This is a genomic window from Nocardia sp. CDC160, assembly GCF_035818795.1.
Classification (GTDB): domain Bacteria; phylum Actinomycetota; class Actinomycetes; order Mycobacteriales; family Mycobacteriaceae; genus Nocardia.
This window is the reverse complement of sequence record NZ_JAYKYT010000002.1, coordinates 1421744-1478309: the sequence shown is the minus strand read 5'-3', so window position 1 is coordinate 1478309 and position 56566 is coordinate 1421744. Positions and strand designations below refer to the sequence as shown.

Here is a 56566-nt window from a genome sequence, read left to right as displayed (position 1 = left end):
GCCTCACCAAGCAGCTGTATCGACGCGTGCCGGTGACCCAGTCGCTGGCGCGCGAGGCCTGGTTCTGGGGGCACGAGTCGGTGGCGCTGGGCGTGGTGTGGAACACGCCGCTGACCCGGGTCGTGGAGTCGGTGGCGCTCGCGCATCTGCGTGCCCAGGTGCGCGATCCGTGGCTGCGCCGCCAACTCACCCCGGATTTCCGGGCGGGCTGCAAGCGCCTGCTGATGAGCAGCGACTACTACCCGGCGCTCCAGAGCGAGAACTGCAAGCTCATCACCTGGCCCATCGCCGAGATCTCGCCGCGGGGCATCCGCACCGCCGAGGGCATCGAGCACCGCTTCGACTGCATTGTCTTCGCCACCGGGTTCGAGGTGTCCAAACAGGGCACGCCGATTCCGGTGACCGGTCGCGGCGGCCGGGTGCTCGCCGATGAATGGCGCAGGGGCGCATACGCGTTCAAGAGCGTCACGGTGGCCGGATACCCGAATCTGTTCCTCACCTTCGGCCCGAACTCCGGTCCCGGCCACAATTCGGCGCTGGTCTACATGGAGGCGCAGATCGACTATCTGACCGACGCCATCAAGATCGTGCTGGATGGCACCGCACGCACCCTGGAGCCGCGACAGGATCGGCAGGACCGCTACAACCGTCGCCTGCAGCGCCGGTTGACGGCGACCACGTGGAACTCCGGCTGCCGCAGCTGGTATCTGACCGAGGACGGCTTCAACGCCACCATGTACCCCGGTTTCGGCACCCAGTACGCCCGCCAGCTGGCCACGGTGCGCCTGGCGGATTACGACCTGCGCTAGTGTCGTGGCCGATCGATGATTCGGGTGGTCGGCGGAAAGGACGGGTGCGATACGGATGGCGGAGTACCGCATCGACGATCTCGCCCAGGCCGCCGGGACCACCACCCGCAATGTGCGGGCGTATCAGGAGAAGGGCCTGCTCCCCACGCCGACCCGGCGCAGTGGGCGGGCCCTGATCTACGACGAGACGCATCTGGCGCGGTTGCGCATCATCGACGCGCTGCTGCAGCGCGGCTTCACCATCGCGCACATCGCGGACTTCATCACCAGCTGGGAGACCGGCAAGGATCTGACCGAGATCCTCGGGCTGCAGAGCGCGGTCACCGCCACCTGGGGTAAATCCGAAGAGCCGGTGGAGATTCCGCGCGAACTCATCGACACCTTCTTCGGCGAGACCGAGGAGCACCAGGTCGATCGCGACCAGCTCGCCCGCCTCGAGGAACTCGGCCTGGTCCGTCTGCACGGTGACACCGCCGAGCTCACCCGCCCCGATCTGCTCGAAACCTTCGCGGCCCTGAACTCTTACGGCTTCGACCTGCCCGGCATCATCGACCTGCACGCCGCCATCGTCGACCGGCTCGAGGACATCGCGCGGCTGATGGTGGTCGCCGCCAAGGACCACATTGTCGACCAGCACGGTCCCGGATGGCTCCCGGACTCCGACGCGGAGGTGGCGGCCACCGCCGAAATGCTCACTCATCTGCGCGATCTCGGCGTCCGGGCGGTGCGTGACAGCCTCGATCAGGCCCTCGACAAAGTACTGGAGTCCGAACTCGGCGCCTATTTGGAAACGGCCGCCCGCAAGCGGGGCGCACAGGGCTGACACCGGGCACGCTGGCCATTGCTTGTGGATACGACCGACCGTATTCTTTTGGAATGACGGTTACCGAACAGCCTTTGACCGAAGAGACCGATCCGGACGTTCTCGCACCGCAACTCGCCGCCGCGCTGCTGCACGACGCTCCGTGGCGGCGGTTCGCGTCGTTCGGCGACAGCCTGTCGGCGGGCGTGTGCGGTCCGACCCCGGGCTATGAGCACCTGGGCTGGGTCGGCCGGGTGGAGCGTGTGCTGCGCATGGTCTACCCGGACCTGGCCTACCTCAATACCTCGAAGGTCGGTGCCACCACCGCGCAGGCGCTCGCGGAGCAGCGGCAGCTGATCGAGGACTTCGAACCCGATCTGCTGCACGTGAACAGCGGTGCGAACGACATCGTGCGCCGCCATCCCGATTGGGACCAGATCGAGGCCGGGTTGCGTGAAATGTGGGTGTGGGCGGCCGGAACGGGCGCGCAACTGACGGTGTTCACCCTGGTCCGCCGGTTCGTCATCCCCGCGTTTCCGGACTGGACCGATCGGGTCGCCCGGCTCAACGACATCACGCGCAAGCTGGCCGGTGAGTTCGATGCCGTGCTCGTCGACACGTGGGACCACCCCATCAACGAGCGGGCGAATCTGGTGAGCGAGGACAAGATTCACGTCGCGAGCGGCGGACAGGCGGTCCTGGCGACCTTGATGGTGAAGGAGCTGGCCTATCGGCTGTAGCGCCATAGGCACCGTGCATCGGAACGTAATCGACCGGTTCGCAATCGATTCCACACGTATTCGGACCGATGAATTCACTGTGATTCTTATTCTTGACCAAAGGTGTTGAGTAACAGCATCTTCGGTGTCTGTCCTGCGGTGGACCGAAGTGGCGCAGCGGATTATGCTCTCTGGAGAGAGTTCCGTTCAGTGGATATTTGCCTCCGCTTTGTGGAAATTCATGCGGCAGGGGGTTGTTGACTGTGCCAACGTGGCTGCGGCGGGAAGGGCGCGCCGATCCGATCACGGCCCTGAGCGTCGCACGGCAGGTCTCCGCGCATCTCGGGGAGGGGCTGCGCGGGCCCGGCGGCCGGGCGGCGGCACGGCGATTGCGCTGGCTGCTCCGGGCGCGCGCGGTGGGACTGGCCGGACCCGAGGGAACCATCGAATGGTCGGGGCCGCCGACCGATCCGGCGGCGGCGCTGGAGCTGGTCGGGTCCGTGCTGAACCGGGGGAAATCGGCCAGCGATGGGGACCTGGCGGCGCGTCCGCTGGTCGTCGATCACGAGGTGGCCGGAGTGCTCGTCGTGGACGGTGTCGGCGCGGCCAAGGCCGTGCGCGAGGCCGCGTGGCTGGTGGAGAACGCCCTCGAACGGGTGCGGTTGGAGCTCTCCGAGCGGGAGGCCGCGCGCTCGGAATTGCGCGCGCTGCGGGCGGAGATGTCGCCGCACTTCGTGTACAACGCGCTGACGGTGATCGCCTCCTCGGTGCGATCGGATCCGGAGCTGTCACGGGAGCTGCTGCTCGACTTCGCCGACTACGCTCGCTACAGCCTCGGCCGCCACGGTGAATACACCACGGTGGCAGACGAATTCGAGGCAATCGAGACCTATCTGGTGTTGCAGCGGGCGGTGATGGGCGACCGGTTGCAGGTGCAGATCCGGGTGGTACCCGATGTGCTGGCCGTCCCGCTGCCCTATCTCGTGCTGCAACCGTTGGTGGAGAACGCGATTCGACACGGCCTCGAGCCGCTGCGCGACGGCGGCACCGTGCAGGTGCAGGGCGAGGCCCGCGACGGGGACTGCATGATCAGCATCGAGGACGACGGAGTGGGTATGGAACCCGATGCCGCGGCCGCACTGCTGGCCGGAAAGGCCGGTGGCCGAGTCGGATTGAGCAATGTGGATCGGCGGCTGCGCACCGCGTACGGGCCGTGGTACGGATTGGTGGTGGAGACCGAACGTGACGCCGGGACCCGGGTGCTGGTCCGAGTTCCATTGTCGCAGCCGGGAATCGTGCCGTCATGAGTAGAGCCGAGTCATGAGTAGAACCGAGCGCCGCCTGCGTGTGCTGGCGGTCGATGACGTGCCCTCCGCCCTCGACGATCTGGCCCGGCTGCTGCGCGAGGCCCCCGAGGTGGCGGAGGTCGCCTTGGCCGGTGACTCGCTGGCCGCCCTGAAACGCCTGCAGGGCGAGCACTTCGACGCCGTCTTCCTCGACATCTCCATGTCCGGGCTGGACGGCCTGGAGCTGGCGAACCTGCTGGCGCGGCTGAGTGAGCCGCCGGTGATCGTGTTCGTCACCGCCCACGACAGCCACGCCGCGACCGCCTACGGCATCGGCGCGGTCGACTATGTGCTCAAACCGGTTCGCGTGGAACGGCTTTCCATGGCCTTGAGCAAGGTGATGCGGATGCTGCCGGAGGCCGCGCCCGCCGCGGTATCGCAGGATCTGGCCGATGCCATGGCCGCGCTGCCCGTCGAGAGTGCCGGGCGCACCCGCTACGTCCATCGCGACGACGTGGGATTCGTGGAGGCCCAGGGCGATTACGTGCGGCTGCACACCGCCTCCGGCGCGCATCTGGTCCGCATGTCCCTGTCCCGGCTCGAGGAGTACTGGGGGAGCGCCGGATTCGTGCGCACCCATCGCGGCTATCTGGTGGCCCTCGACGCCATTCGGGAGCTGCGCACCGACTCGGCCAGCGGCCTGCGCGCCCACACCGACCTGGGCGATGTGCCCGTCAGTCGGCGGCACGCCCGGGATCTGCGGGAGCGGCTGCTGAGCGCGGCGCGTCGCAGTGCCTCGGGCGGACACGGCAGGTCGGGCGGTCGGCGATGAGCGCGCGCCGGGCCACCGTCATGAGCCCGCAGACCCGCCTGGCCCAGGCCCGCCGTCACCGCCGCCCGGCGCTGCGCCCGATACCGCCGCCGGTCACCGATCTCGAACGGGCCCTGCGCAGTTACCGGGGCCAGCGGCGGCGGGCGGTGCCGACTCTGCTGCTGCTGTGCGTGCTCGTGTTCGGTATCCCGGTGCTGCTCAGTGTCTATCCGGACTTGGATCGGGTTCGGGCGCTGGACATTCCGGTGTCGTGGCTGGTGTTGTGGCTCGCACCCTATCCGGCGCTGGCGGCGTTGGGCGGGTGGCATCTGCGGCGCGCGGAGCGTGCGGAAGGTGATGGGGGAGCGGGGCCCGATTGATGGTCGGCCTGCTCGCCGCCGCGGGGATCATGGCGGCAACGCTGCTGGTGGGGTTGCGGGGAGTGGCGGCGGTACGGACCACGTCCGATTTTCTGGTGGCGTCGCGGCGGACCTCGCCGCTGGTCAACTCGTCCGCGGTGGCCGGGGAGTACCTGTCGGCGGGTTCGTTCGTGGGCGCCGCGGGGCTGATGGTCAAGGACGGCGTCGGATCACTGTGGTACCTGGTCGGATTCGCCGCGGGGTACGTGACCATGCTGGTGCTGGTGGCCGCGCCCATGCGGCGTTCGGGGGCGCTGACGGTGCCGGACTTCGCCGAGGCACGGCTGGGATCGGCCGGGCTGCGGCGGCTTTCGGCGGTGGTGGTGCTGGTGATCAGCACGCTGTACCTGGTGCCGCAGTTCCGGGCTGCCGGACTGGTGCTGAGCGTGGTGAGCCCGGTGCCCTACTGGGTGGGGATCGTGCTGGCCGCCGGGGCGGTCAGCATCACCCTTGCCTTGGGTGGCATGCGGGCGGCGACGTATGTGCAGGCCTTCCAATTCGTGCTCAAGATGGTGCTTTTCGCGATTCCGGCGATCTGGCTGGTGGTCGCCGTCGGCGCGGCGGTGCGCACGCAGGCCCTGCATCCGGTGGAATTCGACCGATTCCCGCGCGAGACCACCCTGGTGTTTCGGGACCGCGTGACCGTCGAGACCGCCGCGCCCGTGCGGGTGGACGGTGAACTGCTCGCCCCGGGCACCCACAGCTTCCACGGCGGCCAACGGGTGATCTTCCCGGCTGGCACGCCGACCCCGCGCGTGGGCGCGCTGGAGCCGCCGGGCGGAACAGCCTGGCAGCGACCGCTGTTCGATATCGGGCACCATGGCTACCCGCTGTTCAGCACGTTGGCGGTGCTGTTCGCGACCGCGCTCGGCACCATGGGCCTGCCGCACATGATCATGCGTTTCCACACCAGCCCGGACGGTCGCGCCGCGCGCCGCACGGCCGCGCTGACCATTCCGCTCATCGGCCTCTTCTACCTGTTCCCGGCCATCTACGGTGCGCTGGGCGGGGTGCTGGTCCCGCAGTTGTACCTGTCCGGCGACACCGACACCGTGGTCGTGGCCCTGCCGTCGCAGGTCGATTCGGGTTGGCAGGGAACGCTGTTCACCGGGCTGCTCACGGCGGGCTGTTTCGCGGCCATTATGACCAGTTCGCTGGGCCTGCTGCTGGCCGGTGCCAGCGCGATCTCCCACGATCTGGGCGCGGGCGGGCTGGGACGGCTGCGGCTGTCGGTGCTGGGGTCGGCGGCCGCGGTGCTGCTGCTGTCGCTGCCCGCCGCTCGGCTGGATGCCGGGATTCTGGTGACCTGGGCGTTCACCGTCGCGGCGTCCACGTTCTCACCGCTGCTGGTGTTGAGCATCTGGTGGTCGCGGCTGACGGCGTTCGGCGCCTTGGCCGGAATCCTGGTGGGACTGTTGGTCTCCTCGACCGCCATCGGCGTCACCGTCGGCGTGCCGAACCTCTCCGGCTGGGCTGCCGTGCTCGCGAATCAGCCTGCGCCACTGTCGGTTCCGGCCGCCTTCCTGACCATGACGGTGGTCTCGCTGCGCGGGCGTCCGACACCCTGGGCGCTGTCGGCCATGCTGCGTCTGCACGTGGACGAGAACGACCGTTCGTCGCGGACGAGCGGTCGTTCTCGGACCGTTCGTCGCAGACGCTGACGCTTCGCCGCACGGCGATTCCGCTGCGCCGCTCCGCTTCCTAGCGTGATTCGTGTCATCGAATTCCCGCTCGCACCAAGGAGGTTGAGTGACGAGCACCGACCGGGAGCTGATCGGCACCGAGCAATGGACCCGCGTGCACACCAGCCCCGAATTCAATCTCTTGCGACGCAGCCTGCGCGGCTTCGTCTTTCCCGTCACCGCGCTCTTCCTCGGCTGGTACGTGCTCTACGTCGTGCTCGGCGATTACGCGCACGGGTTCATGTCGGTGAAGCTGGCGGGCAATATCACCGTCGGTCTGGTGTTCGGGCTGCTGCAGTTCGTGTCGACCTTCGCCATTACCGGGCTGTATCTGCGCTTCGCGCACCGCGGTCTGGATCCGCTCGCGGACCGGATTCGTGACGACGCCGAGGGAGGCCGGTGGTGAACTCCGGTCTGCAGGGCGGCAATGTGCCCCTCAATATCGGCATCTTCGTGGCGTTCGTCGCCGTCACCCTGGTGGTGGTGTTCCGGTCCGGACGCGGATCCCGCACGGCCTCGGACTATTACACCGGCGGGCAGGCCTTCACCGGCCGCCAGAACGGCGTCGCCATCGCGGGCGACTACCTCTCGGCCGCCACCTTCCTGGGCATTACGGGATCGATCGCCATCTACGGCTACGACGGCTTCCTGTACTCCATCGGATTCCTGGTCGCCTGGCTGGTGGCGCTGCTGCTGGTCGCCGAATTGCTGCGCAACACCGGCAAATACACGCTCGGCGACGTGCTGGCCTTCCGTATGCGGCAGCGTCCGGTGCGCGCGGCGGCGGCCACCTCGACCCTGACGGTGAGCCTGTTCTATCTGCTCGCGCAGATGGCGGGCGCGGGCATTCTGGTGTCGCTGCTGCTGGGCATCTCCGGCGACGCCGGGCAGGCGGTGGTCATCTCGGCGGTGGGCGTCGTCATGATCGTCTACGTCCTGGTCGGCGGAATGAAGGGCACCACCTGGGTGCAGATCATCAAGGCCGTCCTACTCATTACGGCGGCCGCGGGCATGGCCGCCTGGGTGCTGGCCAAATACGGATTCAACTTCTCGAGCCTGCTACAGGGCGCGGTCGAGGAGGGCGGGCCGAACGGCGAGCGGCTACTCGCTCCCGGCGGAAAGTACGGCGTGAGCGGCACGTCCAAGCTCGACTTCCTGTCGCTGGGTTTGGCGCTGGTGCTCGGCACCGCGGGCATGCCGCACGTGCTCATGCGCTTCTACACCGTGCCGACCGCGAAGGAGGCGCGCCGCTCGGTGGTTTGGGCCATCGGCCTGATCGGCGCGTGCTACCTGTTCATCCTCGTCATCGGTTACGGCGCGGGCGCGCTGGTCGGTCCGGCGCGGATCGTCGCGGCCCCCGGCAAGGAGAACGCCGCCGCGCCGCTGCTGGCGCAGGAGTTGGGCGGGCCGGTGCTGCTGGGCATTGTCTCGGCGGTCGCGTTCGCCACCATCCTCGCGGTGGTCGCCGGTTTGACCATCACCGCCTCGGCGTCCTTCGCCCATGACATCTACGCCAATGTCATCAAGCGCGACCGGATCGAGGACAAGGACGCCGAAGTCCGCGTCGCCCGGATCACCTCGATCGTGATCGGTGTGATCGCCATTGTCGGCGGCATCCTGGCCAAGAACCAGAACGTGGCCTTCCTGGTGGCGCTGGCCTTCGCGGTGGCGGCCTCGGCGAACCTGCCGACCATCCTGTACTCGCTGTACTGGAGTCGGTTCAACACCCGCGGCGCGCTCTGGAGCATCTATGGCGGACTGGGGATCTCGGTGGTGCTCATCGTGTTCTCGCCCGCCGTCTCCGGCAATGCGAAGGCCATGTTCCCGCATGCGAATTTCGACTGGTTCCCGCTGCAGAATCCCGGCCTGGTGTCCATCCCGGCCTCGTTCGTGCTGGGCGCGCTGGCCACGGTGCTGTCCGGCGAACGCGACGCGGACAAGTTCGCCGAAATGGAGGTGCGCGCGCTCACCGGCCTCGGCGCGGAACAAGCCGTCGCCCACTGACTTTCCCGATTCGTCGACCTTCCGACCGTTTCATCAGATCGATCACGAGGAGAACCCCAGTGTTGACCTTCCCCGTCGGCCACCAGCCGCGGTACCAGAACTTTTCCATCAAGGCGATCTCCGACGAGACCATTCGCGAGGGCTGTGAGCGCGCCCCGTACGGTGCGGGCGACAAGGGCAAGCTCGCGCTCATCGAGGCGGTCACCAATGCCGGCGTCACCGATATCGATGTGGGCTCGGGGATTACCGAACCGGCCTTCGTGCGCTCGGTGCTGGACGACAAATTCCTGGTCGGCCGGATTCCCGAGGCCGCGCAGTTCTCGTTCAATCTCACGCTCAAGACCTGGGAGCCGCTCACCGAGCAGCTGGCCAAGGAACTGCCGCCGGAGTACCTGAGCGAGATCTACGTCAGCATTGGAATGATCGAAATCGACTCGGACAAAAAGCTTTTCGAGCGGGTCGTGGAGCGCCTGCATGCGATCGGCGTGCGCAAGCTGCGCTCGAGCCTGCTCAACGCGTTCTCGATCACCGTCGACGAGGACAAGTACGAGCACCTGAACCGACAGATCGATCGCTGCCGCCAACAGGGCATTTCGCTGATCCGCATCAATGACTCGGTCGGGACGCTGGTGCCCGACGCGACCGCGGTGCTGGCGGCGAACCTGGTGCACGACAACCCGGATTTCACCTTCTACCTGCACGGCCACAATGACCGCGGGCTCGGCACCGCGAACTCGCTGACCTCGGTGTTCCATGGTTTCCAGATGGTCGAGGGCGGTGTCGCCGGTGTCGGCAACCGGGCCGGGCTGGCCGAGATCGAATCCATCGCGGCCACCTTCGAGGACAACAACATCTCCGTCACCGACGGTGCGCTCGATATCGAGAAGCTCAGCGAGGCGGCGCGGCTGTCGGAGGTGGTCTTCCTGACCGCGCCGAGTCCGTACCGTCCGGTCAGCGGCTTCCTGGTGCGCAATGAGAACGCGGGCATCGTCAATGTCCCCGACTATCTGGGCGTGGCCCGGCCGGTGGACTACTTCCTGAATCGAATCGGCCTGTTCCCCACCTACATTCGCCAGATTCTCGCCGAGCGGGGCATGGATCCGCGGGTGCTGGCCGACGACGACTACGTCAACGACGTGTACCGGCGACTGGCGGCGCACATGGATGAACTCTTCGAGCGTAAGCAGGGGGAATTCAATGAACTGGTCGAGAATATCGAGGACTTTTACCGGGATATGGTCCGGCTGGACGAAGTTCAGCACTTCGCTCTGGAAGCTCTACGAGATCGAGAATTCTCACCGCGGTTGAGCGACGCGCAGGACTCGCGGAGCGACGAGACGGACATCAGCGTGGAAGCCGCAGTGGCCTGATGAACGTCACGGTCTTCGGCGCGGGCGGGATGGGGCTGTACTTCGCGGCCATGCTCGCCCGCGCCGGGCATCGGGTCACGGTCGTCGGCCGGGCGGACACCGTCGCGGCCGCGGCCGAGCCGCTGGTGCTCGAGGTTGGGGCGCAGACCTTCTCGGTGCCCGGGGTGCGGGCCGTCGCGGACGTGCCGGTGGACGCCGAGGCCGCCGATCTGGTCGTGGTGGCCGTCAAGGCGTGGCAGGTGGCCGCGGCCGCCAAAACCATCGCTCCGCTGGTGGGACCCGGCACCGTGGTGCTGCCGGTGCAGAACGGCGTGGAGGCCGGGACGGATCTGGCCGAAACCCTCGGCGCGGCATCGATTCTCGGCTGCACGTGCGTGGTGATCGCGCAGCGGGTCGGGCCGTGGGCGGTGCGCTGCCTTGGCGCCCACGCCACGGTCGAAATCGGGGCGCTGGCACCGGAATTCGAACCCGCGGGCGGTCGCTTCGACGGGGTCGCGGCGGCGCTGTCGGACGCGGGGATCGCGGTGACGCGGTCGGCCGACATTCAGGCCACGCTGTGGCGCAAGCTCATGCTCATCTCGTCCTACGGCGGTGTGGGCGCGCTGGCGCGGCAGCCGGTCGGTGTCACCCGCGCCGAACCCGCCACGGCGGAGCTGGTGCGGGACGCGATGCTGGAGGTGCTGGCGGTGGCCCAGGCGCGGGGGATCGCGCTGACCGAGGCCGACGTGGATCAGATGATGGGCGTCTATCGCGGATTCAGTTCCGACACCACGTCGTCCATGCAGCGCGATCTGGCGGCGGGACGCCCGTCGGAACTGGAGTACCAGAATGGCGCGGTGCTGCGCTTCGGTCGCGCGGCCGGGGTGCCCACGCCCATTCACCGGACCATCTACGCCTCGCAATTGCCGGGGGAGTTGGCGGCCCGGCGATCGGAAGGACCGTGAGAGTGACCGAACTGCGGACCACGGACGGCGTTGGCACGACCACCCAGCTGGGTTTGGCCGGTGTGATCGCCGTCAGCATCGGCAATTTCCTGGTGGCGTTCGACGCGTCGGCGGTCAATGTCGCCCTGCCGACCGTGACCGGCGAACTGCACGCGTCGGCGGGAGCCGGGCAGTGGTTCCTGGACGGCTACACCATTCCGCTCTGCGTCTTCCTGATGGTGTCCGGGGCGGCCGGTGATCGCTTCGGCGCGGCTCGCGTCTACAAGGTCGCGCTCCTGGTGTTCCTGGTGGCCTCGGCGCTGTGTGCCGTGGCGACCACCGGGCCGGAATTCATCGGTGCCCGCGTATTGCAAGGTGCCGCAGCGAGTTTCGCGCTGCCGATGACCCTCGCGATTCTGGGCAAGGGCATTCCCGACGTGAAGCGCCGCGCCCGCATGATCGGCGCGTGGGGTGTGGTCGGCGGGGTCGGCATCGCGTCCTCGCCGGTGCTGAGCGGATTGGTCACCGGGCATCTGGGCTGGCGGTGGATGTTCGCGGTCAATGTGCCGGTGTGCCTGGGCGCGCTGTGGATGCTGCACCGGTTCTCCGATGCCCCGGAAGCGGTGCGGCGCAGGGTGAATCCGATGTCGCAGCTGCTGTTATGCGTGGTGCTCACCGCGGTGGCCGCCACCCTGATCGAGAGCAGGCACGGCGCGTGGCCCGTCGGGTGGCTGATCGTGGTGGGCGTGATCGGGGTGCTCGCCGCGGCCGGACTGCTGCGCATCGAACTGGGATCGGCGAATCCGACTGTCCCGCCGGAGCTTTCCCGCAATCGGCCCTATCTCATGGTGGCGTTGGCCGGGGGCTGCTATCAGTTCGCGTCCTACGGGTCACTGCTGGTGCTCGCGCTGTTCCTGCAGCAGAAGCACGGTCTGAGCGCCGAGCGCACCGGCTATGTGCTGCTGGTGTGCGCCATCGCCTGGTTCCTCGGCAATGTGACCGCCTTGACCATCACCCCGGCCCGGCGTGATCGCGCCATTCTGGCCGCGGCGAGTCTGGGCCTCGTTGGGGCGCTGGCCGCCGCGTTCGGCTCGGTCGGCGGCAATCTGATCGCGGCCATGGCACCGACGGCGTTGATCGGTTATGCCGCAGGCATTCTCGCGTCCAGCTTGAGCGCCGCGGCCATGCACTCGAGCCCCGCGGCGGTCGCGGGGACCGCCGCGGGGTTGCTCAATACCAGCCGCCAGTCCGGCATGGTGATCGCGGTGGCGGTGCTCGGCGGCATGAGCTTCTCCCACGAACTGCTGTGGCCGATGCTGTTGATCGCCACCGCGTTCGCGGGCGTGCTCACCGCAGTGCGGCGCGGGCTCCGGCGGCCTCGAGTTTGATGCGGGCCGCCTCGGCGGCGTCCTTGTCGACCTTCTCCAGGACGGCCTTGGGCGCCGCCTCGACCAGATCCTTGGCCTCCTTGAGGCCGAGGCCCGGGATGATCTCCCGCATGGCCTTGATGACCTGAATCTTCTTGTCCCCGAAGGATTCCAGGATCAGATCGAATTCGTCCTGTTCCTCGACGGTCTCCACCGCGGGTGCGTCGGTCGCCGCCTGGACGGCCACCGGCGCGGCGGCGGTGACGCCGAACTCCTCCTCGAACGCCTTGAGGAACTCCGAAAGCTCCAGCAGCGTCATACCTTTGAATACGTCGAGCAATTCGACGACGGTCATCTTGGCCATGATGTACCCCTTGCGACGCTGACCAGGCGATGCCATCAATTCTAAGCGCGCGGGGCGGCCAAGGTCATTAAATATTCGCGCTCGCTATCGGTGAGCGGGCGTGGCGCGCCGCCGTCGATGGCGACCAGGGTGGAAGTCGCGGCGAGATACAGGTTTTCATGATCACGCACCTCGTGCGCGAGGGTGAACGAGGTGGTGCCGATGCGCTCCACGATCGAGGTGACGCGCACCGGAGTATCGCGGAACAGCAGCGGCAATCGGTAGGACAGGCGCTGACCCGCGACCACCACGTGCCAAGGGGCCGCAGGGGACTCGTGTCGATCCAGCAGATCCGAGCGGGCCTCGTCCAGGAACTGCGCGAAGACCACATTGTTCACGTGCTGCTGCGCGTCGATATCGGTGCGGCGCAACTGGATCTCATAGGTGTGCATCAGGGCTCCAGATCCTTCAACAGGACCCGCTGGTCCTCGGGCAACGGACGCGAGCGCTGGGTCTCCGGATCGAAGGCGACCATGGTGCACACGGCCGTCGAGTAGACGACATCCTCGTCCCGGATCTCCTGCTGCAGCGCGAACGACGAGGTGCCGATCTTGGTCACCCAGGTCTCCACCCGCACCGGCTCGGCCCGATAGCGCAGCGGCGTCAGATAGTCGATGTCCATCTGCGCGACCACATTGGACCCGCCGAAGCCGCGCGTCCAGAACAGGTCGATCCGGGATTCCTCCAGGTAGCGCAGGTGCGCCGCATTGTGCACATGCCCGTCGGCGTCCATATCGGACCACCGCAGCGGACAGTGGAAAAGGTGTCGAGCCACCCGGCATTCATATCAAGCGCGCGCTTACCGCAACCGTTCGGCCACCGCCGCCATGGCTGAATCTGCAAGAGTCGTGTCGTTGACGCCATGGGGTCCGGGCAGCAGGCTGGACGGTATGCGGGTGGTGCTGATCGTCGTCTTCGACGGCTTCCAACTGACGGATCTGGCCGGTCCGGCGGATGTTTTCAGTGGTGCCGCGGTGCTGGGCGCGACGCCGGGCTACCGGGTGGAGTTGGCCGCGGCGCAGGCCGGGCCGGTGCGGTCCTCGTGCGGGATCGAGGTGACCGCCAGCCACGGGCTCGACAGCTGGGACGAACCGGTCGACACGCTGCTGGTGGTCGGCGGGCTGAGCGTCTTCGCCGCGGCCGACAACACCGCGTTGGTGGACGGCCTGGCGCGCATGGCCGGTGACGCGACCCGGGTGGGTTCGGTCTGCTCGGGCACCTTCCTGTTGGCCAAGGCCGGGCTGCTCGACGGCCGCCGGGTCACCACCCACTGGGCCGGGGGTGAGCTGCTGGCCCAGCAGTTCCCGGCCGTCACCACCGAACCCGACCGGATCTATGTGCGCGACGGGCCGATGTGGACCTCGGCCGGGGTGACCGCGGGCATCGATCTGGCCCTGGCCATCGTGGCCGCCGATCACGGTCCGGATCTGGCGCGCGAGGTGGCGCGCTGGATGGTCGTGTATCTGCATCGACCCGGTGGACAGAGTCAGTTCAGCGCGCCGCTGGCCGCCAACCCGCCGAAGCGCGATTCCCTGCGGGCGCTGCAGGTCTGGATGGAGGAGAACCTGGAGGCCAACCTGTCGCTGCCCGCCTTGGCGGCGCAGGTGGGGATGAGCACCCGGCACTTCTCCCGGGTCTTCGCGCACGAGACCGGCACCACGCCCGCCCGCTATGTCGAACAGGTCCGCATCGCCGCCGCGCGGCGCATGCTCGAGACCACCGATCAGCCCCTGGATCGGGTGGCCACGGCCGTCGGGCTGGGCTGTCCCGAGACGCTCTATCGAATCTTCCACCGGCATTTGGGAATACCGCCGGGCGAATACCGCGCCCGGTTCACGAAATTTTGAAAGGGGGACTGTCCCATGACATTCCAGATCGCCATCGTGTTCTACCCGGGCATGACCGTGTTGGACGCGATCGGACCCTACGAGGTGCTGCGGTCGCTGCCTGACAGCGAATTGCGGTTCGTCTCCAATGAAGTCGGCCCGGTCGTGTCCGACAGTGGGGTGCTGGCGCTGGGGGCGACCCACACCTTCGCCGAGACGCCCGCGCCGGATCTGGTGCTGGTGGGCGGGTCGGAGGCGTCCACCACCGACGCCATGGCCAATGGGGAGTTGATCGAGTGGCTGCGGGCGGTGCATCCGGGCACGCAGTGGACCACGTCGGTGTGTTCGGGCGCGCTGATCCTGGCCGCCGCCGATATTCTGCGCGGGCATCCGGCCACCACGCACTGGGCCGCCCAGCCCGCGCTGGCCGCCTTCGGGGCCGAGTCGCGGCCGCACGACCGGATTGTGCGCAGCGGCAAGATCGTTACCGCCGCAGGGGTTTCCGCGGGCATCGACCTCGGGCTGTGGCTGGTGGGGGAGATCGCGGGCCGGGAGTTCGCCGAAATGACCCAGCTGGGCATCGAATACGATCCGCATCCGCCCTTCGACACCGGACATCCGGACAAGGCGTCGCCCGAGCTCATGCGCAAGGCCCGGCTCGATATGACCAAGCGGGCCGCCAAGCCGCGCATCCCGGTCGATCTGGCCACCACCTTCTGGCGACTGACCCTGAATCGCATCCGCGATCGCGCCGCCGCCCGGCACTGAATTCCCGCACCCGACCGGCACCGTATTCCCGTACCCGACCGGCACCGTATTCCCGTACCCGACCGGCACTGATTCCCGTACCGTCGAAAGGGTGGCCGACCTGCTCGACGATCGATTCTTCGCCAATCCCCATGCGTACTACCGGCATTGGCGCGAGGAAGGTCCGGTGCGCCGGGTGCACTTCGGCGACGGCGTCGAGCGCTGGCTCATTCTCGGCTACGAGGAGGCCCGGGCGGCGCTGGCGGATCCGCGGCTGTGCAAGGACATCGACGGTCTCGAGGCCGCGATCGACCGCAAGTACGACGGCAAGTGGGTGCGCCCGCGCACCCATGACGGCCTGCGGCACATGCTCAATGCCGATCCGCCCACCCACACCCGGCTGCGCAAGGCGGTCTCCCAGGCGTTCACCGCGCGCCGGGTGGCCGCCCTGCGCCCGGTCATCGAATCCACCGCGCACGAGCTCCTGGACGCCATGGCCGAGCACGACGAGGTGGATCTGCTGCAGGCCTTCGCGGTTCCGCTCCCGGTGACGGTCATCTGCCACCTGCTCGACGTGGACATCGAAGACCGCGCCACCTTCCGTGAGTGGACCAAGGCGCTGGTCGGCACTCTGGACCCCGACACCGACCGCTTCAAGGCGCATGCCGAGATGGTGTCGTTCCTGCGGAAGATGCTGCAGCGCAAGCGAATCGATCCGGGCGAGGACATGCTCTCGGCACTGGTCACCGACGCGGACGCCCGCCTCGACGAGGGCGAACTAATCGGCACGGCCCTGCTGCTGCTCGTCGCGGGCCACGAAACAACGGTCAACCTCATCGGCAACGGCACCCTAGCCCTCCTCCGCAACCGCCCCTGGCTCGACCGCCTCTGCGCCGACCCAACCCTCATCCCCGCCGCCGTCGAGGAATTCCTCCGCTACGACGGGCCCGTGAACATGGCCACCTTCCGCTTCACCACCGAGCCAATCACCGTGGGCAACACCGTCATTCCCGCAGGCGAGATCGTCCTGGTAGCCCTGGCCGCCGCAAATCGCGACCCCCGCCACTTCCCCACCCCCCACACCCTGAACCCCTCCGCCAACCACACCGCCCACCTGGCCTTCGGCCACGGCCTCCACTACTGCGTAGGCGCCCCCCTAGCCCGCCTCGAATCCCAAATCGCCTTCACCGCCCTCCTACAACGCTTCCCAAACATCGAACTCGCCGTACCCGATTCCCACCTCCACTGGTACCCCAACGCCGTAATCCACGGCCTGAAAACCCTCCCGGTGCACCTACGCAACTAACCAATACTCGGGGCCTCGAACCGAGCTCCGGATATTTGTCGCGGGACGTTCGGCCGACCTCAAACTGGTGCCGCCACTTGATCTTTCACCCCGCCCCGCTGTCCGGTTCGAGCCGCGCCGCCAGCGGCAGAAGTGGACGTTCTTGGCACGCTACATGTCCGTCATTCAAGTCGTTCTCCGCAGTTGGTGCAAAGCCACTCGATGCGGAGCGGAGTCAGGAGCAGGGCCTGAAGGTGTCTCGGCAGCCCCGTCTACTGCAACGAGCAGTGTTGGTTTGAGGCCGACCGCCGATGCGCACATCCCGCCTGCCGCCTGTCGTGGTCGCTCAAATCGTAACCCTCAGCACGATGCGGCATGAGGATGTCGCCCTCAGCAGACTAAGAAACTGTGCCGTCCTCGACCGGCACGCGGCTAGCAACATTATCCTCACCGCATGAGACAGTGTGAGCCGCAACGTATCCGAGGGTGGTTTTATCTGCCTGAGGCGCCTGACGAGCGAGTGCCAGGCATCCTCACCTGGGAGCCGTCAGACGGCGCCACGCTCGAATTGATCGGGGGCTTCTCGCCGGGACCTGACTACCAGCCCAGTCCAGAGGGCAACGGGGTTTACGCCACGCAAATCGTTGGAGACGTGCGATCGGGCACCATTTTCGGCGAGTCTGATTCCGGTAAGAAACTCTCTATCTGGGATGCGCAGCGCGGGAGCTACACCGCTGGTATCTCGGGCGAGGTGCGCGAGGAGTTCTGGTCATCGACGTGGGTGTGCGTCGGTGCTCACATCGGCAGCCCTCAAGATCCCGCCTTCATAGAAGCGACGCTGGAACCGGATGAGCTGTATTACCTCACCAACGACAGGCGCTTCTGCCCACCGCAGTGGGCGAAAATCGCGGGTGTTGAGAATCCAGGAGAACGCCTAGTCAACGGTACTCAGCTCATGCCCTACATCCTGCCGGTGATCGGCGGATATCACGCTGAGTACGCCATCGCGGACATTGATGGTGCCAGATACTCTGTCAACACTCATGCAACGCGACCGTGGGTCAGCGAAGCCACTGAGGCATTTCCGGAACTCAAGCTCGACATGATGACAAGGAATCTGCGCCGGGGTCGGGCAATTGAGCTACAGCTTGGGGCGAATGTGAGCATCCGTCTGCAGGACGAGGCCGCCGGGAGCGCAGCCGCCTTCGTCGACAGCATGGCGGCGGTTCTCGACCTGATCCGTTTGGCGACATTCAGCACGTGTGATGTTGAGGCGATCTGGCTTGAGGCTACCAACGGTGACCAGCTGTCTTTGCTCTCCCTGATCGGGGAGCCGGCGGCGCCGCACGAAACTCACTTGCCCGCAGCCATTGTCTTCACTTTCGGCGACGTTACCCTTGATTCGTTTCTAAGCACTCGAAAGAGTCTTACCGAAGGTCGCCAGGCGGCTTTCGCCTGGAGTATGGTGATAGGTCATTGCGGCTACTCGCCGCAGTTCGTCGAGCAGTACGTTAGCCAGGTGCTTGCCGCAGCAGAGGGTTTTGACACCTGGTGCCTCCGCAATAGTGGTCAGGTTGAGCTGAACGCGAGGCTCAAAGCGTTGCACGGCAGACTCCCCAATGAGGTGCTAGCGCTAATAGATCTTGACGTAAACAATTGGGCAGATTGGGCAGTTTGGGCGCGAAACCATGTGGCGCACGGCGGCACACGGAGACGCCGGTTTATCCAGGACAGTCTGCAGTTATTGGCGATTGCGAAGTCCGTAAACCTCGTAACCTACCTCGTCGTGCTTGCCGAACTCGGCGTGCCGTCCGAGAAGATGGTTGATGCGCTGCGCAACCACCCCCGGCTACAGGGATTGTTGTTGCATTGCGAGGCAGTCAATCAGATAAAGGAGATGCCAGAACCTCCGCTGTAGATGTCCGGCTGCCCGTCGGGTGGTGGGGGGAGTTAGTCGGGGGTTAGGGCGGTGAAGGCGGTGGGCCAGTCGAGGGGGATTGGGGCGTCGTAGAGTTCGAAGGTTTTGTTGTGGGATTCGGGGTGGAGGAGGGCGGCTACTGCGGCTTGGGCTACCGTTTCTCGGCTGATTTGGCCGTCGCCGTGGTCGCCCTGTTCGAGGCGGGCGCCGGTGGCGGGGGCGTTGGTCAGCCAGCTGGGGCGGACGATGGCGTAGGGGGCGCCGCTGGTGCGGAGGGACTGTTCACCGGCGGCGCGGGCGCGGATGATGCCTGCCATGTCGGGGTGCTCGTCGGCGCGGGTGATGTAGATCTGCGAGACGAGGATGACCGGAATCTTTTGGGCGGCAGCGAGTTCGGCGAGGCGGGCTACGCCCTGGTGCATGACGGCGTCGGCCCCCGCATCGTCGGTCGGCGGCTCCACCGAGACGATAATGCCGTCGATGTCCGCGAAGATCTGGGGCTCGAGGGGCGTCGCCAGGTCGATCGCGAGGCTGTGTTCGTCGCGGGGGTGGCGGGTGCCGATGAGGACCTCGTGGCCGAGGTTGCGGAGTTGGGTGACGGCGTGGGTGCCGGTGCGGCCGGTGCCGCCGATGACCAGGTACTTCATGGGAGCTCCTGTGTTGCTGGGTGATTCGCTACCAGGGGAGGGGGTGGCCGTCGCGGAAGAAGCCGCCGGTGGGGCCGTTGTCGGGGAGGGTTGCGGCCCAGACGATTCCGGCCGCGCCCTCGGAGACGGGGCGGCCGCCGGGGCCGCCCATGTCGGTGGCGACCCAGCCGGGGCAGATGGAGTTGACCAGGATGTGGTCGGGGCGTAGTTCGGCGGCGAGCATGCGGGTCAAGGCGTTCAGGGCGACCTTGGTGGTGTTGTAGGCGGGGGTTCCGGCACCCATGCTGGCGAGGGAGGCCGCCTCGCTGGAGACGTTCACGATGCGAGGGTGTGCGCTCTTGCGGAGTAGGGGCAGGAGGGCCTGGACCATGCGCCAGGGGCCGTAGAGATTGGTTTCGGCTGCCTCATGGACTACGGCGAGGTCCGCGGTTGCGGCGCGCTGCCAGGTGTCGTAAGTGATTGCGGCACTGTTGATCAGGACATCGAGGCGGCCGTACGTCTGCTCGACCTGCTGGGCCGCGGCCGCAATGCTCGCGGGGTCGGTGACATCGAGCCGCAGCGGCACCGCGCCGACCGCCTGCGCCGCGTCTCGTGCGGCGTCCTCGGACCGGGCAGTGAGCAGCACGGTGTATCCGCGCTGACTCAACTGCCTACAGACCTCCCGCCCGAGTCCACGATTGCCGCCCGTCACCAGCGCGATATCGCTCATGACAGTTGATCTTGCACGGTCAGCGCGGCGTGAGGAAGTCCTCCAGGAATCCACCCAGGCGCTCGGCGCGGGTGGCAATGCTGCGGCTCGATTGCAGATAATCGTCGAAGCCCTGCTCCTGGGCGTCCTTCAGGTAGGCGGGCAGCGGCTGTTGGATCTCGGTGTCGATGGCCCGGGCCAGCAGCTGTTCCATGCTGGCGCGCAAGGGGTTTCCGGTCCCGGCCTGGTTGTCGAGCTCGAGTCGACCGTTGTCGGTGGAGTAGTCGTAGAGCTCGAACTCCTGCTCGGCACCGGCGTCGATCTGGATGCGGCCGTCCACCCACTTGGAGTACGAGGCGAATTTGGCGTCGGCCGTGCGCACCATGGCCACATGCCCGGGGGCATTGTGGTCGAACATGATCGCGGCCTCTTCGATGGTCGACTCGTCGGTGGTGTGCGCGATGAAGGGCCGACCGGCGGCGGAGCCATTGCGGCACAGGGCCGCCAGATCCAGTCGGGACCGCAGATGCTCGTAGCGGTCCTCCGCTCGCCAGTCCGCGCCACCGGTGGCAATGGTCAGCAGCAGCGGTGCGAGATCGACACTCGAGGTGAGTTGCGTTCGGGCGCTGACGGAATCGATGGGGCTCAGGTATCCGCGCGGGTCGTGGACATAGAGCGGCACCCGCACCGCCTCGTCGTATGCGCCGCCGCCCTTGCCGTGCAGGCCGTGCGAACCGGCGTAATCGCCGTGGTCGGAGGTGAAGACGATGACGGTATTGGCCGCGACATCCGGGCGGGAGTACAGCGTGTCGAGCACCCGGCCGATCTGAATATCGACCTGCTGCTGCAGCCACAGGTACAGATTGCGCATGTCGATCCAGGCCCGCATGGCCTCCGGCGTGCCGTACGGCGCCAGGCCGAAGGCGATGACCGAGGCCTGGACCAGGGCCATTTGTAGTCGCGGCTTGGCCGAAAGCTGTTCCAGCGATTCGAAATTCCCCGGTAGCTGATCCACCCACTGCGGAATACTGAGGTTGGCCTGATCGCGGCGGGTCCAGCGCGGCCAGTACTGGATGTCGTGCGGGTTCACCAGGGACACCGTGGTGCACCACGGCGAGCCGCCGGAATCGTGGTCGAACCAGTCGACGAAATCATCGACGATCTTCGGATCCGCCTGCAGCCCTTGGCCCGGAGCGCCGTTCGGGGACGGGTAGGTGCCGCCCCCGAAACCGTAGGCCTCCAGCGCCCCCGGGGTGCGGTCCGGGTAGTGGCCCAGATGCCACTTGCCCCACCAGGTCGTCTCGTACCCGTGCTCGCGCAGCATCGAACCCCAGGTCGGAAAGCGTGGGGAGAGCGTGGATTCCGAGACGACCATGCACCCGGTCTGGTGGCTGTAGAGCCCGGTGACGAGCGCGCCGCGCGAGGCCGTGCAGTCGTTCGCGGCGGTGTAGTGCTGTTCGAAGGACACGCTGCCGTGGCGAATGCGGGCCAGATTGGGCAGCAACTGGTCCAGGGTCGGCTGATCCGGGAACCACACCGGGGCGCGCATTTCATCGACGATGACAACGAGAATGTTCGGCCGCGACGGATCCACGTCCGCGCGTGCCCTCGCCACCGGTCCGGCCCCGGTGGCCGCCACGGCGGCACCGACCGACGCGGCCGCCCCCGTCAGAAATCCGCGCCTGCCGAACAACTGGTCCTCCTCCGCCGGAATGGGCTTGCACCCGGCAGCGTAGGCCCACCCGGACGCGCGATCATCACGCGGACGTGGGACACGCCATCCCCCGAGCGGGGGATATCCGCCGTGCGGATTCCCTGATCACCGCAGTGCGAGAACCTCGAGGCAATGCTCGACCTCGCGGCGGACGCCGTCGCGTCCCGGCCCCAGGTAGCGGCGGGGATCGGAGAGTTCGGGGCGATCGGCGAGGGTCGATCGGATCGATTGGGTGAGCGCGATATTCAGCCGGGTGGCGATATTGATCTTGGCCATGCCGTGACGGATCGCCGCTTGCAGGCCGGAGTCGGGGACGCCCGAGGAGCCGTGCAGGACCAGGGGGACGGGGAGTTTGGCGGACAGGCGGGCGATGAGGTCGGTGTCGAGGTGGGCGTCTCGGGTGTGCATGGCATGGGAGGAGCCGACGGCCACGGCGAGCGCGTCGACGCCGGTGGCGGATACGAAGGCCACCGCCTCGTCGGGATCGGTGCGGACGCCCGGGGTGTGCGCGCCGTCCTTACCGCCGATCGCGCCGAGCTCGGCCTCGACGTGGACGCCGTGTTCGTGGCATTGGGCGGTAATGGCGGCGGTGGCCTCGACATTGGCGACGTAGTCGAGGGCGGAGCCGTCGTACATGACCGAGGTGATGCCGAGTTTCATTGCCTCGGAGATCAATTCGTGGGACGTCGCATGGTCCAGGTGGACTGCGAGCAGGGCTCGACTGTCGGCCGCCAGTTGGAGACAGGCGCGGGCCAGGGGCTTCAAACTCCCGTGATAGTGGACTGTGTTCTCCGAAATTTGAAGTACAGCAGGGCGGTTCGTCGACTCGGCGGCCGCGACTATGGCCTCGGCGTGTTCCAAGGCGATGACATTGAACGCACCCAAACCGCCGGGGCGGGCGGCAGCGAGTAGGTCGGGGATCGGGCACAGCGTCACTGAGGCGGCTCCGCGGCTGGCGCGTCCAGACGGGTGACGCGGACGGTCGGGGTGAGGCGGTCGCGCAGGGTCAGGTCGATCTCGCCCGCCACCGGAATGACCACGGCCGCCGCGGAAGTCGCCACGGCATCGGTCAGCACGGCGGGCCAATCCGGTTCGTGGTCGGCGGCGAGGGCGCGGATCACGGCGGCGGTGGCGGCGTCACCCGCACCGGTCGGATTGCCCGCCAACGGCTCCCGCAGTTCCGCCGACCAGGCTCCCGCAACGGTCACCGCCACCATGCCCGCCGCGCCACGGGTGGCGATCACGGCGCGAACGCCCGCGTCGAGCAGTGGGCGGGTGGCGGTCACGACGGCCTCGGGGCGCTCGGCGACGACACCGGTAAGACGTTCGAGCTCATCCTGATTGGGCATGAGCACAATGCCCGGGACGGTGGCGGCCACCTTCAACGCTGGCCCATCCACATCGCAGACAGTGGGGACACCCGCCGCGACGGCGACCCGCGCCAGGTCGGCCGGGACGTTGTCGTCCACCCCGCCCGGCAGCGAGCCCGCGACCACCAGGCCGTGAAGTTCAGGAAGCAGGAATTGAATTCGGTCCCGAAGCCGGTCCACGGCGTGCAGCTCATGGACATACGCGCCGGGCTCCCAAAGCCCGGTGGCGGTGCCGTCGCGGGATTCGCTGACCACCACCGTCCGGCGCACCCACGGCAGAGCCGGTACGAAGTCGGCGGGGAATTCGTCCGAGGCCGCGGCGGCGAAGGTGTGGTCGGCGAATCCCGTTGCGCAGGTGGAGCTGCCGAGCTGACGCAGCACACGGGTGACATTGATCCCCTTGCCGCCCAGCCGCTGCTCGACCGACAGCACCCGCTGGGCGCGACCACGTTCGAGCCGCTCCAGCCGATAGGTCATGTCGTAGGCGGGATTCATGGTCACGGTGAGGATCACGCCAGCCACCGTCCTCGACGCAGTACGCGGCGCAGCTCGAGGTCTTCGTCGAGGACGACCGCATCGGCGTACAGGCCCGGGCGCAGGTCCCCGACCTCGGACAAACCGGCCGCCTCGGCGGGGGTGGCGGTGACGGCGGAGACCGCCTCCGCCAAAGGAACACCGCACTCTCGAACCGCCCAGCGCAAGCCCTGAAGCAGAGTCGAGGTGCCGCCCGCGAGCGAGCCGCCGGGCGCGCGGGCCACGCCCTCGCTGACGGTGATGGGCCGCGGGCCAAGTTGATACTGGCCGTCCGGCATTCCGGCCGCCTGCATGGCGTCGGTGACCAAGACGACCCGACCGGGCGCGGCGGCGAAAACCAGTGCGCCGAAACCGGAATCGACGTGCACGCCATCGCCGATGAGTTCCACGAAGGCGTGCCGGTGCGCCGCCGCCACCAGGCCCGCCGCCACCGGCCCGGGTGCGCGATGGTGCAGGGGCGGCATGCCATTGGCCAGGTGGGTGACCAGGGTGGCGCAACCGTCGGGGCCCAGGGCCGAGCGGAAGCGGGCGAAGCTCGCATCACTGTGGCCGAGCGCCACCACGACTCCGGCATCGGCGAGTTGTTTGGCGGCGGTGTCGAATCCCGCGCGTTCCGGCGCCAAGGTCATGATCCGCAGCCGCCCGTCGGCGGCGCGCAGGAGACGGTCGATGAGGGTCGGATCGGGATCGATCAGATGGTCGAGATCATGTGCGCCACAGCGGATGTGCGACAGGAACGGGCCCTCGACGTGTATTCCCGCGATCACGCCGTCGGAGACCAGAGGGCTGAGCGTTCGAGCCTGCGCCACCATGGCGTCCGGCGCGGCCGTGACGATACTGGCGAGGACGGTGGTGGACCCGTGCCGGTGGTGGAAGGCCGCGGCGGCGCGGGCCTCCGTGGGATCCACGGTGTCGAATCGATGACCGAAGCCGCCGTGGGTGTGAATGTCCACCAGCCCCGGTATCACCGTGCCCACGTACTCGGGCGGCAGTTCGCGATGGGTGGTGGCCCATTCGGCGGCCGGTCGCACCGCGGCGACGCGTTCGCCCTGCACGGTGACTACGGCGTCGTCCAGGACACCGGCCCGGGTGATCACCCGGCCGCGTAGCTCGAGTCCGCGCCTACCGTTCATAGCAGCGATCCCGCCCGGGCCAGGTGGGCCGCGCCGATCAGACCCGCGCGAATACCGAACTCGCCCAACACGACCCGGGGGACCGGAGCGACCCGCAGTAGCTCGCCGAGGCGGGCGTGCAGGGCCTCGGAGAGCACCGTGCCCGCCCGGGCCAGGCCGCCGCCGAGGACGACCAGCTCCGGGCAGCTGGCGTGAACGACGCCGAGCAGCCCCGCGGCCAAGGCGTCGACGGCGTCGTCCACGACCGCCCGCGCCCGCGGGTCGGTGTCCATGGCGGCGAAAACCACATCGGCCCCGGGGATTTCACGACCGGTTCGGGCCGCGTACGCGCGTGCGATGGCCGGGCCGGATGCCACGGTCTCGACACAGCCGACATTGCCACAGGGGCAAGGCAATCCATCGCGATACCGCACGGGAATGTGGCCGTACTCCCCGGCCTGGGCAAGGCCGACCTGGCCGGAGGAGGCGCGCACCAAGCGTCCGCCCACCGACAGCGTGCCGCTGATGCCGGTCCCGATGATCAGCACGCACACATCGTCGACCCCACGGCCCGCACCGAAACGCCACTCGGCCCAGCCCGCGACGGTCACATCGTGATCGATCAGGACGGGCATGCCCCAGCGATTGGCGAAACGGCTGCCCACCTTCACATTCCGCCACCCGAGATTGGCGCTGAACACCGCGATGGACCGTTCGGGGTCGACCAGGCCCGGCAGGATGACCGCGGCCCGGCTCACTCGCCCGCGTTGCTCCGCCGGGAGTCCGTCGAGCAGCTCGATGCCCAGTGCTTCGATCGCGTCGAACGCGGATTCACCGTACGGTGTCTCGATGGTGCTCGTGCACAACACCATTCCGTCGGCGTCGGTGATCTCGCCCTTCGTGGTGCCGCCGCCGACATCCACGGCGAGCACCAGATCCGTTGCTGCGTCGGCTAACACGGGACACCCATCAGCCCAATATGACCGAACGGCTCAGATTGCGCGGGCGATCCGGATCCAATCCCAGGTCGGCGGCCCGCAACAGGCACAGTCGGTGCACCCGCACCAGCTCGGCCATTGGGTCGATTGCGCGATGCTCGAAATGTGCTCCGGTGCCCTGGATCTCGTCGGCCAGACCCGGAATCACCGGACCGAAGGCCCACACCGCCCGGCCCGGCCCCGCCAGGCTGATCGGTCCGTGACGGTACTCGGTGGCCAGGTAGGAATCGGTCCAGGAGCGACAGGATTCGCGCAGCTTGAGCGCCGCCTCGTCGGCGAGGGCGGCGGCGAATCCCATTCCCACGAAGGCGATCTGCTCGGCCTGCCGCAGATTCGCCAGCGCCGCGGTCTCGGTCTCGGCGAGCACGTCGCGGGCCTGCGCGATCACGGGGCTCAGATCCTCGCCGAGGTGCCAGCGCAGCAGGGCCAGCGTCGTGGTGGCAAACCGGGTTTGCACCACCGAGCGCTCGTCCACCTCGTCGATGAGAATCGGCTCGGCCAGCGTCAGGGCCGGGGTGCCGGGACTGGAGCTGATCACGGTGCGCGGAATGGCCTCGGGCAGTGCGGAGATGGCGGTCAGCACCTCCGTGGTGGTGCCGGAGCGGCAGATCACCAGGAATCGGTCGTACTCGCGGCCGCCGGGCACGGCGCTCGCGGGCCAGGCGTCGGTCAGCCCCTGCCCCGCCGACTCGCGCAACGCCGCGAAGGCCCGGGCCATGAACAGCGAGGTGCCGCAGCCGATCACGGCCACCCGTTCCCCCGGCGCGGGCAACAGGTCCCGGTGGGCGGTGGCGGTGCGGGCGGCGCGGGCCCAGTCGTCGGGCTGGGTGGCCACCTCTGTGGCGAGATGGGTGGTGGGGGCCAGATGGGTTGCGGGGGCGGAGATTCGCTTCGCCGGGGAAGACATTCGGTTCGCATCGGGCGGCACCCACCCAGGATCGACCCAGTGATCGTTCATGTCAATTTTACAGTCCAAACGATCACATTCGAGCAGTCTTCACGTTAGATTCAGACGATACGAATCGTTCGCTACATCATCCGCGATTCGTGTCGCGGGGTGTGCAGATTGAGAGGCCCTTGTCGTGAAACGTCCACTGCGCGGCGCGCTTTCCTCGGTTGCGCTGGTCACCGGCCTGGTTCTGACGGTGTCGTCCTGCGGGTTCGGCGGTAGTAAGTCGGACGACTCGGACCCCAACACACTCAGCTTCCTGGCCCCGAGCTACAGCGACGGCACCAAGGCCGAGTGGGACGGGATCATCGCCGATTTCCAGAAGGCCAACCCGGACATCAAGGTCAAACTCTCGATGGAGTCCTGGGATTCGATCAATGACGTCGTGCGCACCAAGCTGCAGTCCCAGGGGACCACGCCCGACATCCTGAATATCGACGCCTATTCGACCTTCGCCACCGACGGGCAGCTGTACCCGGCCAGCGAGGTGGTGGACGCGTCGGTGATCAGCGATATCCAGCCCGGCTTCGTCAAGAACGCCTCCATCAATGGAACCCAGTGGGCGCTACCGCTTTTCGCCTCCACCCGGACGCTGTTCTACAACACCGACCTGTTCACCAAGGCCGGGATCGCCGCGCCGCCCAAGACCTGGACCGAACTCACCGACGACGCCAAGAAGATCCAGGCGCTGGGCGGGGTCTCCGGCTACGGTCTGCCGCTGGGCAGCGAGGAGGCCCAGGGCGAGACCTCCATCTGGACCTTCGGCGCGGGCGGCGAATGGTCCGACGGCACCAAGATCACCGTGGACACCCCGGCCAACCTCGAGGGCGTGAAGGCCATGAAGGCCATCGCGGATGCCGGTGTCACCGAAGCGAATCCGGGCGCGACCAACCGGCTCGACGTCATCAATGCCTTCATTCAGGGCAAGATCGGCATGATCGAGGGCCTGCCGCCAACGATCAGTCAGATCGCGTCGAAGAACCCGGGCCTGAAGTACGCCACCGCACCCTCGCCCACCAAGACCGGCGATCCGGTCACCCTCGGCGTCGCGGATCACCTGATGGCATTCAAGAAGGACGGCAAGAAGGCACCGGCCATCAAGAAGTTCCTCACCTACTTCTATTCGGCCCCCGTGTATTCCAAGTTCGTGAGCAGCGAGCACTTCATCCCGATCACCAATAGCGCGGCCGCCGCGCTGGTGGACGATCCGGTGACCAAGGCGTTCGCCGCCACCCTGCCGGTGGCCAAGTTCTACCCGAGCAACAACCCGAAATGGGGTGCGGCGCAGGGCGCGATCCGGCAGCAGATGGGCACGATCGCGCAGGGCAGTGATCCCGCCTCGGTGCTGCAGAAGATTCAGCAGGCGGCGAGTTGAGGGGCGTCGCCTCCCATCGATCCACGGCCACCCCGCATCGGTCTCTGGCCACACTGCGGGCGTTGCCGTGGATCGGCCCCGTGCTCATCCTGATCGCGGCGGTGGTCGCGTTCCCGGCCGGATACATGTTCTGGACCTCCACCCGCGATCTCAGCGCCTACGGGCAGGATCGGGGTCCGGCCGGATTCGCCAACTTCCGGCGGCTTTTCGCCATCGACGAACTCCCCGCGATCCTGGTCCACACCGTGGTCTGGGTGGCGGCGGTCGTGGTGATCACCCTGGTGCTCTCGGCGGCGCTGGCGCAGTTCCTGAACAAGGAATTCCCGGGGCGGACGGCCGTGCGGCTGGCGATCCTGGTGCCGTGGGCGGCCTCGGTGGTGATGACCACGACGATCTTCGACTACATGCTGGATCCGAATGTGGGCGTCGCCAACCGGTTCTTGGTCGATATCGGGTTGCTGGACCGGGGTTTCGGGTTCACCAAGCAGCCCGGTCCGGCGTTCGCGGTGGCCATCGGGGTGGCGGTGTTCGTGTCCGTGCCGTTCACGACGTACACGATTCTGGCGGGGCTGCAATCGATTCCGTCGGATGTCGATGAGGCCGGGCGGGTGGACGGTGCGAGCCCCTGGCAGCGGTACCTGTATTTGACGCTGCCGCAACTGCGTCCGGCCATGGCGGTGGCCACGGTCATCAACATCATCAACTCGTTCAACTCGCTGCCGATTCTGCAGGTCTTGACCGGCAGTATCGCCGGATTCTCCGCGGACACCACAACGACGTTGACGTTCAAGCTGATTCGACAGAACCAGCAGGTCGCCACGGCCGCGGCCATGAGCGTGCTGAACTTCGTGCTGATTCTGGTGATCATCGCGATCTACGTGAAGCTGATCCGGCCCGCGGGGGAGGAGGCACGATGACCGCCCCGACGGCGCTGAGGACTCCGACGGTGCGGCACCGGCGGCGGTGGGGATTGACGGCGGTCGGCGTCGTGCTGGCCTTGTTGTTCCTGCTGCCGTATCTGGTCATGCTGCTGGGCTCGCTCAAGCCGCGCTCGGAGATCCTGCGGATTCCACCGACGTACATTCCCGAGCAGTGGCGTCCGGACAACTACGCCACCGTGTGGCACACCCCCGAGACGCCGCTGCCGTTCAATCTGATCAGCACCGTGGTGATCTCGGTGTTCGGCACGCTGCTGGTGCTGGCCGTCGCCATTCCGGCCGCGTATTACACCGCGCGGCGGCGGTTTCCGGGCAAGGGGCTGTTCCTCGGACTGGTGCTCATCACGCAGATGCTGCAGCCGACCGTGCTGGTGACCGGCCTGCTGCGGGAGTTCTTCACGCTCGGCATCAATGACACCTGGCTGGCCATGATCCTGGTGAACGGCGCGTTCAATCTGTCGTTCGCGGTGTGGATTCTGCACAGCTTCTTCGCGGGCATCCCGATCGAGGTGGAGGAGGCCGCGCAACTCGACGGCCTCAATCGGTGGCAGATCCTGACCCGGGTGAGCCTGCCGCTGGTGTGGCCCGGCATTGTCACCGCCACGGTGTTCGCCTTCGTCTCCTGCTGGAACGAATTCGCCGCCAGCCTGGTCATTCTCACCACGCCGGAGAATCAGCCGCTGTCGGTCGCGCTCACCAAGTTCGTGGGCCAGTACGACGTGGCTTGGCAATACGTCTTCGCCATCTCTACCGTCGGCATCGTGCCCGTTGTCATTCTCTTCGCGCTCATCGAGAAGCGCCTGGTCGCCGGTCTCACCGCCGGTAGCGTGAAATGACCGCTCCGACCGATCGGTCCCAGCGGTGGAGTCGGCTACTGGGATTGCTCGCCGAGTCGGGGCGGCTCACGGTCGAGGAGGCCTCGGCCCGGCTGGGCGTCTCGGCCGCCACGGTCCGCCGTGACTTCACCGCGCTGGCCGATCAGCAGTTGGCGACCCGCACGCACGGGGGGATCGTGGCCACGGCAGTCGCCTACGACCTACCCGCGCGCTATCGCGGCGGGGCCGACGACGCCAAGCGGCGGGTGGCCGAACACGTTGCGGCCCTGGTGGATCCGGCCGAGGTGGTGGCGCTCAACGGCGGCACCACGACGACGGCGGTGGCCCGTGCCATCGCGAGCCGCACCGATCTGCCCACCTCCGCCGATCACGAGCTCACCATTGTCACCAATGCCTTGAACATCGCCGCCGAGCTGGTGTTGCGCCCGCACCTGCGCACCATCTGCCTCGGCGGGATGGCCCGCCGCGAGTCCTACGAACTGCACGGGCCGTTGGCGGCGCTGGCCCTGGCCGAATTGCGTTTGGACACTGTGATTCTCGGTGTCGGCGCGATCTCGGCCGAGGGCGGAGCCCAATGTCGCCATCTCGACGAGGCGGGCATCAATGCCGAAATGGTGCGTCGCGCGCGCCGGGTCATCGCGGTGGCCACGGCCGACAAACTCGACCACACCGCCCTCGCCCGCATCTGTCCCATCGAATCGATCGACATCCTGGTCATCGACCGCGATGCCGCCCCGGCCGCACTCACACCCATTCGCGACGCGGGCGTGGAGGTCCGACTGGTGTAGCGGCGGCACCGATGAATTCCGGGTGGCTGCCTCGTCGATACCTCTGGACGCGACGACGAAGCGGGAGGCGCTGTGAGCGATACGAAGATCTTGGTGGCCGGGGCGAGCATCGCGGGACCCGCGCTGGCCCACTGGCTGGTGCAGCGGGGTGCCGTGGTGACCGTGGTGGAGCGGGCACCCGAGCTGCGTCCCGGCGGGCAGGCGGTGGACGCGCGCGGGGTGACCAAGGAGGTCATTCGGCGCATGGGACTCGACGAGGCCGTGCGCGCGGCCCGCACCGAGACCGCGGGCGCGAACACCGTGGACGCGAACGGCACGGTGCTGGAGACCTTTCGCGCCGAGGACGACGGCGGCGACGGGTACGTCTCGGAGATCGAGATCCTGCGCGGGGACCTGTCGCAGGTGCTGTACGAGGCCACCCGCGACCGCGTCGAATACCTCTTCGGTGACCGCATCGCCGAGCTCGCCCAGGACGCGGACGGTGTCGATGTGGTCTTCGCCGGTGGCGACCGGCGGCGCTTCGACCTGGTGATCGGTGCGGACGGCCTGCATTCGTCGTTGCGCGAGATGGTTTTCGGGCCGCGTGAGAAGTTCCTGCGCCATCTCGGGCATGTGCTGGCCTTCTACAGCGTGCCCAATGAGTTCGAGCTGGATCGCTGGATGATCGAGTACAAGGAGCCCGGGCGCTCCGCCATCCTGCGGCCCATCCCGGATATCACCCGCGCGATGGCCATCTTCTCCTTCGCCTCGGCCGACGTGGACATCGACTACCGCGATGTCGAGGCGCAGAAGCGCCTGCTGCGCGAGCGCGTGTCCGATATGGGGTGGCTGACCCCGCGCATCCTCGCGCACCTGGACGACACCCCGGACTTCTATCTCGACCAGGTCGCCCAGGTGATCATGGACAGCTGGTCGAGCGGACGGGTCGCGCTGCTCGGCGACGCGGCATTCAGCTCGTCGCCGCTGTCCGGGCAGGGCACCGGACTGGCCCTGGTCGGGGCCTACCTGCTGGCCGGAGAGCTGGCCGCCGCCGACTGGAACCCGGAAATCGCCTTCGCCGCCTACGAAACCCGGATGCGCCCGTTCGTCGAGGCCAACCAGGAGATCGGCCGCCTGCACGCCCGCAGCCTCGAGGTCCCCGACCCGGACGCCGAGCCGAGCCCCGAACCCGAATGGGACTTCGAGCTGATCGACCGCGCCCTCAATGGCATCGAACTGCCCGACTACGAAACACCGATCACGGCAGCAAGTGCCGACCGCCATCGACCATGATCCGTTGCCCGGTAATGAAACCGGCTCCTTCGGAGACCAGGAAGCTCACCGCGTGTGCCACCTCCTCGGGCGTGCCCATGCGCCCGACCGGCACCGAGAGCCGATAGGCCTCGCGCTCCGCGCGCGGAACGTCGGAATGTCGTTCCACCGGAACGAATCCCGGTGCGACCGCATTGACCGTGATCCCGTCGGCGGCGAGCTCACGGGCCCAGCTGCGGGTGAGTCCGATCTGTGCGCTCTTGGCCGTAGCATAGGCCGACCGGCCGGGCGGGGAGTGCAGCGCGACCTCGGAGTCGATCTGCACGATCCGCCCGAATCGGCGTTCCCGCATGCCTGGAATTACGGCGCGGCCCAATAACACCGGGCTTTTGACGAAGAAGTCGAGCTGGGCCAGGTGATCGTCCCAGGAGACCTCGTCCAAGGGCGCATTGGGCTGCGGGCCGGTCGCGTTGACCACCAGCACGCCGATCGGACCCAGCGTCGCCTCGATCGCTCCGACCAGCTCGGTCACTTCCTTCGGATCGGTGACATCCGCCGGAAAGGACTCCGCCGCACCGCCTTCCGATCGGATCCGCTCGGCGACCGCGGCGGCCTGGCCGGTATCGTGCCGTTCGTTCACCGCCACCGCCAAGCCATCCCGGGCCAGCCGCCGTGCGATGGCCGCGCCGAGCCCTCGGGAACTGCCGGTCACCAATGCGACCGCGGAGGTGTCGCCCATGGTCCCCCTCGATTCTGGGGCAGCGTTCCTCGCCGCTTCCTTGTTCGAGGGTAATGAATTGTGCGGGGAGACAAGGTGGTTGTGCAGTTGGGAAGGGATGGGTGAATCCGCTTCGCGGGTGGTGCCGAGGTTGTTAGAACGATCGGTGTAGTTACTCGCTCTCGTGGGGAGCACGCCGATGTGGGCATCGCGTTTCGCAATCCTTGGTACCGCCGCGCTGGGCAGCGGGTTCCTGGTCGCCGGTTCCATTGTGGCGGAGGCCGATTCGGCGGCCGGGATGACATTCGTCGTCACGACCACGGCCGATGGGGCGGCGGCGGATCCGCTCGCGGGCGAGTGTCGGACGCGGGCGGGGGAGTGCACGCTGCGGGCGGCGGTGCAGGCGGCGGACGTGCGGCCGGGGAGCACGATCGTGGTGCCGCCGGGGCACTACCTGTTGACCATCGCACCGAATCTGTTGAATACCGAAGGGCCGGTGGTGGATCCGACGTCCGGGGATTTGGATGTCACCGCCGACACCACGATTATCGGTGCGGGACAGGCGGAGACGGTCATCGACGGTGGGCACCGGGATCGGGTGCTCGTCACCACCGCGCACGTCTCGATCAGCGGATTGACGGTCACCGGCGGGAACGCGGCCGAGCACGAAATCCCCTTGTACGACACCGGGGGTGGCGGGATCGCGAACTCCGGGAAATTGCGGCTCGACCACGTCACCGTGACCGGCAATGCGGCCGACTACGGCGGCGGCATCTTCAATATCCCCATCGCCGACCTGGTGATGACCGACAGCATCATCACCGGCAATGCCTCCGGCGAGGCGGGTGGCGTGCGATGCGACAACACCTGCACCTTCACCCGCACCGCCATCACCGGCAACCGGGTGACCAACCCCGGAAGGTGGTACCGGCCGGGCGGATTCGCGGGGCGCGGGGGCGGGCTCGATATTCGGGGGATCGGGCAGGTGGTGCTGATCGATTCGGTCGTCACCGGGAACTCGGCCAGCGACGGCGGCGGTGGCATCAATATCGCGCCCGCGTATCTCGACACGCTGCCCTACCAGCTCACCGATGTCTTCGATCCGGCCCTCGGCACGCTGATCCTGCGCGGTTCCACCATTGCCGCGAACACCTCGGGGGTGGGGGAGCAGAACTGCAAGAAGGTGTTCGCGCAGATCATCTCCACCGGCGGCAATCTCGGCAGCGACAACACCTGCGATCTGACCGCCACCGGTGATGAAGTCCGCCCGGACGCCGGGCGCTGAGTCCCTGTCGAAGGTTGTGTCTCTGAAAGGTCGAACACCATGGGCTCGTTCAATGTCGGCGATTGGATGACCAACCTCGGTCAAGCCTTCGCCTGGGTCGTGTCGGTCGTCGTCTCCGAGGCCTCGAGTTTGAGCTCGGGTAGGGGTTGACCAGCGGAAATATCGTGTCAGCGGACGTATCAGGTCGCTGTCAGGGCGGTGTCAGCCGGGCTGGCGAAAGTACTCACATCACCAACGCAGCGGAACACCGCAGCAGCGACAAAGGAGTACAGCAATGACCGTCTTCCAGACCCCCGCCCCGATCGCCGCCGACATCGAGGTCGCCCTCGGCACCGTCACCGTGATCGCCTCCGACCGCACCGACACCGTGGTCGACGTTCGCCCGACCGACACCGCCAAGAAGGCCGATGTGAAGGCCGCCGAGCAGCTGAAGGTGGACTTCGCCGGGGGCACGCTGAGCGTGGCGCTGCCGAAGGGCCCGCGGGTGTTCGGCCCGGGCAGCGGCAAGGGCTCGGTTCAGGTGACCGTGCAGGTGCCCAGCGGTTCGGGGCTGAAGGGCAGCCTCGCGGTGGGCGAGTTCCGCACCGCCGGTGCGTTCGGTCCGATCGAGGTGGAGGTGGCGACCGGTGACATCGTGATCGGACAGGCCTTCGCCGCGGTGACCGCCAAGGCCGCCAAGGGCGATATCGCCGTCGAGGACGCCGTGCGCGGCGTGCTGCGCCTGGACACCTCCGTCGGCGACCTGCGCATCGGCATTCACCCGGGCAGCGCGTCGCGGGTCGAGACCAACAGCCCCAATGGCGGGGTGAGCAACCAGCTGGGTGCGGTCGATCCGGCGCAGGAAAATGTCGTCGAGGTGTACGCGCACACCGCGACCGGCAACGTCACCGTCGGAAACGCCACCGTCTGAATCGAGAAGAACGACACGGAAGAACAACACAAAAGGCGGCACCCGAGCGGGTGCCGCCTTTGGGTTTGGTGCGTGTATCAGTTCGGGCGCAGGACCACCAGGCCCGGGACCGTGGTGAGGTATTGGGTCAGCGGAGTGTCGACGACCTGCTCATTGGCCGCCAGAGATGACGCGTTGCGGAACATCGGGCCGTTCGGGGTGCTGATGAAGAGGCCGACATGAGAGACGTCGAGACCGGCCTCATCGGTGTACGCGCCGAGGAAATCCCCGGTGCGCAGCTGGGAGATGACCTGGTTGTCCATTGCCGCGCTGGGGATGTAGGTGATATTGCGGTCGACCACCGGGAGGCCCGGGAGATAGTTGCCGCCACCGGCTTTCGCGTTCAGCCGTTTGGGCACCGTCACCGCGGCCGGGGTCAGGGTCCCGGTGATATCGGTGGCGGCCACGCGATTGCGATAGGCCCAGTCGGTGAAGAAGTGCTTGCGACTCAGGAATTCGACCTGGCCGTCGACGTAGCGCGTGGCGATCAGGTTCTGGATGAACTGGGCGCGATCGGTGGAGCGGCTCAGCGCCTCCACATAGTCGAGATAGGTGAAGCAGTCGACGCGGCGGAAGTCGACGACCAGCTGTTCGGGCTGATTCGCCGAGCCGATGAGCATGTTCGCGCCGTACGGGGTGCCGAGGAAGCGGCTCGACAGCTGGGCGAGGGCGTCGGTGCGGGGGCCCTGAATCGAGTTGCGCAGGGCCAGGAGTTCATCGATGCGCTGCGAGGTGGTGTCGTCGAGGGTCGGGTCGACGGGGGTCGCCATGGCCTGGGAGGGCAGTAGCGCGAGCGCGGAAACGAGCGTGACCAGCATCAAGAGAACGCGGACGACAGTACGCAAAACCCCTCCATCGAAACGAGACGTGCATGGCGAACCTAGCATCGAATTTCTGTCCCAGACAATCCTTTCGCTGTGCCCGATCGGTGCGTAAGGTCGGCCCCATGATCGCGACCCAGCAGCGCATCGCCGAACTGCTCGAACTCGAATCTACCGCCGTCGACGGCTATCTCGATGTGCTCGGGACTGATACGCCGCCCATCAAGGGCATTGGCCAGGCGGCCATGCGGGTGCCGCTGGTGTCGCGCATCTACGAACCCATCTGGCGGAACTTCTTCCGGCTCGCCATGGGCAGCAATGCCGTCGGGGTGCGGAAGGAGAAAGAGCGGGCGGTCGCTTCGCTCGATATCACCGAGGGCTCGCTGGTCCTGGATGTCGGCTGCGGGCCGGGGCTGTTCACCCGCGCCTTCGGACAGGCCGCGGGGGCCACGGGGCTGGCCATCGGGCTGGACGCCTCACCGTCCATGCTGGCCGAGGCGGCCCGCACCAATGCGGTCGGCTCGACCGGATTCGTGCGCGGCGACGCCGGGCGACTGCCCTTCGCCGACAAGACTTTCGACGCGGTGGCCTGCTTCTTCGCCCTGCATTTCTTTCCGGACGCCGAGGGCGCGCTGGTCGAGATCGCGCGGGTCGCCAAGCCGGGCGGGCGCATCGCGGTGACCGCGCTGGCCCACCCGGATGCGGTCGACTTCCCGCTGTTCCGGCGTGTCTACCAGATCGGCGGCGCACGCAGCCTGGCCTATCACGTGGTGCCGGACATTCTCGCCGCGGCGGGCTGCGAGATCACCGGCCGGAAGTCCTCCGGCGCGGTGCAATTCGTGACCGCCGTCAAGCGTTAGCCGAGGATCCCGCCCGCGCTAGCCGAGGATTCCACCCAGGAATCCGCCGGACTGCCCGGCCTCCTGACCGCCGCCGGTGCCGCCGATGAAACCGCCCGGCGGCAGTTCGGAGGGCTGCACGATGACGAAGCCGCGCCCCGAGAAGGACAGGGTCAGGCCCTCGCCGGTGCTGCGGCCGATCAGTCGGCCGAGCCCGAAGGAGTCATTGCGCTTGATCCCGGTCTGCAGGCTCGACGACCACGCCACCGCGGCCTGCGGATCGGCGTAGGTCGGCTGATCCACATTCAGGACCACCGGCGAGCCGTGCGTGGTGATGGCGATCCGGCCGCGACCGGTGAAGACGCAGTTGAAGAAGCCCGCATTGCTGGCGTACCCGGCCGCGCCCTGCACCCGCTGGATGTTGTAGGTCAGCGTCGAATCGAAGGCGAGCACATTCGCGCCATTGATGGTCAGCCCGTCGGTGCCGTCCAGATCCACGGTGTGCACATCGGCGGCGGCATTGGCCAGGAACAGATCCCCGCGCCCCGACACCTGCATGAGCGGCACCCCCTCACCGGTGAGCCGCTGCTGAATTGCGCGCCCAATCCCACCCGACCCGAGCGCCTTGAAATGCAAATCCCCCTGATACGCCACCATCGACCCGGCCCGAGCCAACGTCTCCCCATTCACCGCCACCCGAATCATCTTCCCGCCCTGCTTCTGAATCCCGAACCCACTGACCTCGGCATGAATCGGTTGAAACAGCTCACTCTGCACGGACGGAACTCCTTGTGGGGCTGAGATATTCGGCATGGTCGCCGCAGGCGCATACGGCTGCGGCGGGACGGGCTGACCCGGGTTGAACGACTGGCCGGGTGGGTACGGCTGGCCTGGCGCGAAAGGTTGACCGGGCGCGGAAGGTTGGCCGGGGCCGTAGGGCTGGCCGGGGGCCGAAGGGTGACCTGGCGCGAACGGCTGGCCCGGGGTGTGAGGTTGGCCCGCAGCTGGTTGGGCTGGTGCGTAAGGCTGGCTCTGGCTTGCGGATTGGCCTGCGGGAACAGGCTGGCCGGGTGAGTAGGGCTGGGGCGGAGGGCATGCCTGGGTGGGCGGGGGCCCACTGGGGTTCAAGGCCTCGGTTGGCGCGGTCCGCGATGCCGGATAGGGAGGAGCGGGCGTGGGGTGGGGCGGTGGGGATGCTTGCGGCGGCGCGGTGGGTTGGGGTGGGGTGTTGGGTTCGTCGTCGATGTTCACGCCGAAAGCGGCTGCTAGACCGGCCAATCCATTGTCGTAGCCCTGGCCGACCGCGCGGACTTTCCAGGCGTCGCCGCGGCGGTAGATCTCGATGCAGACCACGGCTGCCTCGGTGCTGAGGCGGTCCATGGGGAAAGTCAGTGTGCCCGCGTTGGATCCGATGGTGGCGGTCAGTGAGCCGACCGCGGCGAAGGTGGTGGGGCCGCTGCCATCGAGGCTCGCGGTGATGGCGACCTTGTCCACATCGGCGGGCAGCGCGGAGGTCTGGACGTCGACCATGTCTCCGGCTCCGCGCCCGTGCCGGTACACCACGCCCGGTGCGACGGGCTGGTTGAAAAACACGAAGTCGCCGTCCGAACGCACTCGACCGTTCGTGCCCAGCAGCAGTGCCGACACATCGACCGTGGCCGAACAGGTTACGGTGATCGTCATCCGGTCGGCGGGCGCCGGTCGATTCTCCCCTCTGGCGAGCGTCGTCACCGCGCCCCCTCCTCATCGCCGCGGACCTGTTCGCGTGATAGACGATTCACGGAATCCAGTCTGTCGAAGATTCACGCCCGCGGCCATCGGGGTAGTCCCGGAGAAGTCGCCGTCCGCGGTTGGGGTATCGGCGGCCCCGCGCCCCTTACGCCGCCTCGTCGCGATCGACGCGCTCCGCGCCCGGGACGTCGGCTTCGTACATCTCGCGGTGAATGGCGCACCGGTATTTCGGGCCCGGCTTGATGAAGGCGGGGTCGAGACGCTGAGCGAACGTGAGGTTCTCACGCCGCCAGCAATCGATGCACACCGGCTCTTTCATGGCGTCCTCCTCGGTTGTCGCTCGCGAAAGGTATGCGACAGAGGGATTCCCAGCGAAGGCTCGATTCGGATACCGGTTGTGGAACTCTTCCGTAACGGATGCGGCTGATTAGCCGACCGGTCGGTTGGATAGCAGGTGTTCGCGGGCCGCCGCGAGAATGCGTTCGGACAACTCGTCCCCGGCGCTGGCACGCGAGAGCAGCAGCGCGCCCGCCATGAGCGCGAGCTCCACCAGCGCCTCGTCGGACGTCTCGTCCTCGGGCCGTTCGCCCAGTTCGTCGAGCTGATCGGCGAATTCGTGCAGGCCCGTCAGAAAGGCCTCGCGCAGCGCGCTGTCCGCCTCGGTGCGCGCCACATCGCCTGCGAGCGCGGCGATTCCGCAGCCCTGCGACGGGGCGTCGCGATGGATCGGCGACAGGTAGTTCTTCACGAAGGTGCGCCGGGCCGTCTCCGCATCGGGTGCGGCCGCGAGAATTCGGGCGCGCTCCTCGTTCTTCTCGGCGCAGGCCGCGGTGCACGCCTGCGCGACCAGGTCGTCCTTGGATCGGAAGTGTCGATAGAACCCGCCGTGGGTGAGCCCGGCCGCCGACATCACCTCGGGCACCGTCACGCCGCCGACTCCGCGCCGACGGACCAGTGCCGCGGCCGCGTCCAGCACCTCCTGACGGTGTGATTCGGCCTGGGCTCGGGTTGCGCGGGGCATGGCGATCCCTTCCTCTCGGCTTCGCGATCCGGTCTTGCCTCCAAGGATAGATGATGCTCATAATCTAATCGATAGATGATGCTCGTAATCTAAAAATGGGAGGCATCGACATGACCGAGATCGACGGCGCGGTAGCCCTGGTCACCGGCGGTCAGCGCGGGCTCGGACTCGCCTTCGTGGACGAACTGCTGCGGCGCGGCGCGAGCAAGGTGTACGCCACCGCGCGCAATCCGGTGCCGAGCACGGATCCGCGGGTGGTGCCACTGGCGCTGGAGGTCACCGATCCGGAATCCATTGCCGCGCTCGCGGCGCGGGCCGCCGATGTCGGGATCCTCATCAACAATGCGGGCGTACTGCGCCCGTCACCGCTGTTGACGGCCGATATCGACGACGTGCGAGCCACTTTCGAGACCAATGTCTTCGGGCCGCTGCGCATCGCGCAGGCCTTCGCGCCGGTGCTGGCCGCGAATGGCGGTGGGGCACTGGTGGATATCCACTCGGTGCTCTCGTGGGTCGCCGGGGGAGCGGCCTACGGCGCGTCCAAGGCGGCATTCTGGTCGCTCACCAATTCGCTGCGCCTGGAGTTGGCGGGGCAGCACACGCAGGTGGTCGGCGTGCATCTGGGTTTCGCGGACACGGACATGGTCAAGGGCATCGACACCGAGAAGATCAGTCCCGCACAGGTTGCCGAGGCCGTGCTCGACGGGGTGCAGAAGGGCGAGAGCGAGGTGCTCGTCGACGACGTGACCCGGCGGGTGAAGGCGGCGCTGTCCGGGCCCGTGGAACAGCTCGCCATCCGTATTCGCTGACCGGCCGTATTCGCCGACCCACACACTCGAGAGAACAGGACAGTCCAATGCCGTTGTGGCACATCTACCATCCCGCCGAGATCTACACCGACCAGGACAAGCAGGAGCTCGCGGCCGAGATCACCGAGATCTACACCCGGTCGGGTCTGCCCGCCTTCTACGTGGTCGTGCAATTCCACGAGATGCCCGCCTCCACGATGTTCGTGAGTGGCAAGCCCGCCGGTGACACCGTGCGCGTGGTCGTCAAACACCTGGCGCGACATCTCGACGATCCGGAACGGCGCAAGCGGATGACCGAATACATCGACGGCGTCCTGCGCCCGTACACCGGTGATCGGGGCCTGCACTGGGAATTCCACATCGAGGACACCCCGCGCGACCAGTGGATGATCGCTGGCTTCTGGCCGCCCGCTGCGGGCTCCGACGCGGAAAAGGCCTGGGCGCAGGCGAATCGGGCTCTGCCCTACTGAGACCGTCTATGCCCTACTGAGTACCGGCCGGGTGCGCAGGCGGTAGAGCACACAGCCGATGATGATCGCGTACACGATCACATAGCAGTTCAACAGGATCTGCGAGATGGGCCAGGACGGCGGGAACAGGAACCAGCCGACCACGACCCAGGTGTCGTTCCAGTGGTAGGACCACGCGCCGGTGGCCAGGTAGAGGAAGCCGACCGCCGACCACCAGCGCGGGCTGGTTTCGGCGCGCTGCACCAGGTAGATGAACAGCGGCAGGAACCAGACCCAGTGGTGATTCCACGAGAACGGGGACACCGCACACGAGGTCAGGCCCGCCACCGTCACGGTGAGCAGCCGCTCGCCGCGGTTGTAGAGCGCCGCGGCGAGCAGCAGCCCGCCGACGGCCACCGGCACGGCGAGCAGCAGCCACAGCCATTGCGGCACTTGATGACCCGTGAGATGGGCGATGGTCCCGCGAATGGATTGATTCGCGGGCTGGGTGTCGGGGGCGATGCGGTCGGACTGGAAGAACGTCTTGGTCCAGTACTGCTTGGAGTCGTCCGGCAGTGCGATCCAGGCGATCACGATCGTCAGCACGAAGGTCGACGCGGCCACCAGCGCCGCCCGCCACTGCCGCAGCACCAGGAACTGCGCGACGAAATACAGTGGCACCAGTTTGATACCACTCGCCAATCCGACGCCGATGCCGCGCAGTCGACCGCGTTCCGGGCGTGAGAAATCCCAGAGGATCAAGGCCATCAGCACGAGATTGATCTGCCCGTAGTACAGCGTCGTGCGCACCGGCTCCAGGAACATGCAGGTCGCCGTCAGTAGCGCGCTCATGCCCGCGAGCCGCCAGGTGAGGCGGTGGCCGAGGACGCGCCAGCACAACAGAACACACACGTAGAGCACGCAAATGTTCACTGCCAGCCAGGTATTGGTGACGGCTTCGAACGGTATCCCGAGCAGCGGCAGGAAGATCAGGGTGGAGAACGGAGTGTAGGTGTAGGACAGGTCGCGATGGGTGGTCTCGGTGTAGAGCGGGTGGTCGTTGTAGATCTTCCACGCGCCGTCGCGGTAGACGTGGACGTCGAAGCCGCCCGCCAGGAATCCCACCTGGTCCAGCCACGGATCCACCGTCAGGAAGATCAATACCAGCGACAGCGCCGCGCCGAAGACCAGCACGAACAGCGTCGTTCGGCTCCGGATCGGCGACGATGCGCGGGAATCGGCACCGGCCGTGTGGGAATCAGCAACGGCCGCACGGTCTTTCGTCCTTACACCGATCAAGAGCAACCCACCTCAGATGTGCGATACCACCCTGTCGAGCTCCATAAACCGCTGAACACGAAAGGCTTCAGCCTGCCCGCCCAGCACCCTACAACGCGGCGCGGGCGGATTCGTCACGCGCCCGACCGTGTGGTCTGGAGTGATAGGCGGCGGGTATTGGCCGTGATGGCATCGGCGAGGGCCTGTTCCGGGTCGGTCAGGCGGGTGCGGCGGTGCATGAGGACGAAATCCAGATCGCCCAATTCGGGCAGTCGGGGGTCGGTGAGTGATACCAGTCCATCGGGCAGGACACCGGCGGCATGCACGATGACGCCGAGCCCCGCCAGCGCGGCGGCACGCAGGCCGAGCAGGCTGTCGCTGACACACGTGACCCGGCAGGTGCGGCCCGCGTGTTTCAGTGCGCGCAGGGCCAGTTGCCTGGTCAGACTCGGCTTCGGATAGGTGATCAAGGGCACAGGATCGTCGAATTCCGTTGTGGCGCTGCGACCCGCCCACACCAGTCGATCCCGCCACAGCAGCGTGCCGTGTCGCTCGCCGGGCAGGCGCTTGCCGAAGACCAGGTCCAGTTCACCGGCGGCCATGCGGGACTTGAGGGTTTCGCTCAGGCCCACGGTGAGCTCGAGATCCACACCCGGGTGCGAGCGCTGGAATTCGACCAGGATGTCGGGTAGTTCATGGGCCATCACATCGTCGGACGCGCCGAGGCGGACCAGGCCGGTGAGGGTGGAGCCGGAGAAGTAGGCCTGCGCCTGCGCCTGCGCGTCCAGGATCGCGCGGGCGAAGCCGATCATGGCCGCGCCGTCGGCGGTGAGGGCCAGATTGCGGGTGTCGCGGCGGAACAGTTCGCGCCCGGCGGCCTGCTCGAGTCTCGCGATATGACCGCTCACCGTGGACTGGCGCAGACCCAGCTGGCGACCCGCGGCGGTGAAGCCTCCGGCCCGCTCGACGGCCAGGAAGGTGCGTAGCAGCTCGGGTTCGAACACGGGGTAATTATCACGTATCGCGATCGGAGATATCGGATCGAACGGCTATCGCGATCGGTGTCGGTATCTCTAGCGTCGAATAGGTGCAGCTACTGGCCAAACTCCGCATCGATTCGTTCATGCTCGGCATTCTCGCCACCGTGGTGCTGGCCGCGGTGCTGCCCGCGCGTGGGGGCGCGGCCGAGGTGCTCGACTGGGCCACCAAGATCGCCATCGCGGTGTTGTTCCTGCTCTACGGGGCGCGTCTGGAACCGCGCGAGGCGCTGGCCGGACTGCGGCACTGGCGACTGCACGCGACGGTGCTCGGCGCGACATTTGTACTGTTCCCGGTGCTCGGTCTCGCGCTGCGGGTGCTGGTGCCGTCGTTCCTCAGCTCCGACCTCTACACCGGCGTGCTGTTTCTTTGCCTGGTGCCCTCGACCGTCCAGTCCTCCATCGCCTTCACCTCGATGGCGCGCGGCAATGTCGCGGGTGCCGTGGTCAGTGCTTCCCTGTCGAATCTGATCGGTGTCTTCGCCACCCCGCTGTTGGTGATGGCGTGCATGAACACCACTGCGGGCGTGCGTGTCTCGCCCTCCGCGATGCTGGCCATCGTGGTGCAGCTGCTCTTACCATTCTTGGCTGGCCAACTGCTGCGCCCGCGCCTGGGCTGGATCCTCGCCCACCCTGCGGCGACCAAAACCGTCGACCGCGGCTCGGTCTACCTGGTCGTCTACGCCGCCTTCAGCGCCGGTGTGGTGCAAGGCATCTGGCACAATCTCTCCGCCCGCACCCTCATCTCCACCGCCCTGGTCTGCGCCGGACTACTGGCAATCGTCCTGTCCGCCACTATCTTCGGCAGCCGCCTACTGGGTTTCTCCCGCGAAGACCGCATCGTAGTGACCTTCTGCGGCTCCAAGAAGAGCCTAGCCACCGGCCTCCCCATGGCCTCGGTCCTCTTCGCAGGCCACCCCGTCGGCCTGATCGTCCTCCCCCTCATGCTCTTCCACCAAATCCAACTCTTCACCTGCGCCGCCCTGGCCCAGCGCTACGCCCACCAACAGCCCCTGACACAGAGTGAACGGCCCGAGATGGCCTCGGGCCGTTGATCTTCGGAAATCATTCCTAGTTGACCGAATTCGCCAGCCGATCGGCATACGGAGCAACGAATTTGCCGACAATGGGAAGCTCCGCCCGGACCCCACCGATCCTGTTCGCCTGAACCATGGCCATGATCCACACGACAACCGCGAGGATCCAGACGGCGAGCCCAACAAGGCTGAAGATAATCCCCACGCCCCCGAGCAGCGACCCGACGACGCTCAGCGCGATATTGACCACCGAGACCGCTCCGAAAAAGACAATCGACTGCGCCGCATGGAATTTCACGTCAAGATCCTTCTTCCCCACGAATAGGAAGATGACCCCGGTGACCCACCCCAACGCGTAGGACAGTATCGCACCGGTCTTCTTGTCCACCCCGGCGGACTGCGGCTGGTTCAAGGGAGATTGAGAAAATGTCATGCGGCAAGTAGATCCGTGCGCTGCCGCCTACCGATCCCAACTTTCTCCCGACACCGATGAGTTCGACCGGCGCGGCCCGTCCTATCGAACGCGACCAACTTCGGAAAGGGCACTCTCATGATCGAACTGAACGCCGACCGCGCCCGGCAAGCGATCGTCGACCACACCCGACGTCTGGCCGAGGCGGCCGCCGCGGCCGGACCGGACGCCGCCGTGCCGACCGCCCCGAAGTGGACCATCGCCGACCTCGTCGAACACGTGGGCCAGACCCAGAACTGGGTCGCGGAGATCATCGAGCGCCGCATCGCCGACCCCACGCAGCTTCCCACTCAGATGGCAGTCCTGCCCGCCGATCCCAGCGAGTGGCAGCCCTGGCTCGTGGAGTCCGCACAGCGAGTCGCGAACGCATGCTCCGACGACGCCCTCGACGCACCGGTCTTCAACCCCGCCGCCGACGCCCGCTCCGGAACCCGCTTCTGGCTGACCACCATGCTCAACGAGGCGGTCGTCCACGGCTTCGACGCCACCAACGTCGCCAACCACCCGACCGACATAGCCCCCGACATCGCCGCCGCCCTCATCACCAACCACTTCCGGATGCTCACCTCGCCCACCTGGGAGATGCAGCGCCCCGAGTCCGCCCAAGCCCTCCGAGGCACCGGCCAAACCCTCCAATGGCGAGCCACCGACCTCCCCTCCGACCCGGCCGTCTGGTCCATCGAACGCCGCCCCGACGCCGTAACCTGGCGCCCCACAACCCAACCCGCCGACGTGACAGCGACCGCCCCCGCCGCAACCCTCCTCCTGCTCCTCACGCGCCGCCTCCCCCTCACCACCCCGGGAGCAACTCCTCTCACCATCGACGGCGACATCACCCTCGCCGAACACTGGCTCGACAACACCGCCCACGTCAGCGGCTGACCACTAGTCGGCGAGCGGGTTTGCGAGCGGCGGTATTGTCCGGCCCGGCGCCGCAATGCTCGATCCAGGCCGATCGAGCACCTCCAAACTCGCCAGCATCGCCCAGGCCGGGAACGTCACATTATTCGCACACGACACGACATCAATCCCGCCCCACGTCAACGCCTCCACCATCCCCGGATCCGCATGCGTCCAGTTCGGCTTGTGCGGTATCACCGCCCCGTCCCCACACAGCGGCCCCTCCAAGTTGACAAACCGAAAGTCGGCCTCCACCAACACATCTCGAATCCCAGCGAATGCCTCCGTCGGCGTCGACCGCCGCTGCACATTGACATCGCCCCCAAAAATCCCCTTCATACCCCCACCCCACCACACCCCCAACCACCCCGCATCCGACACAAGGCATTCGGCGGAACCGAACCCGGCAAGGTAGTGCGATTGTCGGTACCGTCACGTGGTGGGGAATGAGTGCTTGATCTGTGAGAAGCATCGTGGAACGGGGCGGCTGGTCGGGCCGGTGATCTACGGCGACGGTCTGGTGGTGGTAACGCACCGTCCACTCTCCGAGGGGATACCGATGCCCGGCTACCTATTCGTCGAAACTGTCCGTCACGCGCCAACCTTGGCCGATCTGAGCGATACCGAGGCTGCTGCGGTCGGCTGGGCGGTCCGTCGCGCGGCGTACGCGCTGCGCACCGAACTATCCCCCGACTATGTGTTCTCGGCGATAACGGGTCGCAGCGTCGCACACTTCCATCAGCATGTGTTCGTCCGCCCCGCAGGCACTCCGGACACCGTGAGCTGGTTCGACTCCTGGGCCGACGGGCCTCGTATGGATGAATCCACGCTGGGCTTGCTGTGCGAACGCCTCGCCGCCCACTTCACCGCCACCGAGGTACCCACCTAACTTGTCCCACCAGCATGCAATTCAGCAGGGCTCTTCTCGACGTTTGCCTGCTGAATTGCATGCTCGTCGATTGGGTTAGGTTTCTTCGTCCAGGTCGACTTCGAGGTTGTCGCGGTTGGCCCATTCGAGGAGGGGGGTTAGGTCGAAGATTGCTTCGTCTATGGCTGCGTGGAGGTCGCCTAGGGCGGCGTAGCGGGTGGGGACGGTTTTGATGGTGAAGTCGGTGGGGTGTATTTCGGGGATTTCGGTCCAAGCTATGGGGGTGGAGACGGTGGCTTGGGGGATGCCGCGGACGGAGTAGGCGGCTGCGATGGTGTGGTCGCGGGCATTCTGGTTGTAGTCGACGAAGAGTTGGTGGGGGTCGCGGTCTTTGCGCCACCAAGTCGTGGTGACGTCCTTGGGGGCGCGGCGTTCGACTTCGCGGGCGAAGGCGAGGGCGGCTCGGCGGACGTCCTGGAATCCGAATTCCGGGGCGATGCGGACGTAGATGTGTAATCCCTTGCCGCCGGAGGTTTTCGGCCAGCCGACCGCGCCGAGTTCGTCGAGCACCTCGTGGGCCACCTCGGCCACGCGCTGCACCCGCGACCAGGGGCAGTCCGGCATGGGGTCGAGGTCGATGCGCCATTCGTCGGGCATTTCGGTGTCGAAGCGGCGCGAGTTCCAGGGGTGGAATTCGACGGTCGACATCTGGACCGCCCAGATCACGTCGGCCAGCTTCTCGACACAGAGTTCGTCGGCGGTGCGGCCGTAGCGCGGGAAGTACAGTTCGACGGTGGGAATCCAGTCCGGCGCACCGCCGGGCAGTCGCTTCTGATGCACCTTGCCGCCGGGCAGGCCCTTGGGAAACCGGTGCAGCATGCACGGCCGATCCCGCAGCGCGTTGACGATGCCGTCGCCCACACTCAGGTAGTAGTTCACCAGATCGAGCTTGGTCGCCCCCGTCTCGGGGAAGTAGACCCGATCCGGATTGGACACACGCACCGTGTGCTCGCCGACCGCCACTTCGATCGCCGGAGCAGCTGACTTGCTGGCCACCCGTCCGACGGTAACCGGCCGCGCGGTCTTCCGCACGCCCCGACGCGGCAGACATCATGAACTAGAACACGTTATAGTTCAGCGATTCGGGCAGTGCTGGCCGGTATTTCATACGGGAAGGTGGTCGCAACGGTGCGGACCTGGGACTCTTCGGCCGATGTCGTGGTGGTCGGATACGGCGGCGCGGGAGTGGCGGCCGCGCTGGCGGCGCGGGAATCCGGGGCCGAGGTGCTCGCGGTCGATCGATACCTCGGCGGTGGGGCGACCGCGTTGTCGGGCGGGATCGTCTACGCGGGCGGCGGCACCTGGGTGCAGCGGGCGGCCGGGGTCGACGACGATGTCGAGACCATGCACGCGTACCTGCGGGCGGAGGTCGGCGACACGGTGAGCGAGGCGACGCTGCGGAGGTTCTGCGAGGAATCACCGGCCATGATCGATTGGCTGACGCGGCACGGTGTTCCGTTCCAGCCGTCGCTGTGCCCGTTCAAGACCTCGTACCCGACCGATGACTACTACCTGTATTACTCGGGTAGCGAAAACTCTGGTGGTTTCCGGGAATTGGCGACGCCGCGGCAGCGCGGACATCGTGCGCACGGGCGGGGAGTGTCGGGCAAGAAGCTGTTCGGGCCACTGGCCGCCTCGGCCGCACAGCATGGCGTCAAGGTCCGAACAGGCACCAGGGCAACACGACTCGTCGTCGAGGACGGCCGGGTGACCGGCATCGAAGCGACCACGATCAGCGCTGCGCCGCTCGCGGTCCAGCGACGCTTCGCCGCCTTGGCCCGCATTTCCTCGAAACCCGGTGTGTACCACCAAGGTTTACGCAAAACCGTGCAGACACTGCTCGCCCGCATCGAGCGCCGCTACGGCGTGCCGGTGCGAATCCAGGCCCGATCGGGCGTCATCCTCACCACCGGCGGCTTCATCGCCAATGGTGAGATGGTCGGCAAATACGCGCCGAATTACCCTTGGGCAGAGGGCCTTCCGCTCGGCACCGCCGGTGACGACGGCAGCGGAATCGCCATGGCCCAGGCGCTGGGCGCGGCCACCGACCGCATGGATGTGCTCTCGACGTGGCGGTTCATCGCCCCGCCGAGCGCCTTCTTCGGCGCGATCGCCGTCGACGCGAACGGGCGGCGCATGATCGACGAATCCCGCTACGGCGCGGCCCTGGGCCAGGCGATTGCCGCCGCACCCGGCCACCGCGCCTGGCTGCTCGTCGACGCTGGACTGGCCGCCGAGGCGCGACGCCAACTGGGCAAGCAGTCGGTGTGGTTCCAGCGCATGCAGGCCGAGCGCCTGATGAAGTTCGGCAGTGTGACCGGTCGCAGCGTCGAGGAGGTCGCGGCCCGCGCGGGCATCGAACCGGCGGCCCTGCGCGAGACCGTGGACGCGCACAACCGCGCGATCGAACAGCAGCTCCCCGACCCGATGGACAAGCCGGACGATCTGCGCCGCCCCCTGCATTCGGAACCCTTTGCGCTGCTGGACATCTCGTTCAAATCCCGCCTCACCTACCCCATGCCCATGCTGACCCTCGGCGGCCTGGTGGTGGACGAGGAGACCGGCGCGGTCCGCACCGAATCCGACACCACCATTCCGGGCCTGTTCGCCGCGGGCCGCGCGGCGGTCGGCATCTGCTCGAACGGCTATGTCAGCGGCCTGTCCCTGGCCGACTGCATCTACTCGGGCCGCCGAGCGGGCACCCACGCCGTGGAACGCGCCGCCACGCATTAGCCGGATCGGAGCCCCGGTCCCCGGTTTCCGGTGGCACACGGCCTACGCTGCGACTATGGCCGATAACAAGGTCACGACCGCCGCGCCCACACCCGCGCCCTGGGGATCGCGCCTATTGGGACCGGCCGAGGAAAAGGCCTGGATGCAGCGGATCCGGGTGCAGATCCTGCTGACCGTGGGTCTGGTCGTGGCCAATGTGATCGGGATGGCCGTGACCACCGCGCTGATCGCCTTCGTGCTGCCGGGTCCGCCGCTACTGACCAGGGAGATGGTGGCCCTCAACTTCATCGCCGTGCCGCTGATCAGCCTCTCGGCGCTGGCCTTGGGCCTGGGCTGGGGCACCGTCTTCGGATTGCGGACACTGCGCTGGGCACGCGAGCCGGATCGGGTGCCGACTCCGGCCGAACAGGCGGCCACCGCGGCGGTGCCGCGGAAGCTGGTGTTGTCGCAGGCGCTGCTGTGGTCGTTCGGTCTGGTCGTGATCACGCCGCTGTATGCCCGGGTGGATCCGTCGTTCGCGCCGAAGGTGATGCTGGGCATCGTGTTCAGCGCGATCGTGGTGTGCGCCAACAGCTATCTGATCGCGGAGTTCGCGCTGCGTCCCATTACCGCGCGGGTGCTCGAGGCCGCGCCGTCGCGTCCGCGGCGCGGACTGGGCGTCTTCGGCCGCACGGTGGTGGTGTGGGTGCTGGGCACGGGTGTGCCGGTGGCGTTGCTCATGTCGGTGGCGGTGCTGATTCTGGCGGGCTGGCCCGCCAGCAGTGAGCGGCTGGCGGTGGTGGTGCTGGCGCTGGGCGGGGCGACGCTGGTGTTCGGGCTGTGGCTCATGATGCTCACGCTGTCCTCGGCGGTCGCGCCGATCCGAGCGGTGCGCACGGCCATGCGCCGGGTCGAAGACGGCGACCTACAGGTGGAAGTCACGGTGTACGACGGCACCGAATTGGGTGAATTGCAAAGCGGTTTCAACCACATGCTCTCCGGCCTGCGCGAGCGCGACAAGATGCGCGACCTGTTCGGCCGTCACGTGGGGCACGATGTCGCCGCGGTGGCGCTGACCCGCGATCCCGAACTCGGCGGCACCGAATGCGAGGCGGCCGCGCTGTTCATCGACATCATCGGCTCCACCACCCTGACCGCCACCCGCCCGGCGGCCGAGATCGTCGCCATCCTCAACGACTTCTTCACCCTCGTGGTCGACGAGGTCGAGCGGTGCGGCGGTCTGATCAACAAGTTCGAGGGCGATGCCGCGCTGGCCGTATTCGGCGCTCCCGCAACGCATCCCGACGCCGCCGGGGCGGCCCTGATCGCCGCGCGCAATATTCGCAGGCGGTTGGCGTACGCCGCCACCGAGTTCGACGCGGGCATCGGGGTGGCCGCCGGAAAGGTGATCGCGGGCAATGTGGGTTCGGATCGCCGCTACGAATTCACCGTCATCGGCGACGCCGTCAATGAGGCGGCTCGACTGTGCGAACTGGCCAAGAACGACGAGCTGCGGGTGCTGACCTCCGCGACCACGATCGCCGCCGCCTCGACACGTGAGCAGATCCATTGGCGACTGGGCGAATCGGTGACCCTGCGCGGTCGCACCCGACCGACCCGGCTGGCCCGCCCGCGCACCCCCGATCGCGTGGCCGGTTCGAGCCATCGGGGCGATTCTGTAGGAAAATACGAGTAGGGCCGGGAGCCACGCCGATACGGCTGGACAATCGAACAATCTGCTGCGGGACAGGTATTTCCTGCGCCATTATTCGGGTCGTGGTCGCGACCAGCCTCTCCCTTCGAGGCGAATCACGGTCGTCGCGCTCACGTGTTCCAGGAGGCTTCTCATGCATCTGCGCTTCTCGCGCCCCTCCCGCCAACCCGATCTCGGTGACGCGACTCCACCACCACGGCACCCCGTCGACGAAGTACCCGCGCCGCCACGGCTGGCGCTCTTGGGTCTGCAGCACCTCGCGATCATGTACGCGGGCGCGGTCGCGGTCCCCTTGCTGGTCGGCGGGGCGCTGAAACTCTCCAGCCACACCATCGGTCTGCTGGTCAATGCCGACCTGCTGGTTTCGGGCATTGTCACCATCATTCAGGCCGTGGGCATCGGGCGGATTCTCGGTGTCCGGCTGCCCGTGGTCGCGGGTGCGACCTTCACCGTGGTCTCGCCCATGATCCTGATCGCGCAGGACTTCGGCGGCGGCGAGGCCGGACTGCCCACCGTCTACGGCGCGATCCTGGTCTCCGGCGTGTTCGGTCTGATCATCGCGCGGTTCTTCGCCAAGGTGGTGCGATTCTTCCCGCCGCTGGTGTCCGGCTGCGTGATCTGTGTGATCGGGTTGTCGCTGATCGGCGCGGATGCCGGGCTGATCGCCGGTGACGATCCGAAATCCGCTGACTACGGCCAGATCTCGCACATCGGTCTGGCCGGGCTGGTGATCCTGCTGATCGTGGTCATCCATCGCTTCGCCCGCGGTCTGATCAGCCAGTTGGCCGTGCTGATCAGCATGGCCATCGGCACGGTGGTCGCGGTGCCCATGCATCTGGTCGACATGTCGAATGTCGGGCCCGCCGCCTGGTTCGGCATCTCCAAGCCGTTCATTTTCGGCGCGCCCGAATTCCATATCGGCGCAATCATTTCCATGTGCGTGGTCATGCTGGTGACCTTCACCGAGTCCACCGCGGACATGGTCGCCGTCGCCGAAATGGTCGACAAGGAGCTGGAACCCGCCGATCTGGCGCGCGGTCTGGCCGCCGACGGCCTGTCCGCGGTGCTGGCCGGTTTCATGAACTCCTTCCCCGACACCGCCTTCGCCGAGAATGTCGGTCTGGTGGGCTTGACGGGTGTGCGCAGCCGCTGGGTGGTCGCGGCCTGCGGCGGCATGCTGGTCGCCCTGGGTCTGGTGCCGAAGGTCGGCAGTGTGGTCGCGGCGCTGCCGGGTCCGGTGGTCGGCGGCGCGGCCACGGTCATGTTCGCCATGGTGACCGCGGTGGGTCTGCGGGTGCTGCACAAGGTCCAGTTCGAGGGCACCAACAACATGCTGATCATCGCGGTCACGCTGTCGGTGGCCCTGCTTCCGGCGGTCGCGCCGAACATCTACACGAAGTTCCCGACCGATTTCCAGATGATCGCCAGCAGTCCGATCACCTCGGCGGTGATCGTGGTCTTCGTGCTGAATCTGCTGTTCAACCACTGGGGTGTGGGCAAGCGGCCCGAGGTGACGGCCGGAACGCACTGACCCTGCGGGGTTCGCATCGGTCCGGGCGGAGCCATTGACTGGGGCATGCTGTCTCACTACTTTTAGTGAGACAGCATGTCTCACAGTCGTACGGCAAGGGGCCGAGATGACCGATTCCTCGACGACACTGCATCCGCCCACGTGGGCCCCGACCTTCCTGCGCTGGCACGACACCCGCATCGGCTGGTGGCAGTCCTGGCGGCTGGCGCTCCGCGTGATTCCGCGGGTGCGCGATCACACGGTCCTGGATTACGCGGCCGCGCTGCCGGGCGCCGATGACGTGATCGTGGCGCGGGTGCCGTTCGCGCGATTCGTCATCGTGCGCAGCCCGGAGCTGGTCCGGCACGTGCTGGTGACCAACCAGAACAACTACGCGAAGAGCCCCGAGTACGACATGCTCGCGGTGGCCTTCGGGCGGGGGCTGGTCACGGACTTCAATGAAGAACAGTGGCAACGCAATCGGCGGTTGGTGCAGCCGATCTTCGCCAAGCGCAATGTGGATGGGTTCGCGCCGGTCATGGTGGCGGCCGCTCGGGACGCGGTGGAGCGCATTCGCACATTGAGCGCGAATGACGGCGTTGTCGACGTCGGTGCCGAAATGAACCGGCTCACTTTGGATGTCACATCGCGGACCATGTTCGGCACCGATATCACCGGGCCGATGTCGGAGGTGGTGTTGGCGCGACTGCTGCGGTTCTTTGGGCGTGGCTTCATGACCAATCTCAGCCATCCCATGCACAACATCGCCACCTGGATTCTGCAGCGACGAGGCCGGACGGATGCCGCCAATTCCCGTCTGCCCCTGCGCATCATGCGGGCCAGCGGCTGGATCGTCGAACCACGGGCCATGCGCGACCTGCGGCACGCCGAGCGCGTCGTGGACGGGCTCATCGCCGACCATCGCAGCGGGCGGATCGCGGCCAAGGACAATCTGCTGGCCCTGCTGATGGACGCCGAGGATCCCGAGACCGGCTACCGCTACAGCGATCAGGAGATCCACGACGAGCTCATGACCTTCATCGGAGCCGGAATGGAAACCACCGCAACGGCTTTGAGCTGGGTGTGGCAGCTGCTGTCCGAGCATCCGGAGGCTCGCGACCGGCTGCGGCAGGAGGTGCGCGCGGTGCTCGGCGACCGGCCCGCCACGGCCGCGGATCTCGAACGACTACCGTGGACCCAGGCCATTGTCGCCGAGACCATGCGATTACTGCCGCCCGTGATTGGATTGGCCAGGACCGCAAAGGATTACGACGACCTCGGCGGGTATCGCATCGAGCCCGGCACCACGGTCGCGGTCATCCTGCACGCATTGCATCATCACGGGCGGGTCTGGGAGCGGCCCGAGGAGTTCGATCCGAGCCGATTCCTTCCCGAAAACCTTGCGCGCGAACAGAAGCGGGCCGCCATACCGTTCGGGGCGGGCAAGCGCATGTGCGTGGCCTCCGGCTTCGCCAGTATGGAGGCGGCGCTGGTGGTCGCCACCTTCGCCCAGCACCTGGAATTCGACGCCGTATCCCCCGTGCGCGTCCGCCGCCAGATCTCGTTCACCGGCGGCCCCGACGGCCCGCTGCCCATGCGCGCCCGCTTCCTACCGCAGGCCCGCCCGGTCGACACCGCCGTATAGTCGAATTCCGTGAAGCCGCCCCCTCATCTGCGCTCGCACCGTAGGCGGTCGGGCGGTCAGCGCTGGGATGAGCACAATACGACCCGCCGCGCCGCCATTCTCGAGGCCGCGCTCGCTCTCATCGAGGAGAACGCGCCCGGCGCGGAGATCTCCACCCAGCAGATCGCCGACCGCGCGGGCCTGGCCCGCTCGGTCGTCTACCGGCAGTTCCAGAACCGCGAGGATCTCGACGCCCGGGCTCGCGAATACATCTTCGACCGCTACCTGACCGAGCTGGAGGCCATCCTCGTGCTCGAGCCGTCGAAGACCGTCGAAGGCATCATCTTCGACATCATGTCCACCCTCGTCGCGTGGACCGCCGATCACCCCAACCTCTACCGCTTCGCCCAAATGGGCCCCCTCCCAGGACATCCCGGCCCCGACACCCTGACCACGTTCCGTCAGCGCGTGGCCGACACCCTCTGGCACCGCTTCGCCTCCTGGACAGCCATCCTCGGCATCGACGTCACCCCCTTCCGCCCCCTCAGCTACGGCCTGGTCGGCCTGGTCGAGGGCATCATGACCCAATACGTCACCGCCCCGGAGACCTCCGACCACCCCGACCAGGAAACCCTGGCCCGCCTCCTGACTTCCTCCACCTGGTACCTCTTCGACGGCCACGCCCGCGACCTCGGCCACACCTTCGACCGCACCGCGACCGTCGCCGCCACCTTGGGCACCCTCTTCGCCGCCTCCGCCGAACTCCCCCCGCAATAGACCCCCCACAGCCTGAGACCTCGACGAGCATGCAATTCGGCAGGCAAACGTCGAGAAGAGGCCTGCTGAATTGCATGCTGGTGGGAAGGTGGAACCTGACGACTCGACGATGGAGGGGTGGAGGAATGTCTCAGGTATTTCTGACCATGGCCATGTCACTCGACGGGTTCATTACCGGGCCGGATGACAATGCCGAGAATCCGGCGGGCACCAATGGGATGCGGCTGATGGACTGGCTGGGTGGGGGTGCCGAGCCTGGGGTGGAAGGGCCCATGGCTTTTCGTCCCAAGTACCCCCACAGTCAGCTGGTGTTCGACGAGGCGATGGCGACCGGTGCGGTGATCACCGGTAAGCGGACCGGCGATTTCGCCGGGTATTGGGGCGGCGATCACCACGACGGGGTGCCGATATTCGTGCCGACGCACCAGCCGCCGGAGCACAATCCCTACGAGCGGGTGCGGTACGTGACCGACGGCATCGCGTCGTGTGTGGAGCAGGCGAAGAAGGCCGCGGGGGACCGCGATGTGATGATGCACGGCGCTTACACCGGGCAGCAGGCTCTGAAAGCCGGTGTGCTGGACCTGATCGACATCCAGCTTCGGCCGGTGCTGCTCGGTCGCGGGCGACGCCTGTTCGATGGACTCCCGCCCGAGCACATCGAACTCGAACTGATCCGCGCTCTCGAGGATCCCGGCGTCATGCATCTGCGCTACCTGGTCCGCAAATAGCTAGGTGCGCCGACGGGCCTTGCCGGGGTTGATGCGGAGGCGAACGCCCTTGTACACCACCGTGTTCGGTGTCTTGTCGTCGTTGTCGGGGTCTCCGGAGTCCGAGGGATCGGGTAGTTCCGCGCGCTGTTCGACGACTATCTGTGCTCGTGCCGCGCCGGGGTCGAACATCTCCTGAAACGGCCCGACGAACGACGCTCCGAGGCCGCGGCGTTTTGCTCGAGCCGCGGATCAAAGCTCGTCGGTGGTGATCAGGCCGTCGCGGATGGCGCGGGCGACGAGGGCGGCCTTGGTGGGGGCGGAGCGGCCCACCGAGGCGTATTTGGCGCGGATGCGCTCGAGGTGGGTGTTGACCGTGCCGACGGTGATGTAGAGCTGTTGGGCCACCAGGGCTTTGGATTCGGTTTGGAACCAGGCCAGCAGGACTTCGCGCTCGCGGTGGGAGAGTTTGGGGCGGTCGTCGGCGTCGGTGCTCATGGCGCGGGCCATGGTGGGGCTGAGGTAGGGGCGGACGTCGGCGGCGGCGTGCAGGGCCGCGATGAGGTGTTCGCGGCCTTCGGTTTTGGACAGGTAGGTGACCGCGCCGAGGTCCAGGCAGTCGCGGACCAGGTGGGGTTCGGTGTGCTGGGAGTAGACGACCACGCGGTGGCCGCGCGCGCAAATGGTGGCCAGGGCGGTGAGATCCGGTGCGCGCTGGTCGAATTGGAGGTCGAGGACGACCGCGTCCAGATCGCCGCGCTCGGGCCCGGTGGCGGCCAGGAAGGCGGCGGGGTCCGGGTGATCGGCCGCCACCAGGATGCGCGGTTCGGCCGCCGCGCACCAGCCGCGCACGCCGTCGCGAATCAGTGGATGGTCGTCGACGATGGCGATGCGGATCACCGGGCTCCCTCCAGGTCGAAGTTGTGATGCAGGCGCGCCCAGAGCAATTCGCCCGCGGTGACCACCTCGGTGTGCACCGACGAATCGGTGAGGGTGGACAGCCGGTCGAGCGTCTCGACGGGGCAGTCGCCCAGGGCGCTGACGGTGCAGCCGGACGCGTCGGCGGTCACCACGACGCGGGCGCGGGAACGGCTGGCGTCCAACATGATCCGGGCGGCCGCCACCAGATGTCCGCGCACCGCGTCGGGCAGTTCGCGATGGGTCGGCGTGGCCTCCACCGACACCGCCACCCCGCGCCGTTCGGCGGCGTCGATACCGGTGCGCAGGTCCGCGAGCAGCGGATGCCCGACACCGTCCTGCTGGGTGAAAAGCCGTCGCAGCCGGGCGTATTCGGTGCGGGCCGCGGCCTGCACGCCGGGATCGCCGGGATCGAGTGTGCCGTCGGCCATTCCGCGCAGCAGCGGGGTGAAGTCGGCCACCAGTTCGTGGTAGCGGCGCAGGCACTCCTGTTCGTGCATGCGCCCGACGGCGTCGGCGGTGCGGTGGCGCAACCGCTCTCGATGCAGTGCCGCCGCCTGCCGGGCCGCCCGGTCCAGGGTGGCCGCGAACCAGGCGGTGAAGGTTTGCAGGAAGAAGATGGCCGCCGTGTGATACCCGAGCACCGTGAGGTTCTCCGCGTTCGGGGCGCGCATCAGGATCACCGCGCACACCAGCACCCACCACGCGGTCAGGGCCGAGAGCGCCAGTCGCGGCGGCAGCCGAAAGCCGAGCGCGACA

General features: G+C 67.3%; 59 protein-coding genes (2 of these 59 cut by a window edge). 35 read left to right on the top strand and 24 right to left on the bottom strand.

All coding sequences use genetic code 11. The annotated features are described in order from the left end of the window. The 12 genes from VMT40_RS14390 to VMT40_RS14335 all read left to right on the top strand — a co-directional run. Window positions 1-809, top strand: partial view of a flavin-containing monooxygenase gene (locus VMT40_RS14390; RefSeq protein ID WP_326358481.1) — the 3' portion only. It extends 658 nt beyond the left edge of the window; only the last 809 of its 1467 coding nucleotides appear in the window; its start codon lies off the left edge, out of view; the stop codon is at window positions 807-809. Between the two features lie 55 nt (window positions 810-864). Then, complete coding sequence (locus tag VMT40_RS14385; RefSeq protein ID WP_326358480.1) at window positions 865-1632, top strand: MerR family transcriptional regulator; 768 nt, start codon at window positions 865-867, stop codon at window positions 1630-1632. 53 nt (window positions 1633-1685) lie between these two features. After that, window positions 1686-2351 carry an SGNH/GDSL hydrolase family protein gene (locus VMT40_RS14380; protein ID WP_326358479.1) on the top strand — a complete coding sequence of 222 codons (666 nt, stop codon included), beginning with the start codon at window positions 1686-1688 and terminating at the stop codon, window positions 2349-2351. Window positions 2352-2593: 242 nt separating this feature from the next. Beyond that, entirely contained in the window at window positions 2594-3637 is a 1044-nt protein-coding gene (locus VMT40_RS14375; RefSeq protein WP_326358478.1) for a sensor histidine kinase, read from the top strand. Between the two features lie 13 nt (window positions 3638-3650). Next, complete coding sequence (locus VMT40_RS14370) at window positions 3651-4448, top strand: LytR/AlgR family response regulator transcription factor (protein ID WP_326358477.1); 798 nt, start codon at window positions 3651-3653, stop codon at window positions 4446-4448. Next, window positions 4445-4807: a hypothetical protein gene (locus tag VMT40_RS14365; RefSeq protein ID WP_326358476.1), complete on the top strand. Its 363-nt coding sequence runs from the start codon at window positions 4445-4447 to the stop codon at window positions 4805-4807. The genes VMT40_RS14370 and VMT40_RS14365 overlap by 4 nt, the downstream gene beginning before the upstream one ends. Then, window positions 4807-6507 (top strand): sodium/solute symporter, encoded by a 1701-nt coding sequence (locus tag VMT40_RS14360; RefSeq protein WP_326358475.1) that lies wholly within the window; start codon window positions 4807-4809, stop codon window positions 6505-6507. Before VMT40_RS14365 ends, VMT40_RS14360 begins: the two co-directional genes overlap by 1 nt. A gap of 88 nt (window positions 6508-6595) precedes the next feature. Continuing rightward, window positions 6596-6934, top strand: coding sequence for a DUF485 domain-containing protein (locus VMT40_RS14355; RefSeq protein ID WP_326358474.1), 339 nt, complete (start codon window positions 6596-6598; stop codon window positions 6932-6934). Then, the gene (locus VMT40_RS14350; protein WP_442789964.1) at window positions 6931-8532 is read left to right on the top strand and encodes a solute symporter family protein; all 1602 of its coding nucleotides are present in this window, start codon (window positions 6931-6933) and stop codon (window positions 8530-8532) included. The genes VMT40_RS14355 and VMT40_RS14350 overlap by 4 nt, the downstream gene beginning before the upstream one ends. Window positions 8533-8591: 59 nt before the next feature. After that, complete coding sequence (locus tag VMT40_RS14345; RefSeq protein WP_326358472.1) at window positions 8592-9902, top strand: 2-isopropylmalate synthase; 1311 nt, start codon at window positions 8592-8594, stop codon at window positions 9900-9902. After that, window positions 9902-10846 carry a ketopantoate reductase family protein gene (locus VMT40_RS14340; RefSeq protein ID WP_326358471.1) on the top strand — a complete coding sequence of 315 codons (945 nt, stop codon included), beginning with the start codon at window positions 9902-9904 and terminating at the stop codon, window positions 10844-10846. The genes VMT40_RS14345 and VMT40_RS14340 overlap by 1 nt, the downstream gene beginning before the upstream one ends. A 2-nt stretch (window positions 10847-10848) precedes the next feature. Further along, entirely contained in the window at window positions 10849-12213 is a 1365-nt protein-coding gene (locus VMT40_RS14335) for an MFS transporter (protein ID WP_326358470.1), read from the top strand. On the opposite strand, the gene rplL is transcribed toward VMT40_RS14335, so the two are convergent. The 3 genes from rplL to VMT40_RS14320 are packed head-to-tail and all read right to left on the bottom strand — an operon-like array spanning window position 12173 to window position 13370. After that, window positions 12173-12556 (bottom strand): 50S ribosomal protein L7/L12, encoded by a 384-nt coding sequence (gene rplL / locus VMT40_RS14330; protein WP_326358469.1) that lies wholly within the window; start codon window positions 12554-12556, stop codon window positions 12173-12175. The two genes, VMT40_RS14335 and rplL, sit on opposite strands and share 41 nt — an antisense overlap. 41 nt (window positions 12557-12597) lie before the next feature. Continuing rightward, complete coding sequence (locus VMT40_RS14325; RefSeq protein WP_326358468.1) at window positions 12598-12987, bottom strand: acyl-CoA thioesterase; 390 nt, start codon at window positions 12985-12987, stop codon at window positions 12598-12600. Continuing rightward, window positions 12987-13370, bottom strand: a complete 384-nt coding sequence (locus tag VMT40_RS14320) for an acyl-CoA thioesterase (RefSeq protein ID WP_326358467.1) — start codon at window positions 13368-13370, stop codon at window positions 12987-12989. Before VMT40_RS14320 ends, VMT40_RS14325 begins: the two co-directional genes overlap by 1 nt. Before the next feature lie 115 nt (window positions 13371-13485). On the opposite strand from VMT40_RS14320, the gene VMT40_RS14315 reads away from it, so the two are divergent. The 4 genes from VMT40_RS14315 to VMT40_RS14300 all read left to right on the top strand — a co-directional run bounded on the left by VMT40_RS14315 (window position 13486) and on the right by VMT40_RS14300 (window position 18371). Next, on the top strand, window positions 13486-14442 hold the full coding sequence (locus VMT40_RS14315; protein WP_326358466.1) for a GlxA family transcriptional regulator: 957 nt from the start codon (window positions 13486-13488) through the stop codon (window positions 14440-14442). Between the two features lie 15 nt (window positions 14443-14457). After that, window positions 14458-15189, top strand: a complete 732-nt coding sequence (locus VMT40_RS14310) for a DJ-1/PfpI family protein (protein WP_326358465.1) — start codon at window positions 14458-14460, stop codon at window positions 15187-15189. Between the two features lie 91 nt (window positions 15190-15280). After that, window positions 15281-16474: a cytochrome P450 family protein gene (locus VMT40_RS14305; RefSeq protein WP_326358464.1), complete on the top strand. Its 1194-nt coding sequence runs from the start codon at window positions 15281-15283 to the stop codon at window positions 16472-16474. 433 nt (window positions 16475-16907) lie between these two features. Next, complete coding sequence (locus tag VMT40_RS14300) at window positions 16908-18371, top strand: HEPN domain-containing protein (RefSeq protein ID WP_326358463.1); 1464 nt, start codon at window positions 16908-16910, stop codon at window positions 18369-18371. 32 nt (window positions 18372-18403) lie between these two features. On the opposite strand, the gene VMT40_RS14295 is transcribed toward VMT40_RS14300, so the two are convergent. The 8 genes from VMT40_RS14295 to VMT40_RS14260 all read right to left on the bottom strand — a co-directional run bounded on the left by VMT40_RS14295 (window position 18404) and on the right by VMT40_RS14260 (window position 26341). Beyond that, a complete protein-coding gene (locus tag VMT40_RS14295; RefSeq protein WP_326358462.1) occupies window positions 18404-19018 on the bottom strand; it encodes an NAD(P)H-binding protein in 615 nt (204 codons plus the stop codon). 28 nt (window positions 19019-19046) lie between these two features. After that, window positions 19047-19727, bottom strand: coding sequence for an SDR family oxidoreductase (locus VMT40_RS14290; protein ID WP_326358461.1), 681 nt, complete (start codon window positions 19725-19727; stop codon window positions 19047-19049). Window positions 19728-19746: 19 nt separating this feature from the next. Further along, window positions 19747-21399, bottom strand: coding sequence for a sulfatase-like hydrolase/transferase (locus VMT40_RS14285; protein WP_326358460.1), 1653 nt, complete (start codon window positions 21397-21399; stop codon window positions 19747-19749). A 126-nt stretch (window positions 21400-21525) separates the two neighbouring features. After that, on the bottom strand, window positions 21526-22356 hold the full coding sequence (locus VMT40_RS14280) for a class II fructose-bisphosphate aldolase (protein WP_326358459.1): 831 nt from the start codon (window positions 22354-22356) through the stop codon (window positions 21526-21528). Further along, window positions 22353-23303 carry a hexose kinase gene (locus VMT40_RS14275; RefSeq protein ID WP_326358458.1) on the bottom strand — a complete coding sequence of 317 codons (951 nt, stop codon included), beginning with the start codon at window positions 23301-23303 and terminating at the stop codon, window positions 22353-22355. Before VMT40_RS14275 ends, VMT40_RS14280 begins: the two co-directional genes overlap by 4 nt. Next, window positions 23300-24457: an N-acetylglucosamine-6-phosphate deacetylase gene (locus VMT40_RS14270; RefSeq protein WP_326358457.1), complete on the bottom strand. Its 1158-nt coding sequence runs from the start codon at window positions 24455-24457 to the stop codon at window positions 23300-23302. Before VMT40_RS14270 ends, VMT40_RS14275 begins: the two co-directional genes overlap by 4 nt. Beyond that, complete coding sequence (locus tag VMT40_RS14265; protein ID WP_326358456.1) at window positions 24454-25395, bottom strand: ROK family protein; 942 nt, start codon at window positions 25393-25395, stop codon at window positions 24454-24456. The genes VMT40_RS14270 and VMT40_RS14265 overlap by 4 nt, the downstream gene beginning before the upstream one ends. Window positions 25396-25405: 10 nt before the next feature. Continuing rightward, window positions 25406-26341 (bottom strand): SIS domain-containing protein, encoded by a 936-nt coding sequence (locus tag VMT40_RS14260; RefSeq protein ID WP_326358455.1) that lies wholly within the window; start codon window positions 26339-26341, stop codon window positions 25406-25408. Between the two features lie 175 nt (window positions 26342-26516). Between VMT40_RS14260 and VMT40_RS14255 the strand changes: the two genes are divergently transcribed. The 5 genes from VMT40_RS14255 (at window position 26517) to VMT40_RS14235 (ending at window position 31592) form a co-directional block, all read left to right on the top strand. Beyond that, a complete protein-coding gene (locus VMT40_RS14255; protein WP_326358454.1) occupies window positions 26517-27758 on the top strand; it encodes an extracellular solute-binding protein in 1242 nt (413 codons plus the stop codon). Between the two features lie 62 nt (window positions 27759-27820). Next, a complete protein-coding gene (locus tag VMT40_RS14250; protein WP_326358453.1) occupies window positions 27821-28675 on the top strand; it encodes a carbohydrate ABC transporter permease in 855 nt (284 codons plus the stop codon). Next, window positions 28672-29532: a carbohydrate ABC transporter permease gene (locus tag VMT40_RS14245; RefSeq protein WP_326358452.1), complete on the top strand. Its 861-nt coding sequence runs from the start codon at window positions 28672-28674 to the stop codon at window positions 29530-29532. Before VMT40_RS14250 ends, VMT40_RS14245 begins: the two co-directional genes overlap by 4 nt. Continuing rightward, entirely contained in the window at window positions 29529-30320 is a 792-nt protein-coding gene (locus VMT40_RS14240; protein ID WP_326358451.1) for a DeoR/GlpR family DNA-binding transcription regulator, read from the top strand. Before VMT40_RS14245 ends, VMT40_RS14240 begins: the two co-directional genes overlap by 4 nt. Before the next feature lie 72 nt (window positions 30321-30392). Continuing rightward, entirely contained in the window at window positions 30393-31592 is a 1200-nt protein-coding gene (locus VMT40_RS14235; protein ID WP_326358450.1) for an FAD-dependent monooxygenase, read from the top strand. On the opposite strand, the gene VMT40_RS14230 is transcribed toward VMT40_RS14235, so the two are convergent. Continuing rightward, the gene (locus VMT40_RS14230; RefSeq protein WP_326358449.1) at window positions 31558-32310 is read right to left on the bottom strand and encodes an SDR family NAD(P)-dependent oxidoreductase; all 753 of its coding nucleotides are present in this window, start codon (window positions 32308-32310) and stop codon (window positions 31558-31560) included. The two genes, VMT40_RS14235 and VMT40_RS14230, sit on opposite strands and share 35 nt — an antisense overlap. A gap of 178 nt (window positions 32311-32488) precedes the next feature. Here VMT40_RS14230 and VMT40_RS14225 point away from each other — a divergent pair, with 178 nt between their 5' ends. Both VMT40_RS14225 and VMT40_RS14220 read left to right on the top strand, forming a co-directional pair. Continuing rightward, window positions 32489-33574 carry a CSLREA domain-containing protein gene (locus VMT40_RS14225; RefSeq protein WP_326358448.1) on the top strand — a complete coding sequence of 362 codons (1086 nt, stop codon included), beginning with the start codon at window positions 32489-32491 and terminating at the stop codon, window positions 33572-33574. 274 nt (window positions 33575-33848) lie between these two features. Continuing rightward, a complete protein-coding gene (locus VMT40_RS14220) occupies window positions 33849-34484 on the top strand; it encodes a DUF4097 family beta strand repeat-containing protein (RefSeq protein ID WP_326358447.1) in 636 nt (211 codons plus the stop codon). Between the two features lie 77 nt (window positions 34485-34561). On the opposite strand, the gene VMT40_RS14215 is transcribed toward VMT40_RS14220, so the two are convergent. Beyond that, window positions 34562-35410, bottom strand: coding sequence for a DUF1460 domain-containing protein (locus tag VMT40_RS14215; RefSeq protein ID WP_442789963.1), 849 nt, complete (start codon window positions 35408-35410; stop codon window positions 34562-34564). 59 nt (window positions 35411-35469) lie between these two features. Here VMT40_RS14215 and VMT40_RS14210 point away from each other — a divergent pair, with 59 nt between their 5' ends. Then, on the top strand, window positions 35470-36204 hold the full coding sequence (locus tag VMT40_RS14210; RefSeq protein ID WP_326358445.1) for a class I SAM-dependent methyltransferase: 735 nt from the start codon (window positions 35470-35472) through the stop codon (window positions 36202-36204). 18 nt (window positions 36205-36222) lie between these two features. On the opposite strand, the gene VMT40_RS14205 is transcribed toward VMT40_RS14210, so the two are convergent. The 3 genes from VMT40_RS14205 to VMT40_RS14195 all read right to left on the bottom strand — a co-directional run bounded on the left by VMT40_RS14205 (window position 36223) and on the right by VMT40_RS14195 (window position 38935). Continuing rightward, the gene (locus VMT40_RS14205; RefSeq protein WP_326358444.1) at window positions 36223-37914 is read right to left on the bottom strand and encodes an AIM24 family protein; all 1692 of its coding nucleotides are present in this window, start codon (window positions 37912-37914) and stop codon (window positions 36223-36225) included. A gap of 145 nt (window positions 37915-38059) precedes the next feature. After that, window positions 38060-38233 (bottom strand): hypothetical protein, encoded by a 174-nt coding sequence (locus tag VMT40_RS14200; protein ID WP_326311483.1) that lies wholly within the window; start codon window positions 38231-38233, stop codon window positions 38060-38062. A gap of 108 nt (window positions 38234-38341) precedes the next feature. Then, the gene (locus tag VMT40_RS14195) at window positions 38342-38935 is read right to left on the bottom strand and encodes a TetR/AcrR family transcriptional regulator (RefSeq protein WP_326358443.1); all 594 of its coding nucleotides are present in this window, start codon (window positions 38933-38935) and stop codon (window positions 38342-38344) included. A 110-nt stretch (window positions 38936-39045) separates the two neighbouring features. On the opposite strand from VMT40_RS14195, the gene VMT40_RS14190 reads away from it, so the two are divergent. After that, window positions 39046-39744 carry an SDR family oxidoreductase gene (locus VMT40_RS14190; protein WP_326358442.1) on the top strand — a complete coding sequence of 233 codons (699 nt, stop codon included), beginning with the start codon at window positions 39046-39048 and terminating at the stop codon, window positions 39742-39744. Window positions 39745-39791: 47 nt separating this feature from the next. Then, window positions 39792-40214, top strand: coding sequence for a tautomerase family protein (locus tag VMT40_RS14185; RefSeq protein ID WP_326358441.1), 423 nt, complete (start codon window positions 39792-39794; stop codon window positions 40212-40214). Window positions 40215-40220: 6 nt separating this feature from the next. On the opposite strand, the gene VMT40_RS14180 is transcribed toward VMT40_RS14185, so the two are convergent. After that, window positions 40221-41387 carry a glycosyltransferase 87 family protein gene (locus tag VMT40_RS14180; RefSeq protein ID WP_326358440.1) on the bottom strand — a complete coding sequence of 389 codons (1167 nt, stop codon included), beginning with the start codon at window positions 41385-41387 and terminating at the stop codon, window positions 40221-40223. 218 nt (window positions 41388-41605) lie between these two features. Then, window positions 41606-42475 carry a LysR family transcriptional regulator gene (locus VMT40_RS14175; protein ID WP_326358439.1) on the bottom strand — a complete coding sequence of 290 codons (870 nt, stop codon included), beginning with the start codon at window positions 42473-42475 and terminating at the stop codon, window positions 41606-41608. Between the two features lie 83 nt (window positions 42476-42558). Between VMT40_RS14175 and VMT40_RS14170 the strand changes: the two genes are divergently transcribed. Then, window positions 42559-43563: a bile acid:sodium symporter family protein gene (locus tag VMT40_RS14170; protein WP_326358438.1), complete on the top strand. Its 1005-nt coding sequence runs from the start codon at window positions 42559-42561 to the stop codon at window positions 43561-43563. 16 nt (window positions 43564-43579) lie between these two features. On the opposite strand, the gene VMT40_RS14165 is transcribed toward VMT40_RS14170, so the two are convergent. Then, window positions 43580-43933, bottom strand: coding sequence for a DUF4870 domain-containing protein (locus VMT40_RS14165; protein WP_326358437.1), 354 nt, complete (start codon window positions 43931-43933; stop codon window positions 43580-43582). A gap of 162 nt (window positions 43934-44095) precedes the next feature. Here VMT40_RS14165 and VMT40_RS14160 point away from each other — a divergent pair, with 162 nt between their 5' ends. Beyond that, entirely contained in the window at window positions 44096-44899 is an 804-nt protein-coding gene (locus VMT40_RS14160; protein ID WP_326358436.1) for a maleylpyruvate isomerase N-terminal domain-containing protein, read from the top strand. Window positions 44900-44902: 3 nt separating this feature from the next. On the opposite strand, the gene VMT40_RS14155 is transcribed toward VMT40_RS14160, so the two are convergent. Continuing rightward, window positions 44903-45256, bottom strand: a complete 354-nt coding sequence (locus VMT40_RS14155; RefSeq protein WP_326358435.1) for a CapA family protein — start codon at window positions 45254-45256, stop codon at window positions 44903-44905. 100 nt (window positions 45257-45356) lie between these two features. Between VMT40_RS14155 and VMT40_RS14150 the strand changes: the two genes are divergently transcribed. Beyond that, complete coding sequence (locus VMT40_RS14150) at window positions 45357-45806, top strand: HIT family protein (RefSeq protein WP_326358434.1); 450 nt, start codon at window positions 45357-45359, stop codon at window positions 45804-45806. Between the two features lie 75 nt (window positions 45807-45881). Here VMT40_RS14150 and ligD read toward each other — a convergent pair whose 3' ends face one another. After that, window positions 45882-46841: a non-homologous end-joining DNA ligase gene (ligD, locus tag VMT40_RS14145; protein WP_326358433.1), complete on the bottom strand. Its 960-nt coding sequence runs from the start codon at window positions 46839-46841 to the stop codon at window positions 45882-45884. A gap of 132 nt (window positions 46842-46973) precedes the next feature. Between ligD and VMT40_RS14140 the strand changes: the two genes are divergently transcribed. The 6 genes from VMT40_RS14140 (at window position 46974) to VMT40_RS14115 (ending at window position 54910) form a co-directional block, all read left to right on the top strand. Beyond that, window positions 46974-48578 carry an FAD-binding protein gene (locus VMT40_RS14140; protein WP_326358432.1) on the top strand — a complete coding sequence of 535 codons (1605 nt, stop codon included), beginning with the start codon at window positions 46974-46976 and terminating at the stop codon, window positions 48576-48578. Between the two features lie 55 nt (window positions 48579-48633). Continuing rightward, complete coding sequence (locus VMT40_RS14135) at window positions 48634-50253, top strand: adenylate/guanylate cyclase domain-containing protein (RefSeq protein ID WP_326358431.1); 1620 nt, start codon at window positions 48634-48636, stop codon at window positions 50251-50253. Window positions 50254-50404: 151 nt separating this feature from the next. Beyond that, window positions 50405-51802 carry a nucleobase:cation symporter-2 family protein gene (locus tag VMT40_RS14130; RefSeq protein ID WP_326358430.1) on the top strand — a complete coding sequence of 466 codons (1398 nt, stop codon included), beginning with the start codon at window positions 50405-50407 and terminating at the stop codon, window positions 51800-51802. 106 nt (window positions 51803-51908) lie between these two features. Then, window positions 51909-53426 (top strand): cytochrome P450, encoded by a 1518-nt coding sequence (locus VMT40_RS14125; protein ID WP_326358429.1) that lies wholly within the window; start codon window positions 51909-51911, stop codon window positions 53424-53426. A 9-nt stretch (window positions 53427-53435) separates the two neighbouring features. After that, window positions 53436-54182 (top strand): TetR/AcrR family transcriptional regulator, encoded by a 747-nt coding sequence (locus VMT40_RS14120; RefSeq protein WP_326358428.1) that lies wholly within the window; start codon window positions 53436-53438, stop codon window positions 54180-54182. A gap of 125 nt (window positions 54183-54307) precedes the next feature. After that, window positions 54308-54910 carry a dihydrofolate reductase family protein gene (locus VMT40_RS14115; protein WP_326358427.1) on the top strand — a complete coding sequence of 201 codons (603 nt, stop codon included), beginning with the start codon at window positions 54308-54310 and terminating at the stop codon, window positions 54908-54910. Here VMT40_RS14115 and VMT40_RS14110 read toward each other — a convergent pair whose 3' ends face one another. The 3 genes in view from VMT40_RS14110 to VMT40_RS14100 are tightly spaced (at most 60 nt apart) and all read right to left on the bottom strand, a layout consistent with a single transcriptional unit that may run on beyond the window. Continuing rightward, complete coding sequence (locus tag VMT40_RS14110) at window positions 54911-55081, bottom strand: hypothetical protein (RefSeq protein WP_326358426.1); 171 nt, start codon at window positions 55079-55081, stop codon at window positions 54911-54913. Window positions 55082-55141: 60 nt separating this feature from the next. Then, window positions 55142-55789: a response regulator transcription factor gene (locus VMT40_RS14105; RefSeq protein WP_326358425.1), complete on the bottom strand. Its 648-nt coding sequence runs from the start codon at window positions 55787-55789 to the stop codon at window positions 55142-55144. Then, window positions 55786-56566: the final stretch of a sensor histidine kinase gene (locus VMT40_RS14100; protein WP_326358424.1), read on the bottom strand. It continues 1466 nt past the right edge of the window; the window shows 781 of its 2247 coding nt (coding positions 1467-2247); its start codon lies off the right edge, out of view — the gene reads right to left on this strand; its stop codon occupies window positions 55786-55788. Before VMT40_RS14100 ends, VMT40_RS14105 begins: the two co-directional genes overlap by 4 nt.

Excerpts from the sequence above, each read along its gene's own strand:
- VMT40_RS14295 (WP_326358462.1), bottom strand. The coding sequence starts at position 19,018 with ATGAAGTACCTGGTCATCGGCGGCACCGGCCGCACCGGCACCCACGCC.
- VMT40_RS14365 (WP_326358476.1), top strand. The coding sequence starts at position 4,445 with ATGAGCGCGCGCCGGGCCACCGTCATGAGCCCGCAGACCCGCCTGGCC.
- VMT40_RS14340 (WP_326358471.1), top strand. The coding sequence starts at position 9,902 with ATGAACGTCACGGTCTTCGGCGCGGGCGGGATGGGGCTGTACTTCGCG.
- VMT40_RS14155 (WP_326358435.1), bottom strand. The coding sequence starts at position 45,256 with ATGAAGGGGATTTTTGGGGGCGATGTCAATGTGCAGCGGCGGTCGACG.
- VMT40_RS14135 (WP_326358431.1), top strand. The coding sequence starts at position 48,634 with ATGGCCGATAACAAGGTCACGACCGCCGCGCCCACACCCGCGCCCTGG.
- VMT40_RS14315 (WP_326358466.1), top strand. The coding sequence starts at position 13,486 with ATGCGGGTGGTGCTGATCGTCGTCTTCGACGGCTTCCAACTGACGGAT.
- VMT40_RS14310 (WP_326358465.1), top strand. The coding sequence starts at position 14,458 with ATGACATTCCAGATCGCCATCGTGTTCTACCCGGGCATGACCGTGTTG.
- VMT40_RS14325 (WP_326358468.1), bottom strand. The coding sequence starts at position 12,987 with ATGCACACCTATGAGATCCAGTTGCGCCGCACCGATATCGACGCGCAG.
- VMT40_RS14125 (WP_326358429.1), top strand. The coding sequence starts at position 51,909 with ATGACCGATTCCTCGACGACACTGCATCCGCCCACGTGGGCCCCGACC.
- VMT40_RS14300 (WP_326358463.1), top strand. The coding sequence starts at position 16,908 with ATGAGACAGTGTGAGCCGCAACGTATCCGAGGGTGGTTTTATCTGCCT.
- VMT40_RS14240 (WP_326358451.1), top strand. The coding sequence starts at position 29,529 with ATGACCGCTCCGACCGATCGGTCCCAGCGGTGGAGTCGGCTACTGGGA.
- VMT40_RS14220 (WP_326358447.1), top strand. The coding sequence starts at position 33,849 with ATGACCGTCTTCCAGACCCCCGCCCCGATCGCCGCCGACATCGAGGTC.
- VMT40_RS14200 (WP_326311483.1), bottom strand. The coding sequence starts at position 38,233 with ATGAAAGAGCCGGTGTGCATCGATTGCTGGCGGCGTGAGAACCTCACG.
- rplL (WP_326358469.1), bottom strand. The coding sequence starts at position 12,556 with ATGGCCAAGATGACCGTCGTCGAATTGCTCGACGTATTCAAAGGTATG.
- VMT40_RS14110 (WP_326358426.1), bottom strand. The coding sequence starts at position 55,081 with ATGTTCGACCCCGGCGCGGCACGAGCACAGATAGTCGTCGAACAGCGC.
- VMT40_RS14185 (WP_326358441.1), top strand. The coding sequence starts at position 39,792 with ATGCCGTTGTGGCACATCTACCATCCCGCCGAGATCTACACCGACCAG.
- VMT40_RS14225 (WP_326358448.1), top strand. The coding sequence starts at position 32,489 with ATGTGGGCATCGCGTTTCGCAATCCTTGGTACCGCCGCGCTGGGCAGC.
- VMT40_RS14215 (WP_442789963.1), bottom strand. The coding sequence starts at position 35,410 with ATGCTAGGTTCGCCATGCACGTCTCGTTTCGATGGAGGGGTTTTGCGT.
- VMT40_RS14130 (WP_326358430.1), top strand. The coding sequence starts at position 50,405 with ATGCATCTGCGCTTCTCGCGCCCCTCCCGCCAACCCGATCTCGGTGAC.
- VMT40_RS14160 (WP_326358436.1), top strand. The coding sequence starts at position 44,096 with ATGATCGAACTGAACGCCGACCGCGCCCGGCAAGCGATCGTCGACCAC.
- VMT40_RS14385 (WP_326358480.1), top strand. The coding sequence starts at position 865 with ATGGCGGAGTACCGCATCGACGATCTCGCCCAGGCCGCCGGGACCACC.
- VMT40_RS14230 (WP_326358449.1), bottom strand. The coding sequence starts at position 32,310 with ATGGGCGACACCTCCGCGGTCGCATTGGTGACCGGCAGTTCCCGAGGG.
- VMT40_RS14210 (WP_326358445.1), top strand. The coding sequence starts at position 35,470 with ATGATCGCGACCCAGCAGCGCATCGCCGAACTGCTCGAACTCGAATCT.
- VMT40_RS14115 (WP_326358427.1), top strand. The coding sequence starts at position 54,308 with ATGTCTCAGGTATTTCTGACCATGGCCATGTCACTCGACGGGTTCATT.
- VMT40_RS14290 (WP_326358461.1), bottom strand. The coding sequence starts at position 19,727 with ATGAGCGATATCGCGCTGGTGACGGGCGGCAATCGTGGACTCGGGCGG.
- VMT40_RS14380 (WP_326358479.1), top strand. The coding sequence starts at position 1,686 with ATGACGGTTACCGAACAGCCTTTGACCGAAGAGACCGATCCGGACGTT.
- VMT40_RS14360 (WP_326358475.1), top strand. The coding sequence starts at position 4,807 with ATGGTCGGCCTGCTCGCCGCCGCGGGGATCATGGCGGCAACGCTGCTG.
- VMT40_RS14195 (WP_326358443.1), bottom strand. The coding sequence starts at position 38,935 with ATGCCCCGCGCAACCCGAGCCCAGGCCGAATCACACCGTCAGGAGGTG.
- VMT40_RS14245 (WP_326358452.1), top strand. The coding sequence starts at position 28,672 with ATGACCGCCCCGACGGCGCTGAGGACTCCGACGGTGCGGCACCGGCGG.
- VMT40_RS14370 (WP_326358477.1), top strand. The coding sequence starts at position 3,651 with ATGAGTAGAACCGAGCGCCGCCTGCGTGTGCTGGCGGTCGATGACGTG.
- VMT40_RS14270 (WP_326358457.1), bottom strand. The coding sequence starts at position 24,457 with ATGAACGGTAGGCGCGGACTCGAGCTACGCGGCCGGGTGATCACCCGG.
- VMT40_RS14190 (WP_326358442.1), top strand. The coding sequence starts at position 39,046 with ATGACCGAGATCGACGGCGCGGTAGCCCTGGTCACCGGCGGTCAGCGC.
- VMT40_RS14260 (WP_326358455.1), bottom strand. The coding sequence starts at position 26,341 with ATGTCTTCCCCGGCGAAGCGAATCTCCGCCCCCGCAACCCATCTGGCC.